At 66.8% G+C, this 57,671-nt stretch carries 48 protein-coding genes (2 of these 48 cut by a window edge); 6 read left to right on the top strand and 42 right to left on the bottom strand.

All coding sequences use genetic code 11. From position 1 onward, the window contains the following. From JTE92_RS29645 to JTE92_RS29735, 19 genes are all read right to left on the bottom strand, one after another. On the bottom strand, nt 1–920 hold the 5' portion of the coding sequence (locus JTE92_RS29645) for a primosomal protein N' (protein ID WP_063240873.1). The gene continues 1,378 nt to the left of window position 1, outside the view; only the first 920 of its 2,298 coding nucleotides appear in the window; it begins with the start codon at nt 918–920; its stop codon lies off the left edge, out of view. A gap of 522 nt (nt 921–1,442) precedes the next feature. Beyond that, complete coding sequence (gene hemE / locus JTE92_RS29650) at nt 1,443–2,540, bottom strand: uroporphyrinogen decarboxylase (protein ID WP_063240872.1); 1,098 nt, start codon at nt 2,538–2,540, stop codon at nt 1,443–1,445. Nucleotides 2,541–2,620: 80 nt separating this feature from the next. Then, nucleotides 2,621–3,571 (bottom strand): alpha/beta hydrolase, encoded by a 951-nt coding sequence (locus tag JTE92_RS29655; protein ID WP_063240871.1) that lies wholly within the window; start codon nt 3,569–3,571, stop codon nt 2,621–2,623. Between the two features lie 49 nt (nt 3,572–3,620). Then, complete coding sequence (locus JTE92_RS29660) at nt 3,621–4,061, bottom strand: CoA-binding protein (RefSeq protein ID WP_063240870.1); 441 nt, start codon at nt 4,059–4,061, stop codon at nt 3,621–3,623. 751 nt (nt 4,062–4,812) lie between these two features. Further along, nucleotides 4,813–5,229 (bottom strand): F0F1 ATP synthase subunit epsilon, encoded by a 417-nt coding sequence (locus JTE92_RS29665; protein ID WP_029046528.1) that lies wholly within the window; start codon nt 5,227–5,229, stop codon nt 4,813–4,815. 96 nt (nt 5,230–5,325) lie between these two features. Then, complete coding sequence (atpD, locus tag JTE92_RS29670; RefSeq protein WP_063240869.1) at nt 5,326–6,729, bottom strand: F0F1 ATP synthase subunit beta; 1,404 nt, start codon at nt 6,727–6,729, stop codon at nt 5,326–5,328. Nucleotides 6,730–6,762: 33 nt separating this feature from the next. Then, nucleotides 6,763–7,638, bottom strand: coding sequence for a F0F1 ATP synthase subunit gamma (atpG, locus tag JTE92_RS29675; protein ID WP_063240868.1), 876 nt, complete (start codon nt 7,636–7,638; stop codon nt 6,763–6,765). A 76-nt stretch (nt 7,639–7,714) separates the two neighbouring features. After that, nucleotides 7,715–9,256, bottom strand: coding sequence for a F0F1 ATP synthase subunit alpha (gene atpA, locus JTE92_RS29680; protein ID WP_063240867.1), 1,542 nt, complete (start codon nt 9,254–9,256; stop codon nt 7,715–7,717). 38 nt (nt 9,257–9,294) lie between these two features. Then, entirely contained in the window at nt 9,295–9,840 is a 546-nt protein-coding gene (locus JTE92_RS29685; RefSeq protein WP_063240866.1) for a F0F1 ATP synthase subunit delta, read from the bottom strand. A 2-nt stretch (nt 9,841–9,842) separates the two neighbouring features. Further along, nucleotides 9,843–10,313, bottom strand: a complete 471-nt coding sequence (locus JTE92_RS29690; protein ID WP_029046523.1) for a F0F1 ATP synthase subunit B — start codon at nt 10,311–10,313, stop codon at nt 9,843–9,845. 102 nt (nt 10,314–10,415) lie between these two features. Beyond that, nucleotides 10,416–10,682 carry a F0F1 ATP synthase subunit C gene (gene atpE, locus JTE92_RS29695; protein ID WP_011299478.1) on the bottom strand — a complete coding sequence of 89 codons (267 nt, stop codon included), beginning with the start codon at nt 10,680–10,682 and terminating at the stop codon, nt 10,416–10,418. 88 nt (nt 10,683–10,770) lie between these two features. Next, on the bottom strand, nt 10,771–11,637 hold the full coding sequence (gene atpB / locus JTE92_RS29700) for a F0F1 ATP synthase subunit A (protein ID WP_063240865.1): 867 nt from the start codon (nt 11,635–11,637) through the stop codon (nt 10,771–10,773). 243 nt (nt 11,638–11,880) lie between these two features. Further along, nucleotides 11,881–12,384, bottom strand: a complete 504-nt coding sequence (locus JTE92_RS29705; protein ID WP_063240864.1) for an ATP synthase subunit I — start codon at nt 12,382–12,384, stop codon at nt 11,881–11,883. Between the two features lie 320 nt (nt 12,385–12,704). Beyond that, a complete protein-coding gene (locus JTE92_RS29710; protein WP_063240863.1) occupies nt 12,705–13,619 on the bottom strand; it encodes a ParB/RepB/Spo0J family partition protein in 915 nt (304 codons plus the stop codon). A gap of 20 nt (nt 13,620–13,639) precedes the next feature. Continuing rightward, complete coding sequence (locus tag JTE92_RS29715; protein ID WP_063240862.1) at nt 13,640–14,413, bottom strand: ParA family protein; 774 nt, start codon at nt 14,411–14,413, stop codon at nt 13,640–13,642. Nucleotides 14,414–14,509: 96 nt separating this feature from the next. Next, nucleotides 14,510–15,211 carry a 16S rRNA (guanine(527)-N(7))-methyltransferase RsmG gene (rsmG, locus tag JTE92_RS29720; RefSeq protein ID WP_063240861.1) on the bottom strand — a complete coding sequence of 234 codons (702 nt, stop codon included), beginning with the start codon at nt 15,209–15,211 and terminating at the stop codon, nt 14,510–14,512. A 21-nt stretch (nt 15,212–15,232) separates the two neighbouring features. Continuing rightward, nucleotides 15,233–17,191, bottom strand: a complete 1,959-nt coding sequence (mnmG, locus tag JTE92_RS29725) for a tRNA uridine-5-carboxymethylaminomethyl(34) synthesis enzyme MnmG (protein ID WP_063240860.1) — start codon at nt 17,189–17,191, stop codon at nt 15,233–15,235. Between the two features lie 221 nt (nt 17,192–17,412). After that, complete coding sequence (locus JTE92_RS29730) at nt 17,413–18,282, bottom strand: N-formylglutamate amidohydrolase (RefSeq protein WP_063240859.1); 870 nt, start codon at nt 18,280–18,282, stop codon at nt 17,413–17,415. 3 nt (nt 18,283–18,285) lie between these two features. Beyond that, complete coding sequence (locus tag JTE92_RS29735) at nt 18,286–19,281, bottom strand: Bug family tripartite tricarboxylate transporter substrate binding protein (RefSeq protein WP_063240858.1); 996 nt, start codon at nt 19,279–19,281, stop codon at nt 18,286–18,288. Nucleotides 19,282–19,460: 179 nt separating this feature from the next. Here JTE92_RS29735 and JTE92_RS29740 point away from each other — a divergent pair, with 179 nt between their 5' ends. Then, entirely contained in the window at nt 19,461–20,423 is a 963-nt protein-coding gene (locus tag JTE92_RS29740) for a LysR substrate-binding domain-containing protein (protein ID WP_063240857.1), read from the top strand. 231 nt (nt 20,424–20,654) lie between these two features. Here the strand turns inward: JTE92_RS29740 and JTE92_RS29745 are convergent, their stop codons facing one another. The 13 genes from JTE92_RS29745 to JTE92_RS29805 form a co-directional block, all read right to left on the bottom strand. Next, nucleotides 20,655–21,398, bottom strand: a complete 744-nt coding sequence (locus JTE92_RS29745; RefSeq protein ID WP_063240856.1) for an ABC transporter ATP-binding protein — start codon at nt 21,396–21,398, stop codon at nt 20,655–20,657. Nucleotides 21,399–21,415: 17 nt separating this feature from the next. Next, nucleotides 21,416–23,260, bottom strand: coding sequence for a branched-chain amino acid ABC transporter ATP-binding protein/permease (locus JTE92_RS29750; RefSeq protein WP_063240855.1), 1,845 nt, complete (start codon nt 23,258–23,260; stop codon nt 21,416–21,418). Between the two features lie 3 nt (nt 23,261–23,263). Further along, nucleotides 23,264–24,316, bottom strand: a complete 1,053-nt coding sequence (locus JTE92_RS29755) for a branched-chain amino acid ABC transporter permease (protein ID WP_063240854.1) — start codon at nt 24,314–24,316, stop codon at nt 23,264–23,266. Nucleotides 24,317–24,531: 215 nt separating this feature from the next. Next, the gene (locus JTE92_RS29760; RefSeq protein WP_063240853.1) at nt 24,532–25,680 is read right to left on the bottom strand and encodes an ABC transporter substrate-binding protein; all 1,149 of its coding nucleotides are present in this window, start codon (nt 25,678–25,680) and stop codon (nt 24,532–24,534) included. Nucleotides 25,681–26,002: 322 nt separating this feature from the next. Continuing rightward, nucleotides 26,003–26,761 (bottom strand): sulfite exporter TauE/SafE family protein, encoded by a 759-nt coding sequence (locus tag JTE92_RS29765; RefSeq protein WP_063240852.1) that lies wholly within the window; start codon nt 26,759–26,761, stop codon nt 26,003–26,005. A gap of 60 nt (nt 26,762–26,821) precedes the next feature. After that, complete coding sequence (locus JTE92_RS29770) at nt 26,822–27,250, bottom strand: hypothetical protein (RefSeq protein ID WP_239477825.1); 429 nt, start codon at nt 27,248–27,250, stop codon at nt 26,822–26,824. 468 nt (nt 27,251–27,718) lie between these two features. Further along, nucleotides 27,719–28,765: a branched-chain amino acid ABC transporter permease gene (locus JTE92_RS29775; RefSeq protein WP_063240850.1), complete on the bottom strand. Its 1,047-nt coding sequence runs from the start codon at nt 28,763–28,765 to the stop codon at nt 27,719–27,721. Continuing rightward, nucleotides 28,765–29,649, bottom strand: coding sequence for a branched-chain amino acid ABC transporter permease (locus JTE92_RS29780; protein WP_063240849.1), 885 nt, complete (start codon nt 29,647–29,649; stop codon nt 28,765–28,767). Before JTE92_RS29780 ends, JTE92_RS29775 begins: the two co-directional genes overlap by 1 nt. A 305-nt stretch (nt 29,650–29,954) precedes the next feature. Continuing rightward, nucleotides 29,955–31,163, bottom strand: coding sequence for an ABC transporter substrate-binding protein (locus JTE92_RS29785; RefSeq protein ID WP_063240848.1), 1,209 nt, complete (start codon nt 31,161–31,163; stop codon nt 29,955–29,957). Nucleotides 31,164–31,238: 75 nt separating this feature from the next. Beyond that, nucleotides 31,239–31,964, bottom strand: coding sequence for an ABC transporter ATP-binding protein (locus JTE92_RS29790; protein ID WP_204620462.1), 726 nt, complete (start codon nt 31,962–31,964; stop codon nt 31,239–31,241). A 25-nt stretch (nt 31,965–31,989) separates the two neighbouring features. Next, nucleotides 31,990–32,766, bottom strand: a complete 777-nt coding sequence (locus JTE92_RS29795; protein WP_116386731.1) for an ABC transporter ATP-binding protein — start codon at nt 32,764–32,766, stop codon at nt 31,990–31,992. A 361-nt stretch (nt 32,767–33,127) separates the two neighbouring features. Continuing rightward, nucleotides 33,128–34,792, bottom strand: a complete 1,665-nt coding sequence (locus tag JTE92_RS29800; RefSeq protein WP_063240054.1) for a GMC family oxidoreductase — start codon at nt 34,790–34,792, stop codon at nt 33,128–33,130. A 63-nt stretch (nt 34,793–34,855) separates the two neighbouring features. After that, the gene (locus JTE92_RS29805) at nt 34,856–36,352 is read right to left on the bottom strand and encodes a CoA-acylating methylmalonate-semialdehyde dehydrogenase (RefSeq protein WP_371136918.1); all 1,497 of its coding nucleotides are present in this window, start codon (nt 36,350–36,352) and stop codon (nt 34,856–34,858) included. Between the two features lie 252 nt (nt 36,353–36,604). On the opposite strand from JTE92_RS29805, the gene JTE92_RS29810 reads away from it, so the two are divergent. Beyond that, nucleotides 36,605–37,492 (top strand): LysR family transcriptional regulator, encoded by an 888-nt coding sequence (locus JTE92_RS29810; RefSeq protein WP_063240052.1) that lies wholly within the window; start codon nt 36,605–36,607, stop codon nt 37,490–37,492. Here JTE92_RS29810 and JTE92_RS29815 read toward each other — a convergent pair. From JTE92_RS29815 to JTE92_RS29825, 3 genes are all read right to left on the bottom strand, one after another. Further along, on the bottom strand, nt 37,489–38,451 hold the full coding sequence (locus JTE92_RS29815) for an alpha/beta hydrolase (protein ID WP_063240051.1): 963 nt from the start codon (nt 38,449–38,451) through the stop codon (nt 37,489–37,491). The genes JTE92_RS29810 and JTE92_RS29815 overlap by 4 nt on opposite strands. 90 nt (nt 38,452–38,541) lie before the next feature. After that, nucleotides 38,542–38,982 (bottom strand): Cu(I)-responsive transcriptional regulator, encoded by a 441-nt coding sequence (gene cueR, locus JTE92_RS29820; protein WP_063240050.1) that lies wholly within the window; start codon nt 38,980–38,982, stop codon nt 38,542–38,544. Beyond that, on the bottom strand, nt 38,979–41,462 hold the full coding sequence (locus JTE92_RS29825) for a heavy metal translocating P-type ATPase (protein ID WP_063240049.1): 2,484 nt from the start codon (nt 41,460–41,462) through the stop codon (nt 38,979–38,981). The genes cueR and JTE92_RS29825 overlap by 4 nt, the downstream gene beginning before the upstream one ends. Nucleotides 41,463–41,645: 183 nt before the next feature. On the opposite strand from JTE92_RS29825, the gene JTE92_RS29830 reads away from it, so the two are divergent. After that, nucleotides 41,646–41,846 carry a heavy-metal-associated domain-containing protein gene (locus tag JTE92_RS29830; RefSeq protein WP_063240048.1) on the top strand — a complete coding sequence of 67 codons (201 nt, stop codon included), beginning with the start codon at nt 41,646–41,648 and terminating at the stop codon, nt 41,844–41,846. Between the two features lie 68 nt (nt 41,847–41,914). Here JTE92_RS29830 and JTE92_RS29835 read toward each other — a convergent pair whose 3' ends face one another. Continuing rightward, nucleotides 41,915–42,643: an OmpW/AlkL family protein gene (locus JTE92_RS29835; RefSeq protein ID WP_063240047.1), complete on the bottom strand. Its 729-nt coding sequence runs from the start codon at nt 42,641–42,643 to the stop codon at nt 41,915–41,917. Between the two features lie 276 nt (nt 42,644–42,919). After that, nucleotides 42,920–44,896, bottom strand: coding sequence for an alkyl/aryl-sulfatase (locus JTE92_RS29840; RefSeq protein WP_063240046.1), 1,977 nt, complete (start codon nt 44,894–44,896; stop codon nt 42,920–42,922). Between the two features lie 157 nt (nt 44,897–45,053). On the opposite strand from JTE92_RS29840, the gene JTE92_RS29845 reads away from it, so the two are divergent. Continuing rightward, nucleotides 45,054–45,671, top strand: a complete 618-nt coding sequence (locus tag JTE92_RS29845) for a TetR/AcrR family transcriptional regulator (protein ID WP_232353202.1) — start codon at nt 45,054–45,056, stop codon at nt 45,669–45,671. A gap of 35 nt (nt 45,672–45,706) precedes the next feature. Here JTE92_RS29845 and JTE92_RS29850 read toward each other — a convergent pair whose 3' ends face one another. The 5 genes from JTE92_RS29850 to JTE92_RS29870 all read right to left on the bottom strand — a co-directional run bounded on the left by JTE92_RS29850 (nt 45,707) and on the right by JTE92_RS29870 (nt 56,346). After that, nucleotides 45,707–46,660 (bottom strand): delta(1)-pyrroline-2-carboxylate reductase family protein, encoded by a 954-nt coding sequence (locus tag JTE92_RS29850; protein WP_063240044.1) that lies wholly within the window; start codon nt 46,658–46,660, stop codon nt 45,707–45,709. Nucleotides 46,661–46,719: 59 nt separating this feature from the next. Further along, on the bottom strand, nt 46,720–48,954 hold the full coding sequence (pbpC, locus tag JTE92_RS29855) for a penicillin-binding protein 1C (RefSeq protein WP_063240043.1): 2,235 nt from the start codon (nt 48,952–48,954) through the stop codon (nt 46,720–46,722). Then, nucleotides 48,951–49,655, bottom strand: coding sequence for a lysoplasmalogenase (locus tag JTE92_RS29860; RefSeq protein ID WP_063240042.1), 705 nt, complete (start codon nt 49,653–49,655; stop codon nt 48,951–48,953). The genes pbpC and JTE92_RS29860 overlap by 4 nt, the downstream gene beginning before the upstream one ends. Further along, the gene (locus JTE92_RS29865; RefSeq protein ID WP_063240041.1) at nt 49,652–55,738 is read right to left on the bottom strand and encodes an alpha-2-macroglobulin family protein; all 6,087 of its coding nucleotides are present in this window, start codon (nt 55,736–55,738) and stop codon (nt 49,652–49,654) included. Before JTE92_RS29865 ends, JTE92_RS29860 begins: the two co-directional genes overlap by 4 nt. 122 nt (nt 55,739–55,860) lie before the next feature. Continuing rightward, the gene (locus JTE92_RS29870) at nt 55,861–56,346 is read right to left on the bottom strand and encodes an Lrp/AsnC family transcriptional regulator (RefSeq protein ID WP_029046491.1); all 486 of its coding nucleotides are present in this window, start codon (nt 56,344–56,346) and stop codon (nt 55,861–55,863) included. Nucleotides 56,347–56,515: 169 nt separating this feature from the next. On the opposite strand from JTE92_RS29870, the gene phhA reads away from it, so the two are divergent. Continuing rightward, nucleotides 56,516–57,451 carry a phenylalanine 4-monooxygenase gene (gene phhA, locus JTE92_RS29875; RefSeq protein WP_063240040.1) on the top strand — a complete coding sequence of 312 codons (936 nt, stop codon included), beginning with the start codon at nt 56,516–56,518 and terminating at the stop codon, nt 57,449–57,451. Nucleotides 57,452–57,594: 143 nt separating this feature from the next. After that, nucleotides 57,595–57,671, top strand: partial view of a 4a-hydroxytetrahydrobiopterin dehydratase gene (locus tag JTE92_RS29880; RefSeq protein WP_063240039.1) — the 5' portion only. 229 nt of this gene lie beyond the right edge of the window; only the first 77 of its 306 coding nucleotides appear in the window; it begins with the start codon at nt 57,595–57,597; its stop codon lies beyond the right edge, outside the window.

Raw genomic sequence — 57,671 nt, forward strand, 5'->3', positions numbered from 1 at the left:
AGGCCGCTGTGCAGCACAGCCAGCGGCAGGTGCGGGAAACGCGCGGCGATGCGCGATTGCAACTGCGGCGTCAGGTTGATTTCGGGGACCAGCATCAGCACCTGGGCGCGCGGGTCGCGCTCCAGCACAGCGTGCATGGCGTGCAGGTAAACCTCGGTCTTGCCGCTGCCGGTGACGCCGTGCAGCAGGAAGGGAGCGAAACCCCGCGCCTCGGCGATCGCCTGCACCGCGGCGCGCTGCTCGTCGTGCAAGGCGGGGGCTGCGGACGGCGCTTGCATCGGCGCGGTCGGCAGCAGCAGCCGGGCGGTGCGATCGGCTTCGACCCAGCCGGCAGCCTGCCATTCGGCCAGCCGCGCCGGCGCCGCCGCGCACAGCGCGCGCGCATCGGCCAATGCCAGTGGCTTGCCGACGGCCGCGCATTCGGCGAGCGCTTGTGCCAGTGCCCGCACGCTGCGGGCGCGCGGCGGCACGGCGGCCAGCAGGTTATCCACATGCGCCGGCAACAGGCGGTATTCGTCGGTGCGGGCACGCTGTGCCAGGCCTGGCCAACTGTCGGCTTCACGCAACGCCGGCGGCAGCGCCGGCAGCATGACTTCGCCGAGGCGGCGCTGGTAGTAGCGTGCGGCAAACGCCGCCAGCGCGATCCAGTCGGGCGACAGCGGCGGCATCCAGTCCAGGCGCCGGGCCACCGGGCGCAGCCGGTCCGTGGGCACATCGGAAGTGGCGGCGCGTTCCACGGCCACGCCGACCAGGCTGCGGCGGCCAAAAGGCACCACGACCAGGTCACCGGGCGCTACCTCGGGCGTTGCCAGATAGTCGAAGCAGTCGTCGGCAGGTGTGTCCAGGGCCACACGGACGATCGGCGGCGCGATGGCCGGGTCGTCACTCAGCTCGGTGGCGACACGGCTATCGTCCGCCATCGGATCTGACCTGGTGCATGTCCATTGCGCAATCGCTGTGCATGAGTCGGCAGTACGGCGGGCGCGAGCGTTTTTGTGTGCGGCGCAACATCAACTTAAAGTAAAACTTCAAATGTGGCCCTAAGTCGATGATAGATGACTGGTTTTCCACTAATTCCACCGCCCCTGTGGATAACTTTGTTGAAAAGTCGCGCCGGAGGGCCCGGAAGGCCCGCAAATCAAGGGATCCACTGGCATCGGACCACGCTTTGCAAATCTTCCAAAGCCTTAAAAATCAAGACCTTGCAAACATCCCCCAGATAGGTTAAGGACTAACCCCCTCTTGCACTGCGGCAAACCTATCGGTGTGCATAAGTCAAGCCCCGAGAATCAACTCCGGGCACCTTTTTGGCGAATGGTGGCAAAAAAGTTAACTTGACAGGCGTAACGGCGCGCCTCCCGCAGCACCGTGCATGCGCCGGTGCATTTCGCTGCAGCGCGGGGCACCGCCGGCCCGGCCCGCGGCGGCGCATATCGCCCGGGTCACTTCTGCGCGGTGCGCAGCTTGCGGCCATAGGCATGCACTTCGTCGACCAGCACGGTGACGTGCTCGGGCGGCGTGAACTGGGAGATGCCATGGCCAAGGTTGAACACGTGGCCGTCGCTGCCACCGCCCGCCGCGAAGCTGTCCAGCACGCCGCGCACCTGTTCACGGATCGCCGCCTCGGGCGCGAACAGCACGGTCGGGTCGATATTGCCCTGCAGGGCCACGCGCCCGCCGGTACGGCGGCGTGCCTCGGCCAGGTTGACGGTCCAGTCCAGCCCGATTGCATCGGCGCCGGTATCGGCCAGTGCCTCGAGCCACAGCCCGCCACCCTTGGTGAAGACGATCGCCGGCACCTGCTGGCCGGCGTGCTCCCGCTTCAGGCCGGCCAGCACGCGGCGCATATAGGCCAGCGAGAACGTCTGGTACATGCCGTCGGCAAGCGCGCCGCCCCAGGTGTCGAAGATCATCACTGCCTGCGCGCCCGCCTCGATCTGGGCGTTCAGGTAGGCCGACACGGCTTCGGCGTTGATTTCCAGGATGCGGTGCATCAGGTCCGGGCGGCCGTACATCATCGCCTTGACCGTACGGAAGTCGTCCGAGCCGCCGCCTTCGACCATGTAGCACGCCAGCGTCCACGGGCTGCCCGAGAAACCGATCAGCGGCACGCGCTGGCGGCCGTCCTGCACCAGCGCCCGGCGGATCTCGCTGACGGCGTCGAACACGTACTGCAGCGAGGACATGTCGGGCACGGCCAGCTTCTGCACGTCGGCTTCGGTGCGCAGCGGATGCGCGAAGCGCGGGCCTTCACCTTGTGCGAACGACAGGCCCAGGCCCATCGCATCGGGCACGGTCAGGATGTCGGAGAACAGGATGGCCGCGTCCAGCGGATAGCGGTCCAGCGGCTGCAGGGTCACCTCGGTGGCATAGGCCGGGTTCTTGGCCAGCCCCAGGAAGCTGCCGGCGCGTGCGCGCGTGGCGTTGTACTCGGGCAGGTAGCGGCCTGCCTGGCGCATCAGCCACAGCGGCGTGTATTCGGTGGGCTGGCGGCGCAGCGCGCGCAGGAAGGTATCGTTCTGCAGTGCGGTCATGGTCATCCTCGTAAGACCGCCATTCTAAGGGATGGGCGGCGCGCGCCGGCGCTTCAGGGTGCACGCCCGATACGCCGTGGCGGCGCTCAGGCGTCGTCCAGCAGGTCGCGGAAGGCACCGGCGGCGCGTCGCATCCACTCGCGCGCGCGTCCGGCTTCAGGCTGCAGCCGCGCGAAACCGTGGGTCATGCCGCCGGCCTCGATGGTGATTACCGGCGCGTCGTGGCGCACCAGGAAGTCGGCGTAGGCCAGGCCGTCGTCGCGCAGCACGTCGTGGGCCGCGACCAGGATCACCGTTGCCGGCGGCCGTACCGGCGGCACGGCCATCAGGTGCACGCGCGGATCGGCATGCGCCGCGCCTTGCGCGAGGGCGTCGGCGCCGATGAACTGGGTCCAGAACCAGGCCATTTCGTCGCGCGTCAGGCCGGGACCGTCGGCAAAGGCGCGATAGCTTTCCGTAGCCAGTACCGGCGCCGTGACGGGGTAGATCAGCAGTTGGGCGTCGACCCGCACCGCATTGCCGCCGTTGAGATGCTGAGCGGCCTGCGCCGCGAGGTGGCCGCCCGCGCTGTCGCCGGCCAGCGCCAGGAAATCTGGTGCCAGGCCCAGCGCCTGGCGCCGGCCCGCCAGCCACGCCGCCGCTTCCACGGCATCATCGCAAGGCGCCGGGAACGGATGCTCGGGCGCGAGCCGGTAGTCGACGCTGGCCACCGCACAGCCGGTATCCGCGGCGAGCAATGCCGCCACGGTATGGTGGGTCTGCGGCGAGCCGATGACCCAGCCGCCCCCATGGAAGTACACGATCAGCCGCGGCGCGACTTCGCCCTGCGGCCGGAACAGCCGCGCGCCAATTGTCCGACCGGCCAGCGGGATCGCCAGGTCCTGCACGGCAATGCCTTCGGGGTCCGGCAGCAGCGAAGTGGCGGCGATCTCGGCGAAGCGGGCACGGTGCGCGGCGACGTCCGCGGGCGCGGGTACGCCGGCATAGCGGTCCGCCAGGCGGCGGTAATAGGCATGCAGTTCGGGATCGATGGCCATGGTCGGCGGGGGGCTTGTAAAAACGAAAACGGGCCTGTGCTGGCGCGGCTCAGCGCGGCGCCAGTGCGCGTGTCAGCTCGATCTTGCTGCAGCAGTCCTGGACCGCCAGCAGTCCCGCGGCGGCGGCGCGGCGCACGGCTTCGTCGTTGACGATGCCAAGCTGCAGCCAGACCCCGCGCGCGCCGATGGCGATGGCGTCATTGACCACCGCGGGCGTGTCCTCGGCACGGCGGAAGATGTCGACCCATTCGATGCGGGCTCCGCTGGCGCCCAACGCTTCGGCGGCTTGCTGCAGACTGGCGTGACAGGTCTCGCCAAGGATGCACTCGCCGGCGTGGCGGGGATTCACCGGCACGATACGAAAGCCGTGGCCCTGCAGGAATTCCGCCACTTCATGGCTGGCGCGCTCCGGCCGGTCTGACAGGCCGACCACGGCCACGGTCTTCATCGCCAGCATGGCATGTATCGCTGGCTGCATCTCTGGGTGCATTGCGGCTCCGGCTGTGAATAACTGCGGGACAAGTCTTGGGATAACGGCTGAACAACTGCAGGATAACCGTGCCGCTTCGGTCCGCCGACGGCCGGCCAGCACGGCAGACGTATCGAATCGTAACTACGATTCCGCCACACGGACATGGTGCGAGAGCGAACACGAAAAACGACCCGGGAATGATACGCTATAGGCACGTTACAGCGGCGAACGTGATCTCAACGTTCACAAAAGTGCCGCGCATGACGGCTATCGGCGCCAGAGGCTTTCAACTTCTTGCAAAACGATACATTTTGTTACTGCCATGCCGGGGAGTTTCCCCCACAATGCATTGACACACCCGCTGTTCGGGGTGCGGCGCCCCAGCCAAGATGCTGTGCAGACCTAAAGGGGCGTGGTGAAGAAAGCCCTTTTTGTAGCGTTTCTTGCAGTAACCCGATTTGCCGATCCAGCGAAGAATGCCGCTGGACCGGAACACCAGGAAGACCGTTTTAGCGCGTGGCCTTTGCAGCCTGTAGCGGATATCAGGTATCCGATGCGCCTTGATTGTCACCTGGACCGAACCCGTTCCTTCGAATTGACCCCTCGAAGGGATTTTCCCGTCCGCGCGGAGCCTCCCCGGCCCGCGCGCTTTTTTTTTGTCCAGGCAGAACGAAAGCATATCGCTGTGCCCACAAAAAAGGCAGCCTCGCGGCTGCCTTTTTTAAATGTCGCATCGAAAAAACAACAACGCGACAGCACTACCGAAGCTTTACTTCTTACGACGCAGGCGGGCAATGGCAGCCAGCTGCGCAGCCGCCACGGCGAGCTCGCTCTGGGCACGTGCCAGGTCGAGATCGCTGTTCTGGTTCTGCATCAGCTCTTCGGCCGCACGCTTGGCTTCCTGGGCCTTGGCTTCGTCCAGGTCGCCACCGCGGATAGCGGTATCGGCCAGCACGGTGACGTGCTTGGGCTGCACTTCGAGAATGCCGCCGGCAACGAACACGAACTCTTCGCTGCCGTCTTCCTTCTCGATGCGCACCGCACCCGGCTGGATGCGCGTGATCAGCGGCGTGTGGCCCGGCAGGATGCCCAGCTCACCCGACTCGCCCGGCAGCGCCACGAACTTCGCCTGGCCGGAGAAGATCGACGCTTCCGCGCTGACGACGTCTACAAGAATGGTTGCCATATCTGATCCTTTCTCCAATCGCTTCGCTTCTGGCGGCTACATCGCTTGGCGCGATACACCGCCGCCCCCGCGGGCGCGGGGGCATCGAAACAAGGCTTACTGGATCTTCTTGGCCTTCTCGAAGGCTTCGTCGATCGAGCCGACCATGTAGAACGCCTGCTCGGGCAGGTGATCGCACTCGCCGTCCACCAGCATCTTGAAACCACGGATGGTTTCCTTCAGCGGCACGTACTTGCCCGGCGAACCCGTGAACACTTCGGCCACGTGGAACGGCTGCGACAGGAAACGCTGGATCTTACGCGCGCGGTTCACGGCCATCTTGTCTTCCGGCGACAGTTCGTCCATGCCCAGAATCGCGATGATGTCGCGCAGTTCCTTGTAGCGCTGCAGGGTCTGCTGAACGGCGCGCGCGACGCTGTAGTGCTCCTGGCCCACAACCTGCGGGTCCATCTGGCGCGAGGTCGAGTCGAGCGGGTCCACGGCGGGGTAGATACCCAGAGCGGCGATGTCACGCGACAGCACCAGGGTCGAGTCCAGGTGCAGGAAGGTGGTTGCCGGCGACGGGTCGGTCAAGTCATCCGCGGGCACGTACACGGCCTGGATCGAGGTGATCGAGCCGGTCTTGGTCGAGGTGATGCGCTCCTGCAGCTTGCCCATTTCTTCAGCCAGCGTCGGCTGGTAGCCCACGGCGGAAGGCATACGGCCCAGCAGTGCCGACACTTCGGTACCGGCCAGCGTGTAGCGGTAGATGTTGTCGACGAAGAACAGGATGTCGCGGCCCTCGTCGCGGAACTTCTCGGCCATGGTCAGGCCGGAAAGTGCCACGCGCAGACGGTTGCCCGGCGGCTCGTTCATCTGGCCGAACACCATGGCCACCTTGTCGAGCACGTTGGATTCCTTCATTTCGTGGTAGAAGTCGTTCCCTTCACGGGTACGCTCGCCCACGCCGGCGAACACCGACAGACCGCTGTGCTGCTTGGCGATGTTGTTGATGAGCTCCATCATGTTGACGGTCTTGCCCACGCCGGCACCACCGAACAGGCCCACCTTGCCGCCCTTTGCGAACGGGCAGATCAGGTCGATCACCTTGATGCCGGTTTCGAGCAGGTCGGTCGAAGGCGACAGTTCGTCGAACTTCGGCGCCTTCTGGTGAATCGCGCGGCGCTCGTCGGAAGCGATCGGGCCAGCTTCGTCAATGGGGCGACCCAGCACGTCCATGATGCGGCCCAGGGTACCCTGACCCACCGGCACCGAGATCGGCGCTTCGGTGTTCTTCACCGGCATGCCGCGACGCAGGCCGTCCGACGAACCGAGGGCAATGGTACGCACCACGCCGTCGCCCAGCTGCTGCTGGACTTCGAACGTCAGGCCCTTTTCGGCGAACGACGTTTCGCCGCTGTCTTCCAGCACCAGCGCGTCGTACACCTTCGGCATCGCGTCGCGCGGGAACTCGATGTCCACCACGGCGCCGATGCACTGCACAATATTTCCGATACTCATTTCGTATCTCCGATAGCTTGAATTCTTGACGCCTCAGACCGCTGCCGCGCCGCTGACGATCTCCGACAGTTCCTTGGTGATCGCTGCCTGCCGGGTCTTGTTGTAGTCCAGCTGCAGTTCGCCGATCACGTTCTTCGCGTTGTCGGATGCTGCCTTCATGGCCACCATGCGCGCCGATTGCTCGGACGCCATGTTCTCGGCCACGGCCTGGTACACCAGCGCCTCGACGTAGCGGACCAACAGCTCTTCCACCACGGTCTGCGCGTCAGGCTCGTAGATGTAGTCCCACGAGTAGGCGCGCTTCTCTTCTTCCGTCTGCGACAGCTTGTCGGCGGCGAGCGGCAACAGCTGCTCAACCATCGGTTCCTGCTTCATCGTGTTGATGAACTTGGTGTACGCCAGGTACACCGCGTCGACTTCACCGTTGGTGAATGCATCGAGCTGGACCTTGATCGCGCCGATCAGCTTTTCCAGGTGCGGGGTGTCGCCGAGCTGCACCACATTCGAGGCCACCTTGGCGCCGATGCGGCTCAGGAACTGCATGCCCTTGCTGCCGATGGCAGTGGCTCGCACATCCACGCCGCGACCCTGCAGGCTCTTCAGCTCGTTGGTCACCGCACGCAGCACGTTCGTGTTCAGGCCACCGCACAGCCCCTTGTCGGTCGTGACCACGATCATGCCGACGCGCTTGACTTCGCGCTCCTGCATGAAGGGGTGCTTGAACTCGGGGTTGGCAGAAGCCAGGTGCGCCGCGATGTTGCGCACTTTCTCGGCATAGGGGCGGGCATTGCGCATCCGTTCCTGCGCCTTGCGCATCTTGGATGCGGCGACCATCTCCATCGCCTTGGTGATCTTGCGCGTGTTCTGCACGCTCTTGATCTTGGTTCGAATCTCTTTCGTTCCGGCCATATCTTCCTCTCCGTCCGAATCCCTGCCGCGCCCGAATGCTCAGGCGCAGCAGGGATGTCGTGGAATCACGCGGTGGTTAGAACGCGGCGGACTTCTTGAAATCCTCGACGGCGGCACGCAGGGCGGGTTCATCTTCCTTCGAGAGCTGCTTGGTCTCTTCGATGCGGTTGACGAGGTCGGCGTACTTGGTCTTCAGATGGTCGTGCAGGCCCTTCTCGAACGGCAGGATGTCCTTCACTTCCACGTTGTCGAGGAAGCCGTTGTTGGCGGCGAACAGCGAAGCGGCCAGCTGCCACACTTGCTGCGGCTGGTATTGCGCCTGCTTCAGCAGTTCGGTCACGCGGCGGCCGCGCTCGAGCTGCTTGCGGGTCGCATCGTCCAGGTCCGAAGCAAACTGCGCGAACGCAGCCAGTTCACGGTACTGGGCCAGGTCGGTACGGATACCGCCGGACAGGCCCTTCACCACCTTGGTCTGTGCTGCACCACCCACGCGCGACACCGAGATACCGGCGTTGATGGCGGGACGGATACCGGCGTTGAACAGGTCGGTTTCCAGGAAGATCTGGCCGTCGGTAATCGAAATCACGTTGGTCGGCACGAACGCGGACACGTCGCCAGCCTGCGTTTCGATGATCGGCAGCGCGGTCAGCGAACCGGTCTTGCCCTTGACGGCGCCGCTGGTGAACTTCTCGACATAGTCTTCGTTCACGCGGGCAGCACGCTCCAGCAGGCGCGAGTGCAGGTAGAACACGTCGCCCGGGTAGGCTTCACGGCCCGGCGGGCGGCGCAGCAGCAGCGACACCTGGCGGTAGGCCCAGGCTTGCTTGGTCAGGTCGTCATAAACGATCAGCGCGTCTTCACCGCGATCGCGGAAGTATTCGCCCATCGTGCAGCCGGCGTAGGCAGCCAGGTACTGCATGGCGGCCGAGTCCGAGGCGGCGGCGGCCACGACGACGGTGTATTCCATGGCGCCGTGCTCTTCCAGCTTGCGCACCACGTTGGCGATCGTCGAAGCCTTCTGGCCAATGGCGACGTACACGCAGTACATGCCCTTGCCCTTCTGGTTGATGATCGCATCCACGGCAACGGCGGTCTTGCCGGTCTGGCGGTCGCCAATGATCAGCTCACGCTGGCCACGGCCGATCGGCACCATCGAGTCGATCGACTTCAGGCCGGTCTGCACCGGCTGGCTCACCGACTGACGCGCGATCACGCCCGGCGCGACCTTCTCGATCACGTCCGTTTCCTTGGCGTTGATCGGGCCCTTGCCGTCGATCGGCTGGCCCAGCGTGTTGACCACGCGGCCCAGCAGTTCCTTGCCCACCGGCACTTCCAGAATGCGGCCGGTGCACTTGACCGTGTCGCCTTCGGAAATGTGTTCGTAGTCGCCCAGCACCACGGCGCCGACCGAGTCGCGCTCGAGGTTCAGCGCGAGGCCGAAGGTGTTGCCGGGGAATTCCAGCATCTCGCCCTGCATCACGCCAGACAGGCCATGCACGCGGCAGATACCATCGGTCACGGAAATCACCGTGCCGGTGTTGCGCACTTCAGCTTCGGCGCCAAGACCCGAGATGCGGGTCTTGATCAGCTCGCTGATTTCTGAGGGGTTCAGTTGCATCACAATGCTCCTAATTCTTCAATCCGTCGGACGGCCGCTCAGGCGGCGGTCAGCGCGGTTTGCATGGCTGCCAGGCGCGCACGCACGGAGGTGTCGAGCACTTCGTCGCCAACCTTGACGCTGACGCCGCCGATCAGGGACGGGTCCACCGCCACCTGCGCGTACAGCTTGCGGCCGAACTTGCGTTCGAGTGCGGCGACCAGGTCGTTCAGCTGACCATCTTCCAGCGGGAAAGCGCTGATGATCTCAACGTCGGACGACCCTTCGCGGGCGTTCTTGAGCGCATGGAACTGTTCGGCGATGTCAGGCATCACCGTCAGGCGGCCGTTCTCCACCAGCAGCTTGACGAAGCGGCGTGCCTCGTCGCTGACCGGGGACTTCAGCACCGACAGGAACAGTTCGGCCAGCTTGTCGCCGGGAACGTTCGGATCGTCGGCGACCGCCTTCATGTCGGCATTGGCGGCAACCTGCCCCATTTCCGACACCAGCTCGGACCATGCACCCAGGTTGCCTGCGCTCGATTCACTGGCGACGCGGAACAGCGCCTCAGCGTAGGGACGGGCAATGGTTGCGGTTTCAGCCATGATTAGAGCTCAGCCTTGAGTTGATTGAGCAGGTCGCTGTGGACCTGCGCGTTCACTTCACGCTTGAGGATCTGCTCGGCACCCTTGACGGCCAGCACGGCGACCTGGTCGCGCAGTTCTTCGCGCGCGCGGGTAACCTGCTGTTCGGCGTCGGCCTTGGCCTGGGCAATGATGCGTGCGGCTTCTGCCTGGGCGTTCTGCTTGATCTCGTCAGCCGTCAGCTGGGCGCGCTTCTCGGCGTCAGCGACGCGTTGAGCGCCTTCGGTGCGGGCTTCGGCCATGGCCTGGTCCACACGCTTGTTGGCGAGTTCGAGCTCGGCCTTGCCCTTCTCGGCAGCGGCGAGGCCATCGGCGATCTTCGTTGCGCGTTCGTCGAGCGCCTTCACCAGCGGCGGCCAAATGAATTTGGCAACAACCCACCACAGGATGAAGAACACGACCATCTGCGCAAAAAACGTTGCGTTCAGATTCATGGTGTGTTCCTTTCGGTAATCAAACTACAAATAAATGCACAAAGGCGGCACCAGGCTGGTGGCCTGCGCGCCGCCTGTCAGCATCATGCAGACCGAAAAGAATTACTGAATGACAGCCAGCAGCGGGTTGGCGAACGCGAACAGCATTGCAACACCCACGCCGATCAGGAATGCAGCGTCGATCAGGCCGGCCAGCAGGAACATCTTGGTCTGCAGCGGGTTCATCAGCTCGGGCTGACGTGCGCAGGCTTCGATGTACTTGCCACCCATCAGGGCGATACCCAGGCAGGCGCCGATAGCGCCCAGGCCGATGATGATGCCGATACCGATGGCGGTCAGACCCTGGATGTTGGCGAGAAATGCTTGCATGATGACTCCTTTAATTTAGAGAGACTTAGAACCAAAAAACCCAAAAACCAAAAAACCTAAAACTTGAAACCTGCGGCAATCAGCACTATCAGTGGTGATCGTGAGCCTGGCCGAGATACACCAGCGTCAGCATCATGAAAATGAAGGCCTGCAGCAGCACGATCAGGATGTGGAAGATCGCCCAGACTGCACCCGCCAGCACATGGCCAACGAAGCCCAGCGCGCTCAGGTCGGCGCCGAACGTCCACATCGAACCCAGCAGCGCGATCAGCAGGAACACCAGTTCGCCGGCGTACATGTTGCCGAACAACCGCATGCCGAGCGAAACGGCCTTGGCCAGGAATTCGATGATGTTCAGGACCAGGTTGAACGGGGCCAGGTACCACTTGGCGCCGAACGGGGCCGAGAACAGTTCGTGTATGAAGCCGCCTGCGCCCTTGATCTTGAAGCTGTAGTAGATCATCAGGATCAGCACCGCGAACGACATGCCCAGCGTGCCGTTCAGGTCGGCCGTGGCCACCGCGCGGTGGTGCGGGATATGCAGGTGGAAGATGCCCAGCACGCTGTTCAGGCCGTTGACCCAGTCAACGGGGATCAGGTCGATCGCGTTCATCATGGTGATCCAGCAGAACACCATCAGCGCCAGCGGAGCGATCCACGAACGGTCGCCGTGGATGATGCCCTTGGCCTGGTCGTCGACCATCTCGACGATCATTTCAACGAAGGCCTGGAAGCGGCCCGGCACGCCCGAGGTGACGCGGCGCGCGGCGGCATACAGGAACAGCACGGCGATGGCGCCGCACAGGACCGACCAGAACACCGTGTCATAGTTGATCACGGAGAAATCGACCACCGACGCCTGCTTGCCGCCGACCGAGTTCAAGTTCTGCAAGTGTTCGGCGATATAGCCGGAGGGTGTCAGCACGTGTTCCGCGCTTTGGGTAGCTTCTGCCATTGTCGAATCGAACGGTATATTGCGAAATCTTCGGGCCGCGCGCCGCTACTCCTGTGCAGCGCCCGGTACGCGTCTTGCATTGCCTTCGGCGGATTCGCCGGTCACCGCGATGCAAGCGGGTTTCCAACCTTGACCGTGTCCGGTGTCACCGCTGTGAAACCACGGTGAAACCGCCACGGAAACATCTTGATATTCCGTTTCGGTGCCCCACCTCCGGATGAAGCACCTGTTTTGTGCAGCGGCCTAGCGCAGCGCGAGGGCCACCACCCAGTAAGTCTTGAGCGCCAGCAGGAACGTGACCAGCATCGGTACCCAACGCAGATCCCGGTACAGCACCACCACCAGCACCAGCATGGCCACGGTGGCGAACACCTTGATCGCCTCGCCGAGGACCAGCCCGCCGACCGATGCACGATCCCGCGCCACCCACAGCCGGAATGCGAAGAATCCGCTCGGCACGAAGCACACCATGCCGCCGAACAACGCCGACCAGCCGTACGGCCCCGCCTCTTTCCCGAACAACGCCCAGCCCAGTGCCGACAGCAGGGAAACGATCACCTGCGCCAGGACAACCTTGCCCGGGGTCATGCGCGAAGGACGCAGCGCGCGTTCGCCAAGCAGCTTCACCGCATCGGCGTGCGACAGCGGATCGACAGCTTCCTCTTCACGGTCTGCGCCTTCTTTCCAGTCGTCCCAGTCATCTTCCTGACGGGAACCGGCGCTGCGTTGCTGACGGTCTCGAACCACTACCTGCCTGCCTCATTCCAGGCCGGAACTTATCGGCCCGACCAGAATTCAAACCGCACGATTTTAAGGGGAACTACTGATTCGCGTCAATCTGCTTACAGTTAGCTTGCAGTGCGTTGCGCACAACGGTTGCCATCACGATTGCATGATGGCTTTACAAAAATTGCGCAGCAATGATGTTTGACGTAATTGGATTGCGCAGCAGACCCTGCGCATGATGGTGGATTACCGAGTACGGCTCACGTATACCGATAATCGAACCGGCCACTGCTGTATTGATGCAACAGTCCTCTTGCAATGGCCGGTTATCGCCCGCTATTTCAGGCCGCCTGTTGCCCTTCGCGGGATTCGCGCAGGCGTACAAGCACGCCCTCGAGCGCATCGTTGTTGCTGAAGTGGATGGTGAGCTGGCCCTTGCCGCGCGCGCCCAGCTTGATCTGCACCGACAGCCCCAGCGCATCGGACAACTCTTCTTCCAGGCGCGCCACGTCGCGGATATTGTTGACGCCTTTCTGCTTGAGCGACTTCAGGTCGAACGGCTTGAGAGTGGACGCCACCAGCTTTTCGGTCTCGCGCACCGACAGCCGCTTGTTGACGACCTGGTTCGCCAGCGTGATCTGATTGGCGCCATCGACCGCGAGCAGCGCGCGCGCGTGGCCCATGTCGAGATCGCCCGCCATCAGCATGGTCTGCACCGGCGCGGCCAGGTTCAGCAGGCGCAGCAGGTTGGACACCGCGCTGCGCGAGCGGCCCACCGACTCGGCGGCCTGCTCGTGCGTAAACTTGAACTCGCGGATCAGGCGCATGATGCCCTGCGCTTCTTCCAGCGGGTTCAGGTCTTCACGCTGGATGTTCTCGATCAGCGCCATCGCGGCCGCGGCTTCGTCGGCCACGTCCTTGACCAGCACCGGCACCTTGTCCAGGCCAGCAAGCTTCGACGCGCGGTAACGGCGTTCGCCCGCAATGATCTCGTAGCGATCGGGCTCGGCCACGCGCCGCACCAGGATCGGCTGCATCAGGCCCTGCGCGCGGATGCTCGCAGCCAGTTCCTGCAGCGCGCCTTCGTCCATGCGCGTACGCGGCTGGTACTTGCCCGGCTGCAACTGGTCCACGTGCAACACGCTGGGCGCGCCCTCCTGCTTCGCGGTCTCGACGATTTCGGCGGGACCGCCCAGCAACGCTTCCAGGCCACGGCCCAGGCCCTTCTTCTTTGCCGGCGTCTTTGCGGTACTCATGGTCGATGCCTCCTTCAGCTTCAGCCCAGCTGCCTGACGCGCGCGATCATCTCGGCGCCAAAGTCCAGGTACGCCTTGGCGCCCTTGGATGACGGATCGAATGCGACGCCCGGCATGCCATAGGACGGTGCCTCGGCCAGGCGCACATTGCGCGGAATCAGGGTCTTGAACACCTTGTCACCGAAGTGCGATTCGAGCTGCGCCGACACCTGCTGCTGCAGCGTGACGCGCGGGTCGAACATCACGCGCAGCAGGCCGATCACCTTGAGCTCGCGGTTCAGGTTGGCGTGCACCTGCTTGATGGTGTTGACCAGGTCGGACAGCCCTTCGAGCGCGAAGTATTCGCACTGCATCGGCACGATCACGCCATGCGCCGCGCACAGCCCGTTCAGCGTCAGCAGCGACAGCGACGGCGGGCAATCGATCAGCACGAAGTCGTACTCGCCGTCGACTTCATCGATGGCCTGCCTGAGCCGGCGCTCGCGATGCTCGAGCTCGACCAGTTCGACTTCGGCACCAGCCAGCTCGCGGTTGGCCGGCAATACATCGTACCTGCCGGTCTCGGATTTCTGGCGCGCCTGCGGGATGCTGGCCAGGCCAACCAGCACCTGGTACACGCTGTGCTCCAGCGCCTGCTTGTCGATGCCCGAACCCATCGAGGCATTGCCCTGCGGGTCCAGGTCGACCAGCAGCACGCGCTGGTCCTGCGCGGCCAGGCCGGCGGCGAGGTTCACCGTGGTGGTGGTCTTGCCCACCCCGCCCTTCTGGTTTGCAATCACGAATACCTTGGCCATATGCTCCTGAGGCTCCTGCTTCAAATCATCCGGCCAGCCTCGTGGCCGGCAGTTCGCGGCGCTGCCTGCAGCGCCGCGGCTTAAATCATGCGTGCGTCATGCGTGCGCGCCTGCGCGCCGCGACAGCACCACCAGGTGGCGCTCAGCGTCCAGTCCCGGCACAGTGAGGCGCGGTACGTCATCGACTTGCCACTGGGTCATCAGCCCGGCGGCTTCCATCCGGTCCAGCTCGGCCTGAGGATAAACGCCCTTCATGGCGATCAGCTTGCCGTGCGGTGCCAGCAGCTGACCCGACAGGTTCACGAAATCGGCCAGTTCGGCAAAGGCGCGCGACGTGATCACGGCAAAGCCGTCCGTATCTTCCAGCTTTTCCACCGGGCCCCAGTGCGCCGCGGCATTGGCCAGTCCGAGCTGGGCGCGGCACTGGGTCAGGAAGGCGGTCTTCTTCTGCACGATGTCGACCATCAGCACCGACACGTCCGGGCACGCGATCGCCAGCGGCAGCCCGGGCATGCCGCCGCCCGAGCCGACGTCCAGCACGCTGCCCCGTGCGGGCGTACCTACCTCTGCAGAACGCGCGGCCGCGGCCAGTGCGGGCACTGCTGCGAGTGAATCCAGCATGTGATGCGTAAGCATCTCATCGGGATGACGGATCGCGGTCAGGTTATAGACGCCGTTCCACTTGCGCAGCAGCGCGAGGTAGTCGAACAGCTTGTCGATCTGCGCCGGCGCCAGCGCCAGCCCGATCTCGGCGAGGCCGGCTTCGAGACGACGACGCTGCGTGGCGTCGTCAGTCATGGTGTGTCGAGCGCCCGCCACTCAAGCCGCCTCTTCCGAGGTGCCGCCGGCGGCAGCCGACTCGGCGCGCGCACGGCCGAGCCCCTTCTTCTTCAGGTGTACTAGCAGCAGTGAGATTGCCGCCGGGGTCACGCCCGAGATGCGGGAAGCCTGACCCAGTGTTTCCGGGCGGTGCTGGTTCAGCTTCTGGCTGACTTCGAAGCCCAACCCGCGTACCTCGGTGTAATCCAGATTCTCAGGCAGGCGCGTCGATTCATTGGCTTCCAGCTTGTCGACTTCGGCCGCCTGGCGGGCGATATAGCCGTGGTATTTGATGCCGATCTCGATTTGCTCACGGATCTGGTCGGCCAACATGGCATCGGCGTCGAGCGGTGCTTCGGGCGCATGCCGGCCGCCCTGGAGCGCCATCAGCGACTCATAGCGAACTTCCGGCCGGCGCAGCAAGTCGGCCAGGCTGTACTCGCGCTCGATCGGCTTGCCCAGCAGCGGCACGGCGTCTTCCGGCGGCAACATGGCCGGGTTCACCCACGTGCTCTTCAGGCGCTCTGTTTCACGTGAAACAGTGTCGCGTTTGCGGTTGAAGGCATCCCAGCGCGCATCGTCGACGACACCCAGTTCACGGCCCATCTCCGTCAGCCTCATGTCGGCATTGTCCTCGCGCAGGCTCAGGCGGAATTCCGCGCGGCTGGTGAACATGCGGTACGGCTCGGTCACGCCGCGCGTGATCAGATCGTCGACCAGCACGCCCAGGTAGGCCTGGTCGCGGCGCGGCGTCCAGGCATCGCGCTCGCGCACGTAGCAACCGGCATTGATGCCGGCCAGCAGGCCCTGCGCCGCGGCTTCTTCATAGCCGGTGGTGCCGTTGATCTGGCCAGCAAAGAACAGGCCCCGGATTGCCTTGCTCTCCAGGGATGACTTCAGGCCACGCGGATCGAAGTAGTCGTACTCGATGGCATAACCAGGACGCAGGATGTGCGCGTTCTCCAAGCCGCGAATCGAATGCACCAGCTCCAGCTGCACGTCGAACGGCAGGCTGGTCGAAATCCCGTTCGGGTAGAACTCGTTGGTGGTCAGGCCTTCCGGTTCCAGGAAGATCTGGTGGCTCTCCTTGCTGGCAAAGCGATGGATCTTGTCCTCGATGCTCGGGCAGTAGCGCGGCCCTACCCCTTCGATCACGCCGGTGTACATCGGCGAACGGTCGAGACCGCCGCGGATGACGTCGTGCGTACGGCTGTTGGTATGGGTGATCCAGCAAGGCAGCTGCTGCGGATGCTGCTCCGGGCGGCCCAGGAAGGAGAACACCGGCACCGGGTCCAGGTCGCCGGGCTGCTCTTCCATCACCGAGAAGTCGATGGTGCGGCCGTCGATACGCGGCGGCGTGCCGGTCTTCAGGCGGCCCTGCGGCAACTTCAGTTCCTTCAGGCGCGCCGACAGCGATACCGCAGCCGGATCTCCGGCGCGCCCGCCGGTGTAGTTGTCCAGGCCGACGTGGATCTTGCCGTCCAGGAAAGTGCCGGCGGTCAGCACCACGGCCCGCCCGCGAAAGGCAATGCCGACCTGCGTCATGGCACCGACCACCCGGTCGCCCTCGACCATCAGGTCATCCACTGCCTGCTGGAACAGCATCAGGTTCGGCTGGTTTTCCAGGCGCGTACGAATCGCCTTGCGGTACAGCACACGGTCCGCCTGCGCACGCGTGGCACGCACCGCCGGTCCCTTGCTGGAGTTGAGGATGCGGAACTGGATGCCGGACTCGTCCGTGGCGGCCGCCATGGCGCCGCCCATCGCATCCACTTCCTTGACCAGGTGCCCTTTGCCGATGCCGCCGATGGACGGATTGCAGCTCATCTGGCCCAGCGTCTCGATGTTGTGGGTCAGCAGCAGCGTCTGGCAGCCCATGCGCGCGGCGGCGAGTGCTGCTTCAGTGCCGGCGTGACCACCACCGACGACGATGACATCGAATTCTTTTGGGTAAAGCATGGGACACCTCCTCCGGGAGGCTGGCGGGAAAATGCGGGAATGCGAAATTATAGCGGTATTCGACTGGCCGCTTTTCGGCGGACACCATGTTTCACGTGAAACATGGCGCGGACGATACCTGCCCGTGGCCGCCAAGCGACGCCTGAGATCCCGCGATGTTCCACGTGAAACAAAAAGGCCGGGCACAAGGCCCGGCCAATGTTTCACGTGAAACGAACTGCTCAAAGGCTGGCGCGAATATACGCTGCCACCTGCTCCGTCAGCTTGCCAAGATCGCGCTGCAAGGTATCGAACCCGGCATTCCGTTCCCGCGTCGCCTCGTCCATATAGAGCGGGCGTCGGATCTCGATCTGCAGGCTGCTGCGCCGCTCGGCCGGCCGCCCGATCTGGGCGATCAGCTGGACGCCCTTGTAGGGATCATTGCGCGCAACCGTGTAGCCCATCCCGAGCAGTTCGCGCTCGACCAGGTCAACCATCCCCGGCTCGCAGGTGGTGCCGTCCCGGTCTCCCAGCACGAAGTCCGCCAGCGGGTGCGGGCTGTCGATCTTCAGGCGCTCGTAGGCATTATCCGGCATCGAGTGCAGGTTCAGGTGCCAGACCGTGCCAAAGCGCCCGTATGCACCGTCCACGGCTTCGGCGAGCGCTGCATGGTACGGGCGGTAGTAGCGGTCCAGCCGCCCCTGCACTTCCGCCACCGGCAGCCGGCGATCATAGATCGGCGTGTCCGCGTCGATCCGGCTCCAGACCAGGCCGTAGCCCAGGCTGGTCTTCGGGCCCGGCGCCAGCGCCGTGGGCCACGCTCCGTCCAGCTGGTTCGGATCGATATCGTCGGCCATCCGGTTCGGATCGATATAGACCCGTGGGAACGTCGCCGCCAGCAGCGTGCCACCGACGGCCGGCACCGCGCCCCACAGCGCATCGACGTGCGTGTCTTCGCCGCCACGCAGCCGCGCCGCCGGGATCGCCGCGCCGAAATCCGCCGGGTACGTGGTGCCGCTATGCGGTGAGTCGCACACCAGCGGCAGCGGCTCCCCTTCCGGCAGCCGCACGATGACCGGCGGCAGCGCACCCTGGTTATTCGCTTCAGCCATGCCTCAATCCAGCTTGATCTCGGCCGCCTTGGCCACGCCGGCATAGCGGACCATCGCTTGCTGGATCTGCGCCTTGAACTGCTCCGGCGTGGTCGGCACCAGCGTGCCGCCCGACTCTTCCACCTTGCGCTTGAACTCGGGGTTCAGCATGGCCTTGTGGATGGCCTGGTTCAGCTTGTTGACGATTGCCGGCGGCGTGCCGGCCGGGGCGACAATGCCGAACCAGCCGCCCTCGCCCATGTCCTTGAAGCCCAGTTCGGCGTACGTCGGCACATTCGGCAGCTGTGCCGAACGCGACGCGCCCAGCACCGCCAGTGCGCGCAGCTTGCCCGATTTCACGTGGGGCAGCGTCGACGACAGATTGTCGGTGATGGCGTTGACCTGCCCTGCCACGGCATCATTCAGCGCCAGGCCGGCACCCTTGTACGGCACGTGCAGCAGGTCGATCTTGGCCAGCATCATGAAGTTCTCGATGTTGACGTGGCCGAGCGAGCCGGCACCCGGCGAGGCAAAGCTGTACTTGCCCGGGTTGGCCCTGGCCAGCGCGATGAATTCCTGCATGGTCTTGGCGGGCACGCTCGGGTGTACGGCGAACACGCTGGGAATGGCAACCACGTTGGTCACCGGGGCAAAGTCCTTGATCGGGTCGTACTTCAGCTTCTGGTACACGGCCGGGTTGGAGCCGTGCGTGCTGACCGTGGCCATGCCGATGGTGTAGCCGTCCGGTGCCGAGCCGGCCACCTGCTCCATGCCAAGCGAACCGCCGGCGCCGCCCTTGTTCTCGACCACGATCGACTGGCCCAGCTCGCGGCCGGCGAATTCCGCCACCAGGCGCGCCGACAGGTCGGTTGAGCCGCCTGCTGCAAACGGCACGATCAAACGGATCGGGCGCGTCGGATAGTTGGCCTGCGCGAAGGCGCTGCCGGCGAACACCAGCGTGGCGGCGGCTGCGGTGCCCGACAGCATCAGCTGGCGGCGCGTCATCGTGGCTCGGTTCATGAGGCTTTCTCCTGTTGTTGTATGCGAAGGAATCGAGCGAGTGTCGGGCGTTTACCGGCTGCGCACAAACGACTATATTGCACGTTTGCATTACCAAAGATCATCCTGCCCGTGCCCCGTAAAACACTCGGCGCAACGCAGGTTCTGCCCTCCTCTCTCCTACGCTGTAACCCTGCGCCATGCGGCTGCGTTCCCCGTCGATGTCCGAGTTGCACGCCTTTGCCGCCGCGGCAAAGCTGGGCAGCTTCACCCGTGCCGCGGAAACGCTGTGCGTAACGCAAGGCGCGATCAGCCGGGCGATCGCCCGGCTGGAGGAACACTTCGGCCAGCCGCTGCTCCAGCGCAACGCACACCGGCTTGTGTTGACCGATGCCGGCCAGAAGTTGCTGGATGCCGTTGCCGAACCGCTGGCAGCAATCGAAAACGCCAGCGCGGCACTGCTCGCTGGCGACCGGCGCCACCGCCTGACACTGTCGGTGGTGCCGACGCTGGCCAGCGTGTGGCTGGTTCCGCGCCTGCCGGACTTCCATCGCCGCCATCCGGAAATCCACCTCGACTTCGTTCCCTACCAGCGCGACGAGGATCTCTCGGGCGCCACACCCGACGCCGCCATCCTGGCGGGCGAAGCGGACAAGTGGCCGGGCCTGCAGGCCGACTATGTGATCGGGCGTGAAATGGTGCCGGTCTGCCATCCGGACCGCGCCCGCGCTCGCCGCGAGGCCGGCCGCTGGCAGACGCCGGCGGAGTTGCTGGAAGAACCCCTGCTCTATCACACGTCAGCGCCGGCCAACTGGCAGAACTGGCTGCGAGCGGCAGGCGTACCCGTCGCTGCGCCGAGGTTATCCACAGCGTTCGACCAGGTGTCGATCCTGATCCAGGCGGTACGCGCCGACATGGGAGTTGCGGTGTTGCAGCGATGCCTCGTGGGAGACGAAATTGCTGCCGGACGTGTTTTTGCGCCGTTTGATTTGCCGATTTCGCTGCAACGAGGCTATTTCTTGTGCGCACCGCGGGAACGTCGTGACCATCCGGCGCTAAACCGGTTTCGCGACTGGCTGTTGGAGACCGCACAGCACGAAGCTATCGAAGACACTCAAAAACATTCACCCGAGAACTGGAAGTCTTTAAACCAAGAACAATAAATTCTTTCAGCGAATAAGATTGCCACCGCCATCGTCCAAACCGATAACAGAAGGCAATTTCCAAATCCATTTATTCATCATCCGAATCAAACCGTACCCAGTCCTGCGCCGCGCCTCTGGACACCCCAAAACAGGCCTCCAAAACCACTTATCCCCAAAGTTATTCACACGAGAAATGAAAAAGGGCTCACCTGGGTGAGCCCTCATTCGTCTGGCTATCATCCTTATGGATTAGGCAGCCTTTTTTGCTAATCCAAGATACGTTTCGATCACCTTCGGGTTCGACGCCAGCTCGCCTGCCGGCCCCTCCATCGACATATCCCCGGTCTCGATCACATAGCCATAGTCTGCCACCTGCAGCGCCGCCCGCGCGTTCTGCTCGATCAGCAGCGTGGCCACGCCGGTCTGGCGCAGGTTGCTGACGATATGAAAGATCTCCTTGACGATCAGCGGCGCCAGCCCGAGGCTGGGCTCGTCCAGCATCAGCAGCTGCGGCTTGGCCATCAGCGCGCGCCCCACCGCCAGCATCTGGCGCTCGCCGCCCGACAGCGTGCCGGCATCCTGGCGCGCACGCTCGCGCAGCCGCGGGAACAGGTCGTAGACCACGTCCATCTGGTCGAGGTAGTTTTTCTCGCCCGCGCGCTTGCGGCGGAACGCGCCGAGCAGCAGGTTATCCTCGACCGTCATCGACGCAAACAGCTCGCGCTTCTCCGGCACCAGGCACATGCCGCGCGCGACGCGGCCCTCCACCGGGATGCCGGCCATGTCGTGGCCAAGATAGCTGACCGCGCCGCTGGCCGAACCATTCACCGGCAGCGCGCCCATGATTGCGTTAAGCATGGTGGACTTGCCGGCGCCGTTCGGGCCGATCACCGTGACGATCTTGCCGGCTTCCACCTTCAGGTTGGCGCCGTGCACCGCTTCCACCTTGCCGTAGCGGACGTGGAGGTCCTTCACTTCCAGAATCGGGCTCATATCGCTTCCTTCTGCCATTACTCCACGCCACCCAGGTAGGCTTCCAGCACCGCCGGGTTCTTCTGCACGTCCTCGGGCACGCCCTCGGCGATGCGCGTGCCGAATTCCATCACCACCAGCCGGTCGGTCAGGTTCATCACGAAGTCCATGTCGTGCTCGACCAGCAGCACGCTCATGCCCTCGCCCCTGAGCTTGCGCAGCAGGTCGGCCAGCGCCTGCTTCTCCTTGTAGCGCAGGCCCGCCGCCGGCTCGTCGAGCAGCAGCAGCGCGGGGTCGCAGCACAGGGCGCGCGCGATCTCCAGGATGCGCTGCTGGCCCAGCGCCAGGCTGCCCGCTTCCATGTACATGCAGTCGGCCAGGCCTACGCGTTCCAGTTGCCGCTTTGCCTCGAACAGCAGCTTCTCTTCCTCGACCTTGTTCATGCGCAGGATCGCCGCCGAGACCCCGCCTTGCGCGCGGAAGTCGCCGCGCAGGTGCGCGCCGATGGCAACGTTCTCCAGCACCGTCATGGTCGGCAGCAGGTGCACATGCTGGAAGGTGCGGCCGATGCCGCGCTTGACGATCTCGCGCGACGGCAGGCCGGAGATCACCTCGCCCCGATAGCGCACCTCGCCACGCGTGACCGGCAGCACGCCCGTCACCAGGTTGAAGGTGGTGGACTTGCCGGCACCGTTGGGGCCGATCAGGCCGATGATCTCGCCCGCACGCACCTGGAAGCTGACATCGTTGACCGCCACCAGCCCGCCGAACTCCTTGCGCGCGGCGCGCACGTCGAGGATCAGCTCGCCCGCCTCGGGCTTGCGGCGCACGGCCAGCGCCTCGGCTTGCGCCGGCGCCAGCACCGCGGGGCCCGACGGAACCAGCCGGCGCAGGAACGGCCAGATGCCGTCGCGCGCATACTGCAGCAGCAGCACCAGCAGCACGCCGAAGACGATGATCTCGAAGTTGCCGTTGGCGCCGAGCAGCTTCGGCAGCACGCCCTGCAGCACGTCCTTCAGGATGGTCAGGATGCCCGCACCCAATACGGCGCCCCACACGTGGCCAACGCCGCCGACCACCGCCATGAACAGGTACTCGATACCGTAGTTCAGGCCGAACGGCGTCGGGTTCACCGCGCGCTGCAGGTGTGCGTAGAGGAAGCCCGACACGCATGCCAGGATCGCCGCCACGACGAAGATCACCACTTTCATCCACGCGGTATTGACGCCCATGGCCTCGGCCATCACGCCGCCGCCCTTGAGCGCGCGGATGGCGCGGCCCGGGCGCGAGTTCAGCAGGTTCTGCATCGCCAGCACGGCCAGCAGCACCACCGCCCAGATCAGGTAGAACATCGAGCGGCCCGATTGCAGCTCGATGCCGAAGAACGACAGCACGGGGATGCCGTTGATGCCGTCATACTTGCCCAGGAACTCCAGGTTGCCGAACACGAAGAACAGCGACAGGCCCCACGCGATGGTCGCCAGCGGCAGGTAGTGTCCGGACATGCGCATGGTGATCAGCCCGATCACATAGGCCGAGGCCACCGTGATCACCAGCCCCACCAGCAGCCCGAACCACGGCGACAGCCCGAACTGCGTGGTCAGGTACGCGGTGCTGTAAGCGCCCAGCCCCACGAACGCCGCCTGCCCGAACGACGTCATGCCGCCCACGCCGGTCAGCAGCACCAGCCCGATCGCGACGATGCTGTACAGGCCGATGTAGTTGCCCAGCGTGATCCAGAATTCCGGCGTCGGCAGCACCGGCAGCAGCGCCAGCACCACGATGAAGGCGAGCACCAGCAGCCGGTTGCGGTTCAGCCGCGTGCGGCTGCCGGCCTCGGCGCCGGTCACGGCCGCCGCTTGCTTGTCGGTCAGCATGGTCATGGCTTATTCCTCCTCCTCGACATGCTTGCTCGTCAGCGAGCGCCACAGCAGCACCGGAATGATCAGTGTGAAGACGATGACCTCCTTGAACGCGCTGGCCCAGAAGGACGAATAGGATTCGAGCAGGCCCACCAGCAGCGCACCCAGTGCTGCGACCGGATAGCTCACCAGCCCGCCGACGATCGCGCCGACAAAGCCCTTCAGGCCCACCAGGAAGCCCGACTCGTAATACACCGTGGTCAGCGGCGCGATCAGGACGCCGCACAGCGCGCCCATTGCCGCGGCCAGCGTGAACGACAGCCGCCCAGCCTGCGTGGTGCCGATGCCGACCAGGCGCGCGCCCAGCCGGTTCACCGCGGTCGCGCGCAGCGCCTTGCCCTGCAGCGTGCGCTCGAAGTAGAAGTACAGCGCGCCGATCAGCAGCGCCGACACACCCACCACCCACAGGCTCTGGCCCGAGACGCTGAGCGCGCCCACCTCGAAGCGCGCCTCCGAAAACGCCGTGGTGCGCGATCCTTCGGCGCCGAACATCACCAGCCCCAGCCCCACCAGCGCAAAGTGCACGCCGACCGAGACGATCAGCAGCACCAGCGTGCTGGCCTCGGCCAGCGGCTGGTAGGCGAGCCGGTACAGCATCGGCCCGAGCGGGATGATGACCAGCAGCGTCAGCGCGATCTGCGCGACCATGGGCAGCGGCTGCGCGCCGTATTGCTGGACCACCCAGTGCACCGCCAGCGGGAACACCAAGTACTTGCCGGCCAGCACCGCCAGCCGCTGGCCCAGCGTGCGCCGCAGCTCGGCGCTGCGCAGCACGGTCACGGTCTCATAGATGAAGGTCAGCGCGCCCATGGCCAGCAGCAGCCAGCTGGTCTGCGGCGCATGCCCGGCCTGCATCGCCGCCAGCGTCAGCGCGCCGTAGGCAACGAACTCCCCTTGCGGGATGAAGATGACGCGCGTCACCGAGAACACCAGCACCAGGGCCAGTGCCAGCAGCGCGTAGATCGCGCCCGAGGTGATGCCGTCCTGCGCCAGGATGGCGGCGATAGATAGGTCCATTGTCTCCCCGTATCGTTGAAATACCTGCCTGCTTCGAAGGGGGCCGACAGGGCGCTGCGCGCGTTGGGATTTACGAAATGGTAAACGGGTTGCTTATTGCAGAAATACTCCGCAACCCTAGGTATTGCCGTGCGAACAGAAAAAAGGCGCATGGCATAACCCATGCGCCCTGCTTCACCTCTGCTTCACTGTCCCCAGGAATTCTGTGCAGCGGCTTATTTCAGCAGTTTCCACTTGCCGTCGACGATCTGCACCATCACGCGTGCGCGCTGGTCGAAGCCGAGGTGGTCGGTGGCGCTCATGTTCATGATGCCGTGCGACACCGGCAGGTTCCTGGTCTGCTCCATGGCGTCGCGCAGCGCCTTGCGGAATTCCTTGGTGCCGGGCTGGCCCTTCTTAAGCGCCTCGGGGATGGCGTGCTGCAGGATCAGGCCCGCATCCCAGGCATGGCCACCGAAGGTCGAGACCTGGCCGCCGAAGGCTTTCTCGTAGGCCGTCTTGTAGGCCATGGCCGGCTTCTTCACCGGGTTGCTGTCGGGCAGTTGTTCCGCTACCAGCAGCGGGCCGGCAGGCAGGAACGTGCCTTCGCAATCCTTGCCGCAGACCCGCAGGAAATCAGCATTGGCAACGCCGTGAGTCTGGTAGACCTTGCCCTTGTAGCCGCGCTCCTTCAGCGTCTTGGCCGGCAGCGCCGCGGGCGTACCCGAGCCTGCGATCAGCACCGCGTCGGCGTTGGCGCTCATCATCTTCAGCACCTGGCCGGTCACTGAAGTATCGGTGCGGGCAAAGCGCTCGTTGGCGACCACCTTGATCTTGCGCATGTCCGCCACCTTGGCGAATTCCTGCGCCCAGCTGTCGCCATAGGCATCCGCGAAGCCGATGAAGGCCACCGTCTTCACGTTATTGTTGCCCATGTGCTCCGCAATCGCGGTGGCCATGTGCGAGTCGTTCTGCGGTGTCTTGAAGACCCAGGCGCGCTTGGCATCCATCGGCTCGATGATGCGGGCCGAGGCGGCCATGGTGATCATCGGCGTATCGTTCTCGGCGACCACGTCGACCATGGCCAGGGAGTTCGGCGTCACGGTGGAACCGACCACCACGTCAACCTTGTCTTCGCTGATCAGCTTGCGGGTGTTCTTGACCGCGGTGGTGGTGTCCGAAGCGTCGTCCAGGACGATGTACTCGATTTTCTTGCCCGCGACTTCCTTCGGCATCAGCGTGAAGGTGTTCTTCTCCGGAATACCCAGCGATGCCGCCGGACCCGTTGCCGACACCGTGACCCCGACCTTGACCTGTGCCTGGGCGGCACCGGCAACCAGGCTGGCCGCCGCGATTGCCAGCAGGCTGGCGCGCTTGAAATCCATCTTGTCTCCTTCGGTTCCTGAAACGGAAAGGCATCCGTCCGGCGTCCACCGGCGGATGCCCATTTTTGCCGACCCCTCGGGTCCACGCAGGCACATCGCCGGCACCTGCGCTACTGCCAGGAACAATGACGCACGTTCCCCATTTCCCGTCCACGCCGAGAACCGCTCGCCGCTGGCGAACCGGCCCCATTTTCCCCGGAACTCCCCGGAATTGGCGCTTCTGTCATTCGCCGACCGTGCGGTCGGGAATGCGAATCGAGTCTATCACAGCGACTTGACGCGAAAAGCAGGATTAACCCGCATCAAGACTGCGCTCAGCCGCTCAGCGCGCAAAGGCATCCCACGCCGTCTTCAGGATCAGCGCGCTCACCACCACGATAAACACCTTGCGCACGAACACGCTGCCATGGCGCAGCGCCAGCCGGCTGCCCACCTGGCTGCCCGCGACATTGGCCACCGCCATCACCAGCCCCAGCTGCCACCAGATATGGCCCTTGCTGGCAAGCAGCAGCAGCGCCGCCAGGTTGGTGGAGAGGTTGACCAGCTTGGTCGACGCCGCGGCATGCAGGAAGTCGTAGCCGAATACGCGCACGAACACGATCATCAGGAAGCTGCCGGTGCCGGGACCGAACACGCCATCGTAGAAGCCGAGCACCGCGCCGGCAAGCAACGCCGCGAGCCGTTCCCGGCCGCCTTTCAGCGTCGGCGCATGCTCCGCGCCCAGGTCCTTCTTGGCCAGCGTATACACCAGCAGTATCACCAGGATGAACGGCAGCGCCTTGCGCATCGGCTCGGCCGGGATCATGGTCAGCGCCCACGCGCCGGCCATCGAGAAGACAAAGGCCGCCACCACAGCCGGCGCGGTCGCGCCCCAGTAGATGCGCACGCTGCGGCCATAGCGCAGCGCGGCGTTGGCGGTGCCGGCGATCGACCCTACCTTGTTGGTCCCCAGCAGCGTTGCCGGCGCCATGCCGGGATAGGCGGAGAACAGCGCCGGGATCTGGACCAGGCCGCCGCCGCCGGCGACCGCGTCGATCATGCCGGCGAGAAAGGCGGCAACCGCCAGGAATGCAAACTCCATCATTGCAGGAACAGGGAAGAAAAACGCGAGGAGGAAAAGACGGGATGCGTCAGCCGCGGCTCAGCCGAGCACCTTGGCCGCCGGCACCAGGCTGCGCAGCCACATGCCGCCGGCATGCGGGGCAAAGCCGGGCGGCGCGCCGCCGTGGGCGCCGGCCAGCGCCGGGGCGAGCAGCGCATGGCGGATGCCATGGGCGCGCCCCCAGTCGGCCAGCGTCGCGCAGCTGGCGTCCAGGCAGGCGCGGGCCATGCCGGCATCAAGGCCGGGGCGTACCCACCATTCCGTGGCCAGGGCGGCGAGACCCGCCAGTTCCAGGCTTGGCACCAGCGCCACCGGCAGGCACGCCAGCACGTCGTCCGACGCTGCGCCATGGGCCAGCAGGCAGATCCCGCGCCCGGACTGCGCCAGCAACTCGTCCAGCATCAGCCGCCGCGCCCTGGCCGCCGGCACCGGCACCGGCTGCACGGCAGCCAGCCAGGCCTCCAGCATGGCGCCATCGGCACTTTGGCCCGCGCGTACCCACACCTGCGGCATGGGCTGCAGCGGTGTGGCGTCGGGAGAACCCGAGTCGCCTGGAAGCGGCGGATCTTGGGAATCGGGGGGATAAGCAGGCATGGCGGGCAACGGAAAGCGCCCGCATTGTCGCATGCGGCGGGGACCGGGGTGATGCCGATCCGGCATGGATGCCCGGAAATGAGGCAAGTACGGCACCGAGGGGAAATCGAGGGCTCACTGCCGTCGTGGGCGAAGCACCAATGAAAAAAGCGTTGCCGAGGATCACCCGGCAACGCCCTTTATTTTATAACGCTGCTACCCGACACCGGGTGCGCGCCTGTCGTCTCCTCGCTTCCGCCTCCATTTAACCTGCGAAAACCGTATGTGGAATGTAACGAAGCGGTGCACTGAGGACAAGCTAGAAAAAACCCTAGCCCCAGAATCGGGCATGTCGACCCACGATCACTCGTGCTTGCGGCCGAACCGGGCCAGCAGTTCGCCCATGATGCCACGGCGGAAGGTCAGCACGCAGATCACGAAGATCACGCCGGTCACCATCGTCACCGACTCGCCCAGCGTGTTGAACCACTGCAGGCCGGTGGCCGAGGCCAGGAAGCTGCCGATGTCGCCCAGCTTGTTCTCCAGCGCCACGATCACAAAGGCGCCGACGATCGGGCCCGACAAGGTGCCCAGGCCGCCCACCAGCGTCATCAGGATCACCGAGCCCGACATCGACCAGTGCACGTCGGTCAGGGTCTCGAAGCCCAGCACCAGCGCCTTGATCGACCCGGCCAGGCCCGACAGCGCCGCCGACAGCACGAAGGCGGTCAGCTTGAAGCGATCGACATCGTAGCCCAGCGAAATCGCCCGCGGCTCGTTCTCCTTGATCGCCTTCAGGATCTGGCCGAACGGCGAATGCACCGTGCGCACGATCAGCGCGAAGGCCGCGACGATGATCACCAGCGCCACGTAGTACAGCGTCAGGTCGTCAGACAACGGCAGCACGCCGAACAGCTTGCCGCGCGGGATGCCCTGCAGCCCGTCCTCGCCGCCGGTGAACGGCGCCTGCAGGCAGATGAAGAACAGCATCTGCGCCAGCGCCAGCGTGATCATCGAGAAGTAGATGCCCTGGCGCCGGATCGCCAGCGAGCCGACCACGTAGCCGATCAGCGCGCCGGTGGCCGTGCCCAGGATCAGCCCGATCTCCGGCGTCACGCCCCAGGCCTTCATGGCATGGCCGGCCGCGTAGCCGGCACCGCCGAAGAAGGCCGCATGGCCGAACGACAGCAGCCCGGTATAGCCGATCAGCAGGTTGAACGCGCACGCAAACAGCGCGAAGCACAGCACTTTGAGCACGAATACCGGATAGGCACCCGCGAGCGGCGCGGCGATCAGCGCCAGCAGCAGCAATCCGTACAACAGTTTCTTCTGCACGCCCTGTCCCTTTCCTGCCTGGCCCGCGTTGGCAGCCACCGCGGGCTGCGTCGATGATGTGGTTGGTGCGCTCATCACTTCTCCTTCCCGAACAGCCCGGCCGGGCGCAGCAGCAGCACGATCACCATGATGAAGAACACCACCGTCGACGATGCTTCAGGATAGAACACCTTGGTCAGGCCCTCGACCACGCCCAGCCCGAGGCCAGTCAGGATCGAGCCCATGATCGAGCCCATGCCGCCGATCACCACCACCGCGAACACGATGATGATCAGGTTCTGGCCCATCAGCGGCGAGATCTGGATCACCGGCGCGGCCAGCACCCCCGCAAACGCCGCCAGCGCCACGCCGAAGCCGTAGGTCAGCGTCACCATCAGCGGCACGTTGACGCCGAAGGCCTCGACCGTCTTGGGGTTCTCGGTGCCGGCGCGCAGGTAGGCGCCCAGCTTGGTCTTCTCGATCACATACCAGGTGGCAAAGCACACGATCAGCGATGCCACCACGACCCAGGCGCGGTAGTTGGGCAGGATCATGAAGCCGAGGTCGGTCGCGCCCTGCAGCACGTCCGGCGTCGAGTACGGCAGCCCTGACACGCCGTAGATCGAGCGGAAGATGCCCTCGATCACCAGCGTGATCCCCAGCGTCAGCAGCAGGCCGTAGATGTGGTCGAGCTTGTAGATCCAGCGCAGCATGGTCTTCTCGATCACCACCCCGATAGCGGCAACGACCAGCGGCGACAGCAGCAGCATGATCCAGTAGTTGAGCCCGGCGTACTCCATGCCCATCCAGGCCAGCACAGCACCCAGCATGAAGAGCGCGCCGTGCGCGAAATTGATGACGTTGAGCAGCCCGAAGATGACGGCAAGGCCCAGGCTCAGCATCGCATAGAAGGCGCCGTTCACCAGCCCCAGCAACAGCTGGGAAAGCATGGCAGGCAGGGGAATTCCGAAGATGTCCATGGGCATCGATTGCTGGTTGTTGGCAGACACTAAGCGGAGCCAACGGTTTTGGGTGCACCAAAGCCGCCCGAGCTAGCCTAAGCAAGGTGTTCTCCCTCTCCCCTCACGGGGAGAGGGTTGGGGTGAGGGGCGGTTTAGCGAGGAACCACATGAAGCGAAGCCTTCGGTTTGTTCCAGCATAGCGGCCTTGGCAGGGCCAATGGTGGTTAGCCCACCGGCCTCAGCCTTTGGCGCTCAAGCCCTCACCCCCTGCCCCTCTCCCGCAAGCGGGAGAGGGGAGCAAACCGTCGCAGTGTCGACGGCTCTTACTTCTTCAACATCGCGCACTTCGACTCGGCCACCGTCGTAAATGCCTGGTCGCCCGGGATGGTTGCCACCACCTTCAGGTAATCCCACGGCTTCTTCGACTCGGCCGCGGTCTTCACCTGCATCAGGTACATGTCGTGGATGCCACGGCCGTCCTGGCGGATATAGCCCTTGGTGTAGAAGTCGTTGATCTTCATCTTCTTCAGCTCGGCCATGACCTTGTCCGGATCGTCGGTCTTGGCGGCTTCCACCGCCTTCAGGTAGGTGCTGGCCGCCGAATAGTCCGCCGCCTGCAGGCTGCTAGGCATCTTCTTCATCTTGCTGAAGAAGCGGTTGGCGAACTTGCGGGTGTCGTCGTTCATGTCCCAGTACCAGCTGTCGGTCATCAGCAGGCCTTCGGTGTTCTTCAGGCCCAGGCTATGGATATCGTTGATGAACATCAGCAGGCCGGCGATCTTCATCGACTTGGTGATGCCGAATTCCTTGGCCGCCTTGATCGCGTTGATGGTGTCGCCACCGGCGTTGGCCAGGCCCAGGATCTGCGCCTTGGACGACTGCGCCTGCAGCAGGAACGACGAGAAGTCCGACGCCGACAGCGGATGGCGCACCTGCCCCGCCACCGTGCCGCCGTTGGCCTTCACCACCGCGGCGGTGTCGCTTTCCAGCGAGTGGCCGAAGGCGTAGTCGGCGGTCAGGAAGAACCACGACTTGCCGCCCTGCTTGACCACCGCGCTGCCGGTGCCCTTGGCCAGCGCCACCGTGTCATAGGCGTAGTGCACCGTGTACGGCGAGCACTCTTCGTTGGTCAGGCGCGCGGTGCCGGCGCCGATGTTGATGTAGACGCGCTTCTTTTCCGAGGCGACCTTGTTCATTGCCAGCGCGGTGCCCGAGTTGGTGCCGCCCAGCAGCATGTCCAGGCCCTGCTGGTCCATCCATTCGCGCGCCTTGGAGGCGGCGATATCCGCCTTGTTCTGGTGGTCGGCGGAAACGATCTCGATGGGCTTGCCCAGTACCTTGCCGCCGTGGTCCTCGATCGCCATCTTGATGGCTTCCAGGCCGCCGGGGCCGTCGATGTCGGCGTACAGGCCCGACATGTCGGTGATATAGCCGATCTTTACGGTGTCGCCGGATACCTGCGCGGCAGCGCCGAACGAAACCGCACCCATGGCAATGGCCGCCATCGCGGCCGCGAGCCGAGTCTTCTTCATCTCTTTGTCTCCTGATTTGCGGCGGCGTGCGCCACCCGTTCCTGCCAAACAGCAATCATCGATCCCGGATCAGGATCAGACCCCGAGCAGTTCGTGCAGCACCGGCATCTTGGCTTCCAGCTCATTGGCCGCGAAGCGTTCGACGATGCTGCCGTGCTCCATCACGTAGAAGCGGTCGGCCAGCGGCGCGGCGAAACGGAAGTTCTGCTCCACCATCACCACCGTGTACCCCTTCTGCTTGAGCATCAGGATCATGCGCGCGAGCGCCTGCACGATCACCGGTGCCAGCCCTTCCGAGATTTCATCGAGCAGCAGCAGGTTCGCGCCGGTGCGCAGGATGCGCCCGACCGCCAGCATCTGCTGCTCGCCGCCGGAAAGACGCGTGCCCTGGCTCTGGCGGCGCTCCTTCAGGTTCGGGAACATCTCGTAGATCTCGGCCTCGCTCATGCCCTGGCTGGTGTCGGCCCCCTTGAGCACCGGCGGCAGCATCAGGTTCTCTTCGCACGACAGGCTGGAGAAAATCGCGCGCTCCTCCGGGCAATAGCCGATGCCATAGTGCGCGATCTTGTGCGTCGGCAGGCCGATGGTCTCGTGGCCATTGACCTTGATCGAGCCCTTGCGCGCGCCGGTCAGGCCCATGATCGCGCGCAGCGTGGTGGTGCGCCCGGCGCCGTTGCGGCCCAGCAGGGTCACCACTTCGCCGCGGTTCACGGTGAGGTCGACGCCGTGCAGGATGTGCGATTCGCCGTACCAGGCCTGCAGGCCCTTGATTGCGAGGGCGGGCGTGTTGTTCGTGCTCATCGTACTCATTTGCTCATCCCCCGCTTCAGTGCGCGCCCTGCAGCTCGGCATCGGCCGTGCCCATGTAGGCTTCCATCACGCGCGGGTCCTTCGACACCTCGGCGTAAGGGCCCTCGGCCAGGATCGCGCCACGCTGCAGCACGGTGATCTTGTCGGCGATCGACGAGACCACGCTCATGTTGTGCTCGACCATCAAAATGGTGCGGCCGGCGGAGACCTTCTTGATCAGCTGCGTGACGCGGTCCACGTCCTCGTGGCCCATGCCCTGCGTGGGCTCGTCGAGCAGCATCAGCTCGGGCTCCATCGCCAGCGTGGTGGCGATCTCCAGCGCGCGCTTGCGCCCGTATGGCAGGTTCACCGTCAGCGTCCGCGCGAACTCGGTCAGCCCCACCTGCTCGAGCAGCTCGATGGCGCGGTCGTTGAGCACATCGAGCGAGCGCTCGCTGCGCCAGAACTGGTACGCCGTGCCGAGTTGCCGCTGCAGCCCGATGCGCACGTTCTCCATCACCGTCAGGTGCGGGAACACGGCCGAGATCTGGAACGAACGGATCACGCCGCGGCGCGCGATCTGCGCGGGCTTTTCGCGGGTGATGTCGATGCCGTTGAATACGATGGTGCCGGTGGTCGGCTCCAGGAACTTGGTGAGCAGGTTGAAGCAAGTGGTCTTGCCTGCGCCGTTGGGGCCGATCAATGCATGGATCGAGCCGCGGCGCACCTGTAGGTTGACGTCGCTCACCGCGGTGAACCCCTTGAACTCCTTGGTGAGGTTCCGCGTTTCCAGGATGGTTTCCTGCTGGTTCATGTCTCCTGCCCGCCCTTCGTTGTACGCCGGGTGATGCCCGGCACTGACTGATGGTCCGAACCGGCCTGTAGGCCCTGTGCCGCGTCCGTCAGGCACGTCCGTGGTCGCGGCGTGCTGCGGTGTCTTTGTCATGGCTGTGCGGGGCGGCTCCCGCCGGAGAACAGGGGCACGCACAATGTGCTGCCCGCGCATCCTCCGAGGCGTCTATTGTGTGCGCCTGTTGCATCGCAAAACATCGGGGTTTGCACTATGAAACATGAACCAAGTGTCAGTTTTTTTGCAGGCGCACATGATCAGCAAACGCCACCTGGCGCCTGCGCGCTTCTGCCCGCGATTCCCCATGCTGCGCAGCCTGCCGCCTTCAGGCGCTTTCCGCCGCGGCGAGTGGCGCCGGCGCCATCACTCCCGCGGCTCCCGCGCCGCGCCGGCGGTCTTCGCGGATCATGTCGCTGGCGCGTTCGGCAATCATGATGGTTGGCGAATTGGTATTGCCCGAGGTGATCAGCGGCATCACCGAGGCATCGACCACACGCAGTCCCTCGATGCCGAACACCCGCAGCCGGTTGTCGACCACCGCCATGCCGTCGTCGCCGCGCCCCATCTTGCAGGTGCCGACGGGATGGAAGATGGTGGTGCCGATGCTGCCGGCGGCTTCGGCCAGCTCTTCGTCGGTCTGGAACGCGGCACCCGGCAGGTATTCCTCGGGCTGGTACGGCGCCAGCGCCGGCGATGCCACGATGCGGCGTGTCAGGCGCAGCGAATCGGCGGCGACACGCCGGTCTTCGTCGGTCGACAGGTAGTTGGGCGCGATCACCGGCGCGTCGCGGAAATCGGCGCTGCGCGCATGCACGCTGCCGCGCGACGTCGGCCGCAGGTTGCAGGCGCTGGCGGTGAAGGCATTGAATGCGTGCAGCGGATCGCCGAACTTGTCGAGCGACAGCGGCTGCACGTGGTACTCCACGTTGGGCCGCGCCTGCGACGGATCCGAGCGCGCGAATGCGCCCAGTTGCGACGGCGCCATGCTCATCGGCCCGCTCTGGTTGAAGGCGTACTCGACACCGATGCACAGCTTGCCCCACAGGCTGGAGGCCCGCGTGTTGAGCGTACGCACGCCGTTGACCTTGACCACGGTGCGCAGCTGCAGGTGGTCCTGCAGGTTTTCGCCCACGCCGGGCAGGGCGTGGCGTACGTCAATGCCGAGTCCGCGCAGCCGTTCCGGCTGGCCGATGCCGGACAGCTCCAGCAGCTGCGGCGTATTGACCGCACCGGCAGAGAGGATGACTTCATGCCGCGCTGCCGCGGCATGCGGCTGCCCGCCGCCAATATATTTCACGCCAGTGCAGCGGCGCCCATCGAAGGTGAGCGCGCTGACTTGCGCGCCGGTGACGATGGTCAGGTTCGGGCGCTCCGACGCGCGCCGCAGGAAGGCCTTGGCGGTGTTCCAGCGGATGCCGCGGCGCTGGTTCACTTCAAAGTAGCCGACGCCGAAGTTGTCGCCCTGGTTGAAGTCCTCGGTACGCGGGATGCCGGCCTGTTCCGCCGCATCGGCAAAGCGCTCGAGGATGTCCCAGCGCAGCCGCTGCGCTTCGACGCGCCACTCGCCATGGGCGCCATGGAATTCGCTCGGGCCGCGGTGGTGGTCTTCGCAGCGTTTGAACAGCGGGAGCACGTTGTCCCATTTCCAGCCGTCGTCACCGGACAGGCGGGCCCAGTCGTCATAGTCTTCGCGCTGGCCGCGCATGTAGATCATGCCGTTGATCGAAGAACATCCGCCCAGCACGCGGCCGCGGGGATAGCCCAGCGAGCGGCCGTTCAGGCCGGCTTCGGCTTCGGTGCGGTAGAGCCAGTCCGTGCGGGGGTTGCCGATGCAGTACAGGTAGCCTACCGGGATGTGGATCCAGTGGTAGTCATCTTTGCCGCCGGCTTCCAGCAGCAGGACGTTGATGTCCGGGTCCTGGGTCAGGCGGTTTGCCAGGACACAGCCGGCTGAGCCGGCGCCAACGATGATGTAGTCGAATGTATCCATGGCTTTCTTGTGGTTGGGATGCGTGCTTTGTGGCCGCAGCAAAAACACAAAGCAATCAAGACCTTACTTGGCCACCGGCATCGTAAACTCTGCCCCCTTGGCAATGGAATCCGGCCACCGCTGCATCACGCTCTTGTAGCGCGTGTAGAACCGCACCCCTTCTTCCCCATAGGCATGGTGGTCCCCAAACAACGACCGCTTCCATCCACCAAATGAATGCCAGGCCATCGGAACAGGGATGGGAACATTAATCCCAACCATACCTATCTGTATCTGCCGGGCAAACGCCCGCGCAATCCCACCGTCGCTGGTATAGCAAGACACCCCATTGCCGAACTCATGCGCATTGATCAGTGCAACGGCTTCGGCAAAGTCATGCACCCGCACCACCGACAGCACCGGCCCGAAAATCTCTTCCTTGTAGATGGTCATGTCGGGCTTCACATGGTCGAACAGCGTGCCGCCGACATAGAACCCGTTCTCATGCCCGTCGACCTTGTGCCCCCGCCCATCGGTCACCAGCGTCGCCCCTTCTTCCACGCCTTTGGCGATATACCCCTCCACCTTGGCCTTGTGCGCCCCGGTCACCAGCGGACCCATTTCGGCGTCCGACTCCATGCCGTTGCGGATCTTCAGCGCACGCGCGCGCTCCGCCAGCCGCGGCACCAGCTTGTCCGCGACGTCACCGACGGCCACGGCAACGGAAATCGCCATGCAGCGCTCGCCAGCCGACCCATAGGCCGCACCGATCAGCGCATCGACCGCCTGGTCGAGATCCGCATCAGGCATCACCACCAGGTGGTTCTTGGCCCCGCCCAGCGCCTGCACCCGCTTGCCGTGCTTCGTCCCTTCCGTATAGATGTACTCGGCAATCGGCGTCGAGCCGACGAACGACAACGCCTGCACGTCCGGATGCGCCAGCAGCGCATCGACTGCTTCCTTGTCCCCCTGCACGACGTTGAACACGCCATCGGGCAAGCCGGCCTGCCGCAGCAGATCGGCAATCAGCAAGCTCGGCGACGGATCCCGCTCCGACGGCTTCAGCACGAAGGTATTGCCGCATGCCAGCGCCACCGGGAACATCCACATCGGCACCATCACCGGGAAGTTGAACGGCGTGATCCCCGCCACCACGCCCAGCGGCTGGCGCAGGTTCCAGTTGTCGATGCCGCCGCCGACGTTGTCGGTGAAATCGGTCTTCAGCAGGTTGGGAATGCCGCAGGCAAACTCCACCACCTCGATGCCGCGCGTGACTTCGCCCTTGGCGTCGGAGAACACCTTGCCATGCTCGCGCGTGATCAGCGCGGCCAGGTCGTCGTGGTGCTGGTCGAGCAGTTCCTTGAACTTGAACAGGATGCGCGCACGGCGCAGCGGCGGGGTCTCGGACCAGGCCGGAAAGGCGGCCTTGGCGGCGGCCACCGCGTCGGCAACGTCCTGCGTGGTGCCGAGCGCCACGCGCGCGGCAACTTCGCCGATCGCAGGGTTAAAGATATCGGCCAGGCGTTGCGACGCGCCACGCGTCTGCCGGCCCCCGATGAAATGTCCAACGGTAGTTTGCACAGCGCTGGCTTCTGCAAGGATGTCTTCCACTTCCACTCCTGCTTGATACTGGATATCGAGGATCGGCCCCCATCATTGCGCGCGGTAATAACATCGCCGCAACATCGTCTGCCGCGCATGGCGCAGACGGGCCGTGATGAGCGCAAGCTTGGTGCAGTTGCACCGCCCCGTCCAATGATTTATCGTCAAGCGCAATATAAGCCGCGCTAAATATTGCGCCGCACCACCGGCCATCGAACCGCCCCCATTGCCTTGGACCTCCACCACCTGCGCGCATTCGTCGCCGTCGCCCGCGAGGGCAACCTCACCCGCGCCGCGCAGCGGCTGCACCTGACGCAGCCCGCGGTCAGCCTGCAGCTCAAGGCGCTGCAGTCGGCGTGGCATATCAAGCTGTTCGAACGCACCGCCGCCGGCCTGACACTGACCGCGGACGGCGCCGCGTTGCTGCCGCTGGCCGAACGCATCCTCGACGGCGTCGGCGACCTGCAGCACACCGTCAATGCCATGCATCACACGGTGCGCGGGCGCCTGGCGATCGGCACCATCCTCGACCCGGAATTCACGCGGCTGGGACCGATGCTGCGCACGCTGGTCGAGCGCCATCCGCAGATCGGCACGGAACTGCGCCATGGCATGTCAGGCTGGGTGCTGCAACAGGTACGCAGTGGCGCGCTCGATGTCGGCTTCTACCTCGGCCAGCCGCCCGACGCGAGCTTCCATGCGCTCACGCTGACGCCCTTCTCTTACTACGTGGTGGCGCCCAAGGGCTGGAAGGAGCGCACCGCGCTGCGCTCATGGGCGCAGCTGGCGACACTGCCGTGGATCTGGACGCCGCCCGAGTCGGCGCATAACCGCCTGCTGTGCGAGCGCTTCGCGCAGGCGGGCGTCGACGCGGCCGGCGTACCCAAGGTGGCGCACGTGGACCAGGAAGCGTCGATGCTGGATTTGGTCCGGTCCGGCGTGGGACTGTCGCTGGTGCGCGATTCGATTGCGCTGCGCGAGTCGCATGCGCACGGACTGGCGATCGTCGAGGGCATGTCGGTGCAGACTGAGCTGACGCTGGTGTGCCTGGCAACGCGCCGCGACGACCCGGTGGTGGCCGCGGTGTTCGGCGTGGCGGAGTCGGTGTTCCGGACTTAGGCCGGTGGCGGCCTGGCGGTTGCAGAAGGTTGCAGGTGCCGCTGCAGCCAGTCGCTCAGCGCCGCGAACACTTCGCCACGCAGCGGCTGCGCTTCATTGAAGATCTCGTGGTAGCCGTGCGGATACCAGACCTCGTCGCGCAGGTCGGCCGGCGCATTGTCGAAGAAGCTGCGGCTGCCAGCCGGATCGACCACGCGGTCGGCGCCGCCGACCAGCATCAGCATCGGCGCCTCCAGCCGCGCGGCATCGGCCTGTGCCTGCGCCATGCCGCGGATAAAGCTCTCCAGCACGCTGGCGGTGATGGTGGTCTGCACCAGCGGGTCGGCGCGGTAGGCCGCCACCACGGCCGGGTCGTGCGACAGGTGCCGCGCGTCGATCGGGTTGGGCACGCGCAGGCGCGGCGCCAGCGTCAGCAGCACGCGGTGCAGCGCCAGCACCGGCTGCGCCAGCCGCAGCGCCAGCGCGGGAGATGACAGCACCAGCGCGCGCACCGGGCGCACGCGCGCGGTGGCAAAGCGCGCCGCGATCAGCCCACCCATGCTGTGGCCGAGCAGGATCGGCAGTTCGTTCCAGCCATGCAGCGCGGCATCGTAGATCTCGGCCAGGTCCTCCAGATAGATGTCGGGATGATCGGCCACCATGCGCGCACCGCCGCTGGCGCCGTGGCCGCGCAGGTCGAATGCGCGCACGCGCAATCCCGATCCGCACAGCAGGTCGGCAACGTGCTGGTAGCGCCCGGCATGTTCGGCAAGCCCGTGCACCAGCAGCACCGAGCCAAGCGGTTCCGCAAAGCGGCCGGGATCGGGGAGCCAGGTGCGCAGCAACAGTTCGGTGCCGTCGCGCATGCGCTGGCGGCTTGGCACGGGTGCGTGCGCAATGGCGGGGCCAGGGGCTGTAGCGGTGCCTGCGGCCTCGGCAGCGCCAGCGGAAGCCGGATCGTCCGTCATCGGTTGTGCCATGCGCTACGGTCTCCTCTGCGGCCGGACCGGCGTGTGCGCCGGCATTGTTCTTTGTCTTGCTGCGTGACTGCACCAAACGCCAAAAGGCGATCAGTGACAGCCCTGTTCTTCCCGCGCCGCGTGGCACGCGTCGCCAGTGCCAGGCACATCCGCGATATCGGCCAGGATCGGGCAATCCGGCCGCTCGTCGCCGCTGCAATGCTGCGCCAGCTGCCGCAACGTATCGCGCATCGCCGCCAGTTCAGCGATGCGCTGCTCCAGGTCGGCCACATGCCTCAGCGTCAGCGCCTTGACGTCGGCGCTGGCGCGGCCGCGGTCGCGCCACAGCGACAGCAGGTCGCGGATCTCGTCGAGCGAGAAGCCCAGATTACGGGCGCGCCGCACGAAGCGCAAGGTATGCACCGCGCGTTCGTCATAGCGCCGGTAGCCGCCCTCGGTGCGCGGCGGTGTCTCCACCAGCCCGATCGATTCGTAGTGCCGGATCATCTTGGCCGACACGCCCGACGCTTGCGCCGCTTCGCCGATATTCATCGCTTGCCTCTCTGTGCCGTGGCTGCCGTTCTGGACTGCGGGTGCCAGCGCCGCAGCAGCAAGGCGTTGCCGACCACGCTGACGCTGGAGAAGGCCATCGCCGCGCCCGCCACCACCGGGTTCAGCAGCCCCGCCGCCGCCAGCGGGATGCCGACCACGTTGTAGAAGAATGCCCAGAACAGGTTCTGCCGGATCTTGCGCACGGTGCGGTGCGAGACCGCCAGCGCATCGGCCACCAGCGCCGGGTCGCCGCGCATCAGCGTGATGCCGGCGGCGTGCATGGCCACGTCGGTGCCGGTCGACATGGCGATGCCGACATCGGCCGCCGCCAGCGCCGGCGCATCGTTGATGCCGTCGCCCACCATCGCCACGACCGCACCGCCCTGGCCCAGCGCCTGCACGCGCGCGGCCTTGTCCTCGGGCAGCACCTCGGCCTGCACCTCGTCGAGGCCGAGCTCGCGCGCCACCCGCGCCGCCGCGCCGGCGTTGTCGCCGGTCAGCATCACGGTGCGCACGCCCGCCGCGCGCAGCCGGGCGATCGCCTCGGGCGCGCCCGGCTTGATCGCATCGCCAAACGCAACCAACCCGACGACGCGCGGCGGCGTGGTCTCGACCAGCCACGACACGGTGCGCCCTTCGTCGCGCAGACGCTGCGCCACCGGTGCCAGCGTACCCGCTTCAGCAGCGAGCGACTCGCGCAGGCGTTCGCTGCCGAGCTGCAGCGCCTGGCCGTCGACCACGCCGGCGATGCCGCGGCCCGGCAGCGCCTGGACGTGCTCGGCCCTGGGCACGGCGATGCCGCGCGCCTGCGCCGCGGCCAGCACCGCGCGCGCCAGCGGGTGCTCGCTGCCGGCCTGCAGCGCGGCCAGACGCGCCAGCAGCGTGCCGCCGTCGGCGTCGGAAGCATCGGCAGCATGCAGCGCCACCACCTCGGGCTTGCCGACCGTCAGCGTGCCGGTCTTGTCGAACGCCACCACGCTGACGCGATGCGCCACTTCCAGCGCCTCGGCGTCCTTGATCAGGATGCCGGCACGCGCCCCCGCGCCGGTGCCCGCCATGATCGCGGTGGGCGTGGCCAGCCCCAGCGCGCACGGGCAGGCGATCACCAGCACCGCCACCGCATTGAGCAGCGCCGCTTCCCAGTTTCCGCCCAGCAGGCCCCAGCCCAGCACCGTCGCCAGCGCGATCACCAGCACCACCGGCACGAACACCGCGCTGACCTGGTCCACCATGCGCTGGATCGGCGCCTTGGCCGCCTGCGCATGCTCGACCATGCGGATGATGCGCGCCAGCACGGTCTCGGCGCCAACGGCAACGGTGCGCGCCACCAGCAGCCCTTCGAAGTTGATCGCGCCGCCGGTCAGCCGGTCGCCCGGCTTCTTGGGCACCGGCACGCTCTCGCCGGTCAGCATCGATTCGTCCGCATGGCTGCTGCCTTCGATCACCTCGGCATCGACCGGGATGCGCTCTCCCGGGCGCACCACCACCTCGTCGCCGACGCGCACCGAAGCCAGCGGCACGCTGGCTTCCTGGCCGCCGCGGCGCACGCGCGCGGTATCGGGGCGCAATGCCGCCAGCGCGCGGATGGCCTCGGCGGTCTGGCGCTTGGCGCGCGTCTCCAGCCACTTGCCGAGCCGCACCAGCGTGATCACCACCGCCGCGCTTTCGAAGTACAGGTGCGGCATGGCATCGGCAGGCGTGCGCCACATCAGCCACAGCGACAGACCGTACGCCGCGGTCGTGCCCAGCGCCACCAGCAGGTCCATATTGCCGGCGCCCGCACGTACCGCCTTCCAGCCAGCCTTGTAGAAGCGCCAGCCGAACACGAACTGCACCGGCGTCGCCAGCAGCCACTGCACCCAGGCCGGCAGCATCCAGTGCACGCCGAACCATGCCAGCACCATCGGCGCGACCAGCGGCAGCGACAGCGCGGCCGCGATCGCCACCGGCCAGGGGCCGTCCCAGAACGCAGGCGTGCGTGTGGCTTGCGCCGGTGCCGCTGCGCCACCACCAGCCGCCGGCGTGGCGCCATAGCCCGCGCGTGCCACGGCGGCAGCCAGCGCGGCATCATCGGCGGTGCCGCGCAGCACCGTGACCGTGGCGCGTTCGGTGGCCAGGTTGACCTGCGCCTGCACCACACCCGGCACCGCGCGCAGCGCCTTTTCCACGCGCGCCACGCACGACGCGCAGGTCATGTCGGTGACTTGCAGTTCGACGCTGTCCTGCGGCACCGCATAGCCGGCATCGGCCACGGCGCGCGCGGCGGCCGGCAGCACGGCAGCGGAGTCGGCATGCAGGGTGGCGGCCTCGGTGGCAAGGTTGACGGCCACGTCGTGTACGCCCGGCACACGCGCCAGCGCGTTCTCCACGCGGCGCACGCACGAGGCACAGGTCATGCCCTCGACCGGCAGGCGCCATTCGGGCGTGTCATCCAAGGGCTTGGCGGGTTGCGGGGCGAGCACAGCGCTGGAACTTGTCATGGTCCTGGATCATCCACAGTGTCGATATCAGCATCATGGACCTTACCATCATGGGAAGGTCAAGGGCGGAGCCGCATGTCTTCTGCGCCACTTCAAAATCCCCTTGCGCTTCCCACCATGGCAAGGTTCACACTATGTCTGTCGCGGCCGTGCCGCCATTCAACCCTTCAGGAGGTTTCCAGCATGATCCAGTTCCAGGTCGAAGGCATGTCCTGCAACCATTGCGTCGGCGCCATCACGCGTGCCGTGCAGGCGGTTGACCCGGCTGCCAAGGTCAGCGCCGACGTACCGACCCAGGCCGTGCGCGTGGACAGCGGCGCCGACACGCAGGCATTGCGGCACGCGATCGAAGACGCTGGCTATCCGGTCAAGTCGGTGTCGTAGGCGGCAGGCTTGCAGCAAAAAGGGACGCCCCCGGGCGTCCCTTTTTTATATTGGCCGTGGCGCTGCGCTCAGAAGCGGTAGCCCACGCTCAGGAATGTCACCACCGGGTCGATCTTGATCTTGGTATGCGAAACAATCGTCACCGGCCCGGCCTGCGTGGTCAGCGTGGCGGTGGTCGACAGCGGCAGGTACGACACCGACAGGCCGACGAACCAGTTGTCGTTGATCGCATAGTTGGCGCCGACATTGAACACCGGGTTCCACGACGGCTTGGCGCTGGCGGTCATCGTGGCGCCGGGGATGCCGAACGCGCCATCGACGAATTGCTGGTTGGTGATGGTTTCGTTGGTAAACCAGGTGTAGTTGACGCCGATGCCGACATACGGGCGGAATTTGGTCCTGGCGTCGAAGAAGTGGTACTTGACCAGCAGCGCCGGGCTCCACTGCTTGACCGAGCCGAGCTTGCCGTACTTGGCATACTCGCCGGTGCCCGTGACGTCATGCTTGGGCGGAATGCCCGCGACCAGCTCGCCCGAGATGTTGTCCGTGAAGAAGTGCGTGAACGCCAGGCCGAGGGTGTCGGCGGTCTCGATATCGGCGCCGGTGTTGGCGCGGGTCATATTGACCGGCCGGCCATTGATGCTGTCGACGGTCATCGGGTCGGCGGAGCTGTTCGGCATCACGCGGAACCAGCCCAGGCTGACGATATTGCTGCCGGCCGACTGTGCTTGTGCGGCTCCCGCCAACGCCATGACAGCGCCGGCCGCCAGCATCTTCTTCTTGTAGGTCGATTTCATAGTCCTCTTACTCCTCATTCATTTACTGCCGCATGCATTATCCGGCGTGTGGGAGCAGGACTGTTTCACCGACGATACAGATTCGTAGAGGCCCCTTCCTAAAGCAAGGGTTAACCACTAAGAAACCCGGGCAGGAAGCGTGTCCAGGCCGGGTAAACGCTGCGTCGGCGCAACGCTTTATGCCGCGCGCCGGAAAAAACCCTGAATGATACGGGGGTTTAGAGGCAAGCCGCGCAACAGCGGCCGCCTGCCCCCTCCCGCGCGGCGGACCCGCGCTCAGGGTGTGACAATGGCGAAGCTCGGCTCGAACTTGTCCATCAGCGCCATCCATGCAGCGAGCGCCTGCGGATCGCCATCGACTTTGGCGCGGCCGGCCTGGGTCTCCGCCTGCAGCGTGGTCTGCCCCGAGAGCACGCCGGTCAGCACCGCGCGCGGCATCGTCAGCGTGGCCTGCGGTGCGGCATGCCGTGCGCCTGCCTTGTAGCGGAACACGCCGTTCTCCACCGTCAGCGCGTAGCGCTTGCCGGTGTCGGGCTGGACCCAGTTGATCGCCACGGTCTTGCCCGCGGCGCGGTCTCCGTTCAGGCTGATCGCCAGGTAGTCCAGGAACATGGTGTCGGTCATCGCCCGCAGCACGTCGGGGCTGCCGGTGCGGCGCGTAGACTTTGGCGCGCCGTCGCGCAGCTCGGCCGCGCCGGTGAGGTAGGCATTGCGCCAGGTCGAAGACTCGGCCTGGTAGCCGAGCTGCTCCAGCGCGTCGGCCTGCAGCTGGCGGGCGGCCTGGTTGTCCGGGTCGGCAAAGACCACGTGCTTGAGCACCTCGGCCACCCAGCGGTACTCGCCGCGCGCATACGACGCGCGCGCCTGCTCCAGCACGCGCGCCGCGCCGCCCATGTACTCGACGTAGTGCTTGCCGGCATCCTCGGGCGGCAGCGGGTTCAGGTTGGCGGGATTGGCGTCGTACCAGCCGAGGTAGCGCTGGTAGACCGCCTTGGCGTTGTGGCTGACGGTGCCGTAGTAGTCGCGCAGGTGCCATTCGGAGGCCAGCGACGGCGGCAGCTTCACGCGCTCGGCGATCTCGGCCGGCACGTAGCCCAGGTTGGCCAGCCGCAGCGACTGGTCGTGGATGTACTTGTAGCCATCGCGCTGCTTGCCCAGGTAGGTGACGATGTTGTCGCGGCCCCAGGTCGGCCAGTGGTGCTGCGCAAACAGCACCTCGGTGCGGCCGCCGAAGCGGTCGATGGTCTCGTCCAGCGCACGCCACCACTGGTTGGCGTCGCGCACCTGCGCGCCGCGGATGGTGTAAAGGTTATGCAGGTTGTGGGTGGCATCCTCCGCCGCGCACAGCGCCTTCCACTGCGGCAGGTACATCAGCATCTCCGCCGGGGCCTCGGTGCCGGGCGCCATCAGGAATTCGATCTGCACGCCGTCGATGGTTCGGGTCTCGCCGGTCCTGGCGATCAGGTCGGTCGGCGGCACCAGCGTCAGCGTGCCCTGCGCGACCGCCTTGCCCAGCCCGGCATCGACCTGGCCGGTGGCCGAACGCTGCAGGTTGGTGCCATACATGTACTGGGCGCGGCGGCTCATCGCGTTGCCGGCAAAGACGTTCTCGCTGACAGCCTCTTCCATGAAGCCTTCGGGCGCCAGCACCTTGACCTTCCCCGCCTTGACGTCGTCTTCGCTGATCACGCCCTTGGCGCCGCCGAAGTGATCGGCATGGCTGTGCGTATAGATCACCGCCACCACCGGCTTCCTGGGGCGGTGCTTGTAGTACAGCTCCAGGCCGGTGCGGGCGGTCTCGGTGGCGGTCAGCGGGTCGATGATGATCAGGCCACTGTCGCCTTCGATGATCGTCATGTTGGAGATGTCGAAGCCGCGGATCTGGTAGATGCGGTCGGTCACCTGGAACAGGCCGTGGTTCATGTTCAGCCGGGCCTGCCGCCACAGGCTGGGATTGACCGTCGCGGGTGCGACGTCCTTGTCGATGAAGCGATATGAATCCAGCGACCACACCACCCTGCCCTGCGCATCGCGGATCTCGCCGCTGTCGATGGTGCCGATGAAGCCGCGGCGTGCGTCCTCGAAATCACGCTGATTCTGGAACGGCAACTGCTGCAGCACGGCGGCCTGGGCGCGGGCCGTGGCGTCGCTGGCCGGCTTGGCCGGTGTAGAGGCGGCCTTGGCGGATCCGGAAGAGCCGGCGAAAACAAATGCTGCGGCAACGGCCGCGGCAGTGGCGGTCAGGTACGACATGCGGGTCTCCTTTACGCGCTGCCAACATGGTCGCGCGATACTATTGTGCTGAACGTTCAGTACAATCATGGAGTGTGCTGGCAGAGCTTCTCTACTGTCAAATCTCCGCCCGCCTGAAAATTCTGAAAATCTGCCCCCGCCCCGTATGCCGTCTTCAATGCCCCCGTCCACCAAAGTCCCGCCGGCAGCGCTCAAGAACCGCCGCGGCCTCGAAACCCGCGACCGGATTCTCGCCGTCGCGCGTGAGCTGATCAGCGCACATGGCTACTCCGAGGTGACGCTCGACCAGGTTTCCGCCCGGGCCGGGGTGGCCAAAAGCAGCCTGCTCTGGCACTTCGGGAGCAAGGAAATGCTGCTGGCGCAAGCCGCGACCAGCCTGTTCGAAGACTTCGGCCATGACCTTGGGGGTGTCGCCCGGCATGCCGGCAAGACGCCGCCGCAGCGGCTGGAAAACCTGTTCGACGAACTCGCCGACTATTTCACGGCCAATCCGGAGGCCAAGGGCGTGGTGCTTGGCCTGCTGTTCTCCGGCGGCGTACCGGCCAGCGTGCGCGAGCAGATCCGGCACAGCTGGGACGCGCACGTGCGCGACCTGGCCGAGGTGCTGTCAGTGCCGGGCCAGCCGCTGCCGCCCGAGATGTCGCGCCTGATCGTCGCCACGCTGCATGGCTGCTATGTCCACTGGTACGCCAGCGACCGCAGCGAGCCGATCGCCGGCTTCCTGGCGCCGGCGCGTACCTTGTTCAGCGACTGGCTGCGCGCCCGGGCGGGCTGAGCCGGGGGGACGAGCGGCGTGCTGATCGGCGCGCGTCAGGCGCGGCTGGCCAGCACGCACGCCGCCAGGTCCCACAGCGCATAGCCCACGCTCTTGAACACCAGCGGGCTGCCACTGCGCGCGCGGATGGCATCCGCCTGCAGGATCGCCGTCTCGAACGGCTGCACGGTGCCCCAGTCGATGCCCGCCTGCAGCAGGTCACCCGCCTCTTCCTCGATGCCGAACAGCGTATCGGCCAGCAGGCGCCCATGATCCGCGGCCGCATGGCACAGCTGCGGCGGCAGCTCGCACATGTCGGGGCGGAAGGCACCGACGGCGGCGATGAAGTGGTCGTCGCGCCAGAGGCCGCTGTCCAGGTCCGGCAGCACCGGGCTGCGGCTGGACGTGACCGTGACCACCATCGACACGCGCGGCAGCACCGCGGCAACGGTGTCGGTCACTTCGGCATCGACGCCCAGCGTGCGCGCCTGAGCAGCCAGCGCCGCGGCCTTGTCGCGCGTGCGCGACTGCAGCCACACCTTGCGCGCGCCCAGCCCGGCAACAAAGGCCTCCAGGTGCGTCAGCGCCTGCACGCCGGCGCCGACGATCAGCAGTTCGCCATCGGTGCGCGCGGCGAAGCATTGCGCCGCCAGCAGCGACACCGCCGCGGTGCGCCGGCCGGTCACCGTCGGCCCGTCGAGCATGGCCAACCGCGCGCCGGTATGCGCGTCGGCCACCACCACTTCGCCGAGGATGCTGGGCAGCCCGCGCCCCGGGTTGCCGGGGTGCACGGTGATGTTCTTGGTCATCACCAGGCTGCGGTTGCGCGCCGGCATCACCAGCAACGTGCCCTCGCCGTGTTCCGCATCGCCGACCGGCAGCGCGATGCGCGGCGGCGCCATGGCCGTGCCGTCGCGCAGCTCGGCCAGCATATCGGCGATGGCGCGCGCCAGTTCGGGATACGGCAGGCGGGCCGCCGTGCTGGCGGCATCGAGGGGAAGCAGGGACATGCGGGCGCTCCGGCTGGATGGTGAAACAGCGATTATGCGCGACGGCCCGCGCAGCGATATCAGCGCCTGGCAGGCGCGGATGGCGCCCGCACCGAGGCGCCGCGCACCTCGATGCCGATCCGGTCCACCACCTTGCCCGCCGCATCGAGCAGTTCCACCTGATGGCGGCCCGGCCACGGCAGCCACGCCACCTCGGCGCCGCGGCCGAGCGGCTTGCCGTCCATGCGCCAGCTGACCGCGCGCGCGGACTGGCCGGCGATGCCTTCCGCCTGGAACCAGACACGCTGCGACACCGGCGGCATGTCGGGGTCGAGCGCGAACACGGTGCCGTTGGCCGGGTTGGCGATCGCCGGCGCGGTGCTGGCCGCTGCCGCAAGCTTGCCGACGCTGACGCGCGCGATGGCCGTCCCGGCGAGAAACACCTCCTCCCGCGCGGGCTCGAGGCCATCGTCGAATTGCAGCGCCGCGCGCTGCACGCCCGCGGGCATCTCCGGCGCGCGGCTGCCTTGCTCGCGATGCAGCGCTTCCATGACTTCATGCCATACCGGCGCCGCGCCGGACACCCCGGAAACATCGCGCATGGCCGCGCCGCTGGCGTTGCCGACCCACACGCCCACGGTATAGCGCTGCGACCAGCCGATGCACCAGTTGTCGCGCATGTCCTTGCTGGTGCCGGTCTTGACCGCGGTCCAGAAGCGCGTGGTCAGCGGGCTGTCGAGGCCGAAGGTGCGCGCGCGCGCGTGGCGGTCGGCAAGGATATCGCCGATCACGTAGCTCGCGGCCGGCTGCATGACCGCGACGGGCGCAGCAACCGGTGCGCCTTCGCGCAGCCGCGGCGGCGCATGGCGCCCGCCGCTGGCGAGCGCGCGGTAGGCATTGGTCAGCGCCAGCAGCGACACGTCGGCGCTGCCCAGCGCCAGGCTGTAGCCGTAGTAGTCGCCCGCCTCGGCCAGCGGCAGGCCCAGCGCCACCAGCCGCTTGTGGAAGCGGTGCGGCGTCACCATCACCAGCGTGCGCACCGCCGGCACGTTCAGCGATGCCGCCAGCGCCGCCCGCGTGCTGACCCAGCCGGCGTAGCGGTGGTCGTAGTTCTGCGGCACATACAGTCCGCCGCCCACCGGCAGGTTCACCGGCCGGTCGTCGAGCAGCGACGCCGCGGTCAGGCGCCGTTCCTCCAGCGCCTGCGCGTACAGGAAGGGCTTGAGCGTCGAGCCGGCCTGCCGCAGCGCGGCGGCGTGGTCGACCTGCGCGGCCGACGACAGCGCGCCGGACGATCCCACATAGGCCAGCACGTCGCCGCTGGCGTTGTCGATCACCACCACCGCGCCATCCTCGACATGGCGCCCGGCCAGCTCGCGCAGGTGCCGGTCGAGGCTTGCCACCGCCGCGCGCTGCAGGCGTGCGTCGAGCGTGGATGTGATGCGCGCTGGCATGGGCGCGCCCGGCGCCAGCTGCGCGCGCGTGTCGCTGACCAATCGGCGTGCGAGGTGCGGTGCGAGTTGCTGCGTCATCGCAGGCGCCAACGCCGTGGCATTACGCTGCGCCACCGGCCCGGTACGCAGCAGCGCCAGTTGCGCGAAGCCTTCCAGCCCTTCGCATTGGCGCGGCAGCCGCATTTCGCGCAGGATGCCGCAGGCCCGGCGCGCCACCTGTGCGGCCGGCGCGTTGGGCGCGCGCACCAGCGCCACCGCCAGCGCCGATTCGCGCGCATCGAGCCCTTCCGGGTATTTGCCGAACAACACCTGCGACAGCGCCGACAGCCCGACCAGTTCGCCGCGGAACGGCACCAGGTTCAGGTACGCCTCGAGGATCTGGTCCTTGCTCCAGCTGCGCTCCAGCAGCGCCGCGCCCGCGGCCTGGCCGACCTTCTGCGTGAAGCTGCGTCCCTGCGCCGCCGCGCCGGGCCGGCGCAGGTCGTCGTCCAGCAGGCCGGCCAGCTGCATGGTCAGCGTCGAGGCGCCGCGCGTGCGCGTGTTCCACAGGTTGGCCCCCGCCGCCGCGGCCACGCCCTGCCAGTCGACGCCGCTATGCGCATAGAAGCGCCGGTCTTCCGACAGCACGATGGCCGTGCGCAATGCCGGTGAAGTCTGCGCCAGCGTGACCCAGTCGCCGCGGCGTGCGCGGAAGTCGTCGCGTACCCGCCCGACCACATCGCCGTGGCGGTCCAGCACCACTACGTCAGCACTGCGCCATTCGTCGCGCACCTGCGTGAAGGCCGGCAACGCGGCGGCGTGCGCACTCCACAGCAGCGGCCACAGCGCCAGGATGGCAAGACGCCTGCCGCGCGCCTTCATGGTTGCGACCGCCCCGACACGATGCCCGCCACCAGCAGCACCTGCGCCGCGGCATAGGTCCACCAGATGCCCAGCGCGAAGGTCTCGAACGGCACCAGGAAACGCGCGATGCCGATCATCATGTCCGACGCGGCAAAGCACAGCGCGCCCAGTGCCGCCAGCGGCGTCGGCAGCCGCGCCACCAGCGCGCTGCACGCCATCGCCGCAAGCACGCCCACGTACAGCGACACCGGCACCGCCAGCGTGCCGAGATTAGGCCAGAAGCGGCCCAGCATGGTCCCGGCCACGCCGAGCATGGCGCCGCAAGCGATCAGCCGGTGCGGGCGCAGGTCGCCGGCCAGCGGCACCAGCAGCCGCAGGTAGGCAAGGTGCGCGAGCAGGAAGGCGCCCAGCCCGCCCACGAACGAGAACGACAGCGCCGGCACCGCCAGCAGGAAATCGCCGATGGCCGAGCACACCAGCGCCGTCACCAGCCAGCGCCGTTCCGGCAGCGGCCGGTGGAACCACGCGGCACGCGCCAGCAGCAGCGCCATCGCGGTCTTCCACAACGGCTGCATGGCGATCTGCCCGGTCAAGGGCGCGCCCTCGGGCAACTCCATCGACACCTGCACCAGCAAGGCGCCGTAGATCACACCCGCCATCGCACCCGCGAGCCACCACTCGCGCACCCGCGCCGGCATCGTCAACGCCAGCCAGCTCATGGGCGCGCTCCTACCACCAGCCGCGCGTTCGGCGCCACGCCGAATACATCGGGCGCGTACATCGCTTCGACGCGCGACGGCGGCAGCGAGAATTCGCCGGCGTTGTTCAGGCGCACCGTGTACTCGACCGCCACCGTGCCCTTGGGCAGGTAGCCGAAGTACTCGCGATACGCCTGCGGCGTGCGTTCGGTGTAGGCCGGCCAGGCCACGCCCTGGCGCCGCTCGCCGCGCGTGGCGATCTGCGAATCGCGGCCCAGGCCGCTGCCGAGAATGGTGGCGCCGGCGGGCACCGGGTCGCTGACCACCACCCAGGTCATGTCGGCCTGCGCATCGATCTCGAGCTTGACGCGGTACACGTCGCCGCGCGACCACTTGCCGGGCACCGCCTGCTCCTGCGGCGTCACGGTGCGCTTGATGCGGTAGCCCGCGGCCAGCGGCGCGGTGACCGGCACCGCGGCGAGCGCCTGTACCGTCGCCCACGGATGGCCGGCCCCGGCCTGCTCCACCTGCAGCGTGCCGCCGTCCGCGCCTGCCGGCCACGGCAGGTCGACACTGCCCTGTGCCACGCCGTCGTTGCGCTGCGCGCGCGCCCAGTCGAAGCTGCGCGTGGCATCGGCGGCGTTGCTCACCGAGACGCGCGTGCTGCCCGCCACCGGCGTCTTCTCGAACACCTGCGCAAAGCGCGTCACCGCCAGCATGCCCCACGCATTGGCGGTGGTGGTGCCCCAGGCGCCGCGCACCTGCCGGCCGATCAGGCCGGTGGCCAGCTGCGGCGCGTCTTCCTTCCAGCCCGGCAGCTCGGCGGCCAGCGTCAGCAGCCGCGCGGCATTGGCATCGCCTCCGGCCATCATCCACCACCAGTTGTCGTTGCGCTCGGTGGAGAACGCCAGCCGCGTGCCTTGCACCGTCAGGCGCGAGCGCAGCAGCTGCTGCGCCTCGGCCAGCCGCTGCTCGCGCTGCGGGATATCGGCCAGGCGCGTCAGCAGCAGGGTCCAGTCGAGCAGTGCCGAGGTCGGCCACTGCGCCGGCAGGATCTGGATCGCATCCAGCATGCGCGCCTGCGCGTGGCCGGTGCGCGACAGCGCTTCGAGCGCGGCCAGCTTGCGCGCCTCCAGGTACTGCGTGCCGCCCACCGGCGACCAGCTGTCGCGGCGGATGCGGCCTTCGACGAAGTCGGTCAGCGCGCGCTCCATCTGCGCGCGCTGCGCGTCGGGAATGCGCAGCGCCAGGCCGGCGCGCGCGGCCTCGTCGCTGACCGCCAGCAGGTAAGCGGTCAGCACCTCGCTGCCATGGTCGCTGTCCGAAGCCAGCGGGAAATACGAAGCCAGCCCGTTGGCATCGAGGTACGACGGCAGCTGCGTCATCAGTGCTTCCCACGCGGCCGTGTCGTTCAGCCCGATCGCCTTCGACGCACGCTGCTCCAGGCAGGTGAACGGATAGTTGCGGAACCATTCGCGCACGCCCGGCATGCCGCCCGCCAGCGACGACTGGAAGTTCACCTGCAGCCCGCCGCGCACCTTGCCGACAGGATCCGCCAGCGCGCCGGGCGGCGCCTTGACCGGCACCGACAGCGACGGCGCCACCTGCGCCAGCGTGGCCTGCTGCACCGTGACCGGCACCGCGGGAACGATCTGCTGCGAGACCTTGATGCGGTCGCCGGCATTGCCGCCGCCCTGCTCGCTGGCCTGCACCTCCCACATCACGGTGCCGCTGCGCGCATACGCCAGCAGCATGGGCGCGGTCACGTCCCAGCCGATCTCGCGCGCTTCGCCCGCGGGAATCTGCACGGTCTGCGCGGGCAGCGTGCCGTCGTTGCCGAGCAGCGTGGCGCGCGCGCCCGCCTGCACCGTCATGGCGCGCTTCGTGGTATTGCGCAGCGTGAACATGGCGCGGTAGCGGTCGTCCTCGCGCACCAGCAGCGGCAGGCCGGAAATCACCTGCAGGTCCTGCGTGGCGGCAATGGTCGCGCTGCCGGTGCCGAAGCGGCCCACGCCCAGGTCGGCCACGGCGACGATGCGGAAGCTGGTCAGCGAATCGTTGAGCGGCACTTCCAGGCTGGCGCGGCCTTCGGCATCGAGCTGCACGCGCGGGTTCCACAGCAGCAGCGTGTCGAACAGCTCGCGCGTCGGGCTCTTGCCGCCGCCACCGCCGGCGGGCACCGCCTTGCGCCCATAGTGCCGGCGACCGATGATCTCCATCTGCGCGGTCGACGTTTCCACGCCATAGCCGCGCCGCTGCAGCATGGCGTCAAGCAGGTCCCAGCTGGTGTTGGGCATCAGCTCCAGCAGCGCCTGGTCAACCGCCGCCAGCGCGACTTCGCCGTTGGCGGCGGGCTTGCCGTCGGGCAGCCTGACCTGGATCGCCACGCGCGCCTTGCCGCGCACCGGATAGGTGGTCTTGTCGGGCGTCACCGCGACATCGAGCCGGTGCCCGGCGTTGCCCACGCTGATCTCGGCCAGCCCCAGCCGGAAGGCCGGCTTGGACAGGTCGACCAGTGCCGTCGGCGCGGCATATTCGCGGCCTTCGCTGCGGAAGGCGCGCCACCACTCGCCCGGCTGGCGCCAGCCCCAGGTAAAGAACGAATACCACGGCACCTCGTGCAGGCGCCCGCGCAGCGCCAGCACCGAGACGTAGACATTGGGCCCCCACTCCGGCTTGAGCTGCACGCGCACCGTGGGATCGCTGCCATGCAGCTCGACCACCTGGGTCTGGTAGATGCCCTCGCGTTCCACCGCCACCAGCGCGGTGGCGTGGCGGAACGGCATGCGCACCTGGAACACCGCGGTGTCCCCCGGCGCGTAGGACTTCTTCTCCGGCAGCAGGTCGATGCGGTCGTGGTTCGCGCCGCCGAACCACAGTTCGCCCCGGCGCGTGACCCACACTGTCGAAGCGGCCTGCGCGGTGCGTCCTTCCTTGTCGCGCGCGCTGGCCACCAGTTCGACCTGGCCGGCCTGGTCCAGCGCCACCTCGCAGCGCGCGCGGCCGTGCGCATCGGTGCGGGTCTCGCACACCGTGCCGAGCTCGCGCGTCTCGGTGCGGTTGTCATAGCGGTAGAAGCCGCCGACCACGCGCTTGCGCGCCGAGGTGGTGATGCGCGCGCGCGCATTGAGCTTGACCGGGGCATCGGCCACCGGCTTGCCGTTGAGGTCCAGCACCACGCCGTGCACCGCCAGCTTCTGCTTCACCGAGACCCAGCCTTCGGTACGGATGCCGACCCCCACGCCGGCCGGCCACAGCGGCACGGTCTGGCGCAGCGTCTGGATCTCTCCGTTGGGGTCGGCAAAGCCGGCTTCGAGCACCAGGTCGCGCGGCGCGTCGGTCTTGGGCAGCTTGCGCAGCGTGACGGTGCCATTGCCGTTCTTGTCCAGCGTCAGCGGCAGCTTGTCCGCCACCAGTGTCTGGCTGCTGTCCGCCTGGTCGGCCTGGTCGGCGTCATCCATTTCCTCGTCGCCGCCCGCGCTTTCGCGCTGCGGACGCGGCGGGTTGAACGAGAACTCGTCATAGCCGGGGAAGCTGACGCTCTTGTCGCGCAGCAGCGCCGATACGCGCACCGGCAGGCCGGCCGCGCCGCCGCCCGACAGGTAGTGGATTTCCACGCCGACCGGCAGCTCGGCCGGCGCGATCGCGGCGCCGGCCTTGCCGGCCAGCTGCAGCGTGCCGGCCAGCACGGGCAGACGAAACGCTTCGACGCGGAAGCTGCCGCTGGGATAGGTACGCGAGCCTTCGTCGCGGCCGTTGACGCCCCCACCCTGCTGCGTCTGCTGCGCTTCCAGCTCGACGGTATAGATGCCCAGCTTGGCCGCGGGCGGCACCTGGAAGGTGCTTTCCGCGCTGCGCCCGCCGGTCGCGGTCTGGCGCCACTGCAGCGGCAGCTCGTAGGTCTGGCCGCTGCCGTCGTGACGGATCGTCACGCGCGTCGGCAGCGGGCGGCTGGCCGGCGGCAAGGCAAAGCCCTGCGCGGTCTCGGCGCGGATCAGGTGCTTCATCGACACGGTCTCGCCGGCGCGCAGCAGCGTGCGGTCGAAAATGGTATGCGCGCGCACCGTCGGTGCAGTGCTGGTGTCGGTGGGCACATTGAAGCGCCAGGATTCGATGCCGCGGTTCCAGTCCGACATCACGAAGGCCATGTCGGCCTTGCCGCGCGCCTGCGGATGCCCCGCGGCGATGCGCGCGGACACGAAATAGCCGGACAGCCCGTTCTGGTCGCAATTCGATTCCGGCACGGCGTCCAGCCTGGCAAAGCGCACCACGCCGCCGGCGTCGGTGCGGCCCTCGCCCAGCAGGCGCCCGCTGCAATCGCGCACGGCGACGGCGGCGTCGGCCACCGGCTTGCCGTCGTCGAGCGCCGTGACCCACGCCAGGCCGCTGCGGCTGCCGTCGTCCTCGCTGCCCAGGCTGCGGCCGAGCTTGAAATGCACGCCCAGGTTGGTCACCAGCGCAGTGGTGCGCACGTACATCGGCGCGCGCTTGCCGAGCAGCGCCTCGCCCAGCATCGGCGAAGCGATCTCGACCACGTGGAAGCCCGGCTCGGGCAGCGGGATGCCGACCACCTCGAACGGCCGCGGGCCGTCGCCCGATGGTTTGGGTACGGCCAGCTTCTGCACGCCGGGGGCGCGCTCGAGCAATGACACGGAGCGCGTTTCGATCGACATCGCATTGCGCGGGTTGCTGACACGATAAGGCGAGCGGCCCGCCAGCACCGCGTCGAGCTCGCCGCGGGTATAGCTGGACTCATGCATGCGGCGCACCAGCCCCAGCCATTGCATCACCGCGGCATCGTCGTCTACGCGCAGCTTCATCACCGTGCCGGCACGGGCCTGGATGCCGCGCACGGCAAGGTCGGCCTCGACATTGCGCAGCGTCACCGGCAGCAGCGGCGGATAGTCGGCCGGCGACTTGCCGCGCGGCAGTTCGCCGAAGCGCTCCACCACGCCGAACGGCGCGGCGGCGAACTTGGCCAGCGGCGGCATGGACGCCGTGGCGACCTTCAGCGGGAACAGGTCGGCATTGGACAACGTGCGGCCGCTGTCGTCCTTCAGGTCCTTTGGTACCTCGACGATGAACTGTGCCTTCTCGGCGAACGGCGCGGCAAAGGTCAGCGCGCTGACGCTGGCATCCGGCGCGAGGTCCGGATCGAACTGCGGCGCGCGCCGGCCGGAGGGCGTCTTCAGCAGCACCTGCTCGACCTGCTTGCGCGGCACCGGGGCCGAGAACGTGACCGACATCGGCCGCAGCGGCGTGCACGGCGACTGCGCGTGCTCGCGCTCGCAGCTGAAGCTGGCGGTAAACGGTTCGCGCACGGTGTAGTCGAAGCGGCGCTCGTCGCGCGCGGCCACACCCGACGGCGTGGCGATGCCCGCGCCCAGCACCAGCTGCACGCGCGCCGCGGCCGGCAGCCGTTGCTGGCAGGCAAGCAGATGCACGGCATCGGGCGCCGGCCTGGCCAGTTTGGTCCAGTGGATCGCCTCGAGCAGGTCGTCGCGTTCCTTGCCGGTGAGCAACCGTACCGGGATGCGCTCGCCCAGCCCTTGCGCCTGGCACCAGGCATGCTCGCGCACCGACGCCGGGGTGGCCGAACCGTTGAAGCGCAGCGCGAAGACCTGGTCTTCCTCGATCTCGCCGCCGGACGGCCGGCTGGCGATCACGGTCGGGCCGCCGGTCTCGAAGCGGTATTCCGGCTTGCCGGCATAGGCGGTGCCGGCGACGCTTTTCAGCCCGGTGCGCATGCGCACGCTGCAGCGCACCCCGGGCGGCAGATCGCTGGCGAAATCGTAGACCCAGTTTTTGGCATCCACCCAGCGAGCCTGGCCGCTGGTGCTGGCGCCGGTGCATGACACGGCGGCCGGCGCTGCGGCCTGCACGTCGCCCATCGGCACCATGGCCTCGTCGAAGCGGATCGCCACCTGCCGGACCTGGCCCACCGTGCCTTCCGGCGAAAAGCGGGTGACCTGGGCGGCATCGGCGGGCTGGACGGCGGCAAGCAGCACGAGCGCGGCGCCCAGCGCCAATGCCGCGGCGCATGACGCGCGCGCTGGCTGCCTGCTGCCAAGGTACCGATCGGCTCCGGCAACGATTCCCTTCATCCTGCCATCCTCCCTTTTCCGCCACTTTGTGGCACCCGGCGAGGGTGACACGCACGCCACAGGAGCGCAAGACCGGCGCGCAATCCTGCAACGCGCCCTGGGAAAGACGCGCGGATCTCGTGTCAGCGCAGGTGCGACAGCGGCAGCGCCCCCTCGCACTTGATCGCGGTCAGCACGATATTGGAACGCACGCTCTCCACGCCGGGCACGCGCATCAGCCGCTTCATGGTGAATTCCGCCAGCGTGGGCAGGTCCGGCACGACCACGCGGATCAGGTAATCGGCCTCGCCCGCCACCGAATAGCACTCCTGCACCTCTTCCAGCAGCAGGATTTCCTCGCGGAAGCGCTCGACGATGGTGTCGCCGTGGTGCGCCAGCTTGACGCTGATAAAGACCAGCACGCCCAGCCCCAGCGCCTGGGTCGACAGGCTGACGCGGTAGCCGGTGATGACGCCATCGGCTTCCAGCCGCGCCAGGCGGCGGCCGACCTGGCTGGGCGACAGGTGCACGCGCTCGGCCAGCTGCTGGTGGGTGGAGCGGCCGTCGGCCTGCAGGGCGGCCAGCAGGGCCAGGTCGAAAGGATCGAGAGAGACGCTTTGGGCAGTCATACACAAATTCCGCATTGAGCCATCGCATGACGCACGTTACATGCGCGATCGATCCAATACAAGCCGATTTTGCGGCGTATATGCGGCATGCCGTCACTAAACTACGCAGTAAATCCGCATTTCAGGCTGCCGTGCCGCAGCGACCACGCATAACAGGAGACACAAACCCATGTCCGCACCCGCCATGGCTGCCACCGAAGCCCCCGCCGCCTTCCAGGGCACCCTCACCGACAAGCTGCGCGAACAGTTCGACGCAGGCCTGCTGTCCGGCCAGTCGCTGCGCCCCGACTTCACCATCGAGCAGCCGGTGCACCGCTACACCAGCACCGACCACGCCATCTGGCGCAAGCTGTATGAGCGCCAGGCGTCGATGCTGCAGGGCCGGGTCAGCGACGAATTCCTGCAAGGCCTGGCCACGCTCGGCATGGAAAAGGACCGCGTGCCGGATTTCGGCCAGCTCAACGAGACCCTGATGCGCGCCACCGGCTGGCAGGTGGTCGCCGTGCCCGGGCTGGTGCCGGACGAGGTGTTCTTCGAGCACCTGGCCAACCGCCGTTTCCCGGCCAGCTGGTGGATGCGCAAGCCCGAGCAGCTGGACTACCTGCAGGAGCCGGACTGCTTCCACGACGTGTTCGGCCACGTGCCGCTGCTGATCAACCCGGTCTTTGCCGACTACATGGAGGCCTACGGCAAGGGCGGCCTGAAGGCGGCCGGCATGGGCGCGCTCGACATGCTGTCGCGCCTGTACTGGTACACGGTGGAGTTCGGCCTGATCCGCACCGGGCAGGGGCTGCGCATCTACGGCGCGGGCATCCTGTCGAGCCAGGGCGAATCGATCTACAGCCTGGACTCGGCCAGCCCCAACCGGATCGGCTTCGACGTGCGCCGCATCATGCGCACGCGCTACCGCATCGACACCTTCCAGAAGACCTACTTCGTGATCGACAGCTTCGAGCAGCTGTTCGACGCGACCCGGCCGGACTTCGCGCCGCTGTACCAGGAACTGCGCGCGCAGCCCACGCTGGGCGCCGGCGACGTGGTGCCGGGCGACCAGGTGATCCATGTCGGCACCCGCGAAGGCTGGGCCAGCACCGACGACATCTGATGCCGGGGGCGCCTGCCCCGCTTCCCGCTTTGTGAAACAATGCCGGCATGCCCGCCGCCACGGCGCGGGCGGGCCGGCTGTCCGCTCTGGCGGCGTCCCCGGACGCTGCCTGCCGATTCCCCAAGACCCAGATCGAGCCCACCATGACCCCTCTGTCCCCGCAAGCCCGAGCCACGCTGCTCGCCGAACTGCCCGGCTGGACCACCGTCCAGGACCGCGA

Source organism: Cupriavidus oxalaticus, assembly GCF_016894385.1.
Classification (GTDB): Bacteria; Pseudomonadota; Gammaproteobacteria; order Burkholderiales; family Burkholderiaceae; genus Cupriavidus; species Cupriavidus oxalaticus.

Bases quoted from the DNA above. Each gene is read 5' to 3' on its own strand.
- hemE (WP_063240872.1), bottom strand. From the start codon at position 2,540: ATGACCATGACCGCACTGCAGAACGATACCTTCCTGCGCGCGCTGCGC.
- JTE92_RS29655 (WP_063240871.1), bottom strand. From the start codon at position 3,571: ATGGCCATCGATCCCGAACTGCATGCCTATTACCGCCGCCTGGCGGAC.
- JTE92_RS29660 (WP_063240870.1), bottom strand. From the start codon at position 4,061: ATGCACCCAGAGATGCAGCCAGCGATACATGCCATGCTGGCGATGAAG.
- JTE92_RS29665 (WP_029046528.1), bottom strand. From the start codon at position 5,229: ATGGCAACCATTCTTGTAGACGTCGTCAGCGCGGAAGCGTCGATCTTC.
- atpD (WP_063240869.1), bottom strand. From the start codon at position 6,729: ATGAGTATCGGAAATATTGTGCAGTGCATCGGCGCCGTGGTGGACATC.
- atpG (WP_063240868.1), bottom strand. From the start codon at position 7,638: ATGGCCGGAACGAAAGAGATTCGAACCAAGATCAAGAGCGTGCAGAAC.
- atpA (WP_063240867.1), bottom strand. From the start codon at position 9,256: ATGCAACTGAACCCCTCAGAAATCAGCGAGCTGATCAAGACCCGCATC.
- JTE92_RS29685 (WP_063240866.1), bottom strand. From the start codon at position 9,840: ATGGCTGAAACCGCAACCATTGCCCGTCCCTACGCTGAGGCGCTGTTC.
- JTE92_RS29690 (WP_029046523.1), bottom strand. From the start codon at position 10,313: ATGAATCTGAACGCAACGTTTTTTGCGCAGATGGTCGTGTTCTTCATC.
- atpE (WP_011299478.1), bottom strand. From the start codon at position 10,682: ATGCAAGCATTTCTCGCCAACATCCAGGGTCTGACCGCCATCGGTATC.
- atpB (WP_063240865.1), bottom strand. From the start codon at position 11,637: ATGGCAGAAGCTACCCAAAGCGCGGAACACGTGCTGACACCCTCCGGC.
- JTE92_RS29710 (WP_063240863.1), bottom strand. From the start codon at position 13,619: ATGAGTACCGCAAAGACGCCGGCAAAGAAGAAGGGCCTGGGCCGTGGC.
- JTE92_RS29715 (WP_063240862.1), bottom strand. From the start codon at position 14,413: ATGGCCAAGGTATTCGTGATTGCAAACCAGAAGGGCGGGGTGGGCAAG.
- rsmG (WP_063240861.1), bottom strand. From the start codon at position 15,211: ATGACTGACGACGCCACGCAGCGTCGTCGTCTCGAAGCCGGCCTCGCC.
- mnmG (WP_063240860.1), bottom strand. From the start codon at position 17,191: ATGCTTTACCCAAAAGAATTCGATGTCATCGTCGTCGGTGGTGGTCAC.
- JTE92_RS29730 (WP_063240859.1), bottom strand. From the start codon at position 18,282: ATGGCTGAAGCGAATAACCAGGGTGCGCTGCCGCCGGTCATCGTGCGG.
- JTE92_RS29735 (WP_063240858.1), bottom strand. From the start codon at position 19,281: ATGAACCGAGCCACGATGACGCGCCGCCAGCTGATGCTGTCGGGCACC.
- JTE92_RS29740 (WP_063240857.1), top strand. From the start codon at position 19,461: ATGCGGCTGCGTTCCCCGTCGATGTCCGAGTTGCACGCCTTTGCCGCC.
- JTE92_RS29745 (WP_063240856.1), bottom strand. From the start codon at position 21,398: ATGAGCCCGATTCTGGAAGTGAAGGACCTCCACGTCCGCTACGGCAAG.
- JTE92_RS29750 (WP_063240855.1), bottom strand. From the start codon at position 23,260: ATGACCATGCTGACCGACAAGCAAGCGGCGGCCGTGACCGGCGCCGAG.
- JTE92_RS29755 (WP_063240854.1), bottom strand. From the start codon at position 24,316: ATGGACCTATCTATCGCCGCCATCCTGGCGCAGGACGGCATCACCTCG.
- JTE92_RS29760 (WP_063240853.1), bottom strand. From the start codon at position 25,680: ATGGATTTCAAGCGCGCCAGCCTGCTGGCAATCGCGGCGGCCAGCCTG.
- JTE92_RS29765 (WP_063240852.1), bottom strand. From the start codon at position 26,761: ATGGAGTTTGCATTCCTGGCGGTTGCCGCCTTTCTCGCCGGCATGATC.
- JTE92_RS29770 (WP_239477825.1), bottom strand. From the start codon at position 27,250: ATGCTGGAGGCCTGGCTGGCTGCCGTGCAGCCGGTGCCGGTGCCGGCG.
- JTE92_RS29775 (WP_063240850.1), bottom strand. From the start codon at position 28,765: ATGAGCGCACCAACCACATCATCGACGCAGCCCGCGGTGGCTGCCAAC.
- JTE92_RS29780 (WP_063240849.1), bottom strand. From the start codon at position 29,649: ATGGACATCTTCGGAATTCCCCTGCCTGCCATGCTTTCCCAGCTGTTG.
- JTE92_RS29785 (WP_063240848.1), bottom strand. From the start codon at position 31,163: ATGAAGAAGACTCGGCTCGCGGCCGCGATGGCGGCCATTGCCATGGGT.
- JTE92_RS29790 (WP_204620462.1), bottom strand. From the start codon at position 31,964: ATGAGCACGAACAACACGCCCGCCCTCGCAATCAAGGGCCTGCAGGCC.
- JTE92_RS29795 (WP_116386731.1), bottom strand. From the start codon at position 32,766: ATGAACCAGCAGGAAACCATCCTGGAAACGCGGAACCTCACCAAGGAG.
- JTE92_RS29800 (WP_063240054.1), bottom strand. From the start codon at position 34,792: ATGGATACATTCGACTACATCATCGTTGGCGCCGGCTCAGCCGGCTGT.
- JTE92_RS29815 (WP_063240051.1), bottom strand. From the start codon at position 38,451: ATGGCACAACCGATGACGGACGATCCGGCTTCCGCTGGCGCTGCCGAG.
- cueR (WP_063240050.1), bottom strand. From the start codon at position 38,982: ATGAATATCGGCGAAGCGGCGCAAGCGTCGGGCGTGTCGGCCAAGATG.
- JTE92_RS29825 (WP_063240049.1), bottom strand. From the start codon at position 41,462: ATGACAAGTTCCAGCGCTGTGCTCGCCCCGCAACCCGCCAAGCCCTTG.
- JTE92_RS29830 (WP_063240048.1), top strand. From the start codon at position 41,646: ATGATCCAGTTCCAGGTCGAAGGCATGTCCTGCAACCATTGCGTCGGC.
- JTE92_RS29835 (WP_063240047.1), bottom strand. From the start codon at position 42,643: ATGAAATCGACCTACAAGAAGAAGATGCTGGCGGCCGGCGCTGTCATG.
- JTE92_RS29840 (WP_063240046.1), bottom strand. From the start codon at position 44,896: ATGTCGTACCTGACCGCCACTGCCGCGGCCGTTGCCGCAGCATTTGTT.
- JTE92_RS29845 (WP_232353202.1), top strand. From the start codon at position 45,054: ATGCCCCCGTCCACCAAAGTCCCGCCGGCAGCGCTCAAGAACCGCCGC.
- JTE92_RS29850 (WP_063240044.1), bottom strand. From the start codon at position 46,660: ATGTCCCTGCTTCCCCTCGATGCCGCCAGCACGGCGGCCCGCCTGCCG.
- pbpC (WP_063240043.1), bottom strand. From the start codon at position 48,954: ATGAAGGCGCGCGGCAGGCGTCTTGCCATCCTGGCGCTGTGGCCGCTG.
- JTE92_RS29860 (WP_063240042.1), bottom strand. From the start codon at position 49,655: ATGAGCTGGCTGGCGTTGACGATGCCGGCGCGGGTGCGCGAGTGGTGG.
- JTE92_RS29865 (WP_063240041.1), bottom strand. From the start codon at position 55,738: ATGAAGGGAATCGTTGCCGGAGCCGATCGGTACCTTGGCAGCAGGCAG.
- JTE92_RS29870 (WP_029046491.1), bottom strand. From the start codon at position 56,346: ATGACTGCCCAAAGCGTCTCTCTCGATCCTTTCGACCTGGCCCTGCTG.
- phhA (WP_063240040.1), top strand. From the start codon at position 56,516: ATGTCCGCACCCGCCATGGCTGCCACCGAAGCCCCCGCCGCCTTCCAG.